Source organism: Cylindrospermum sp. FACHB-282, assembly GCF_014697195.1.
Lineage (GTDB): Bacteria > Cyanobacteriota > Cyanobacteriia > Cyanobacteriales > Nostocaceae > Cylindrospermum.
Map to the genome: position 1 here is coordinate 1 of NZ_JACJRJ010000025.1, position 57,671 is coordinate 57,671.

The 57,671-nt window shown below is 42.6% G+C and carries 44 protein-coding genes (1 of these 44 running past the window's edge); 22 read left to right on the top strand and 22 right to left on the bottom strand.

Annotated elements, in window-relative coordinates:
- The coding region (locus H6G32_RS14220) for a zinc ribbon domain-containing protein (RefSeq protein WP_190453510.1) at positions 1-475 on the top strand (475 nt) is incomplete at its 5' end.
- An 82-nt stretch (positions 476-557) separates the two neighbouring features.
- Here H6G32_RS14220 and lepB read toward each other — a convergent pair.
- Positions 558-1,208, bottom strand: a complete 651-nt coding sequence (lepB, locus tag H6G32_RS14225) for a signal peptidase I (protein ID WP_190459308.1) — start codon at positions 1,206-1,208, stop codon at positions 558-560.
- 245 nt (positions 1,209-1,453) lie between these two features.
- Between lepB and H6G32_RS14230 the strand changes: the two genes are divergently transcribed.
- Together H6G32_RS14230 and H6G32_RS14235 are read left to right on the top strand one after the other, a co-directional pair.
- Positions 1,454-2,773 (top strand): dihydroorotase, encoded by a 1,320-nt coding sequence (locus H6G32_RS14230; RefSeq protein ID WP_190459310.1) that lies wholly within the window; start codon positions 1,454-1,456, stop codon positions 2,771-2,773.
- Positions 2,774-2,988: 215 nt separating this feature from the next.
- Entirely contained in the window at positions 2,989-4,164 is a 1,176-nt protein-coding gene (locus H6G32_RS14235; protein WP_190459312.1) for a patatin-like phospholipase family protein, read from the top strand.
- Here H6G32_RS14235 and tsaE read toward each other — a convergent pair.
- Together tsaE and H6G32_RS14245 are read right to left on the bottom strand one after the other, a co-directional pair.
- Positions 4,151-4,621, bottom strand: a complete 471-nt coding sequence (gene tsaE, locus H6G32_RS14240) for a tRNA (adenosine(37)-N6)-threonylcarbamoyltransferase complex ATPase subunit type 1 TsaE (protein WP_190459314.1) — start codon at positions 4,619-4,621, stop codon at positions 4,151-4,153. The two genes, H6G32_RS14235 and tsaE, sit on opposite strands and share 14 nt — an antisense overlap.
- 5 nt (positions 4,622-4,626) lie before the next feature.
- A complete protein-coding gene (locus tag H6G32_RS14245; RefSeq protein ID WP_190459316.1) occupies positions 4,627-6,000 on the bottom strand; it encodes a gluconeogenesis factor YvcK family protein in 1,374 nt (457 codons plus the stop codon).
- Positions 6,001-6,173: 173 nt separating this feature from the next.
- Between H6G32_RS14245 and ruvC the strand changes: the two genes are divergently transcribed.
- From ruvC to H6G32_RS14270, 5 genes are all read left to right on the top strand, one after another.
- Positions 6,174-6,665, top strand: a complete 492-nt coding sequence (gene ruvC / locus H6G32_RS14250; protein WP_190459319.1) for a crossover junction endodeoxyribonuclease RuvC — start codon at positions 6,174-6,176, stop codon at positions 6,663-6,665.
- A 522-nt stretch (positions 6,666-7,187) separates the two neighbouring features.
- Positions 7,188-7,787, top strand: coding sequence for a cytochrome b/b6 domain-containing protein (locus H6G32_RS14255; RefSeq protein WP_190459320.1), 600 nt, complete (start codon positions 7,188-7,190; stop codon positions 7,785-7,787).
- A gap of 5 nt (positions 7,788-7,792) precedes the next feature.
- Positions 7,793-8,533, top strand: a complete 741-nt coding sequence (locus H6G32_RS14260; protein WP_190459322.1) for a molybdopterin-dependent oxidoreductase — start codon at positions 7,793-7,795, stop codon at positions 8,531-8,533.
- Positions 8,534-8,607: 74 nt separating this feature from the next.
- Complete coding sequence (locus H6G32_RS14265; protein ID WP_190459325.1) at positions 8,608-10,053, top strand: bifunctional orotidine-5'-phosphate decarboxylase/orotate phosphoribosyltransferase; 1,446 nt, start codon at positions 8,608-8,610, stop codon at positions 10,051-10,053.
- Between the two features lie 236 nt (positions 10,054-10,289).
- Positions 10,290-11,384 (top strand): AI-2E family transporter, encoded by a 1,095-nt coding sequence (locus H6G32_RS14270; protein WP_190459326.1) that lies wholly within the window; start codon positions 10,290-10,292, stop codon positions 11,382-11,384.
- Between the two features lie 55 nt (positions 11,385-11,439).
- Here H6G32_RS14270 and H6G32_RS14275 read toward each other — a convergent pair whose 3' ends face one another.
- The 3 genes from H6G32_RS14275 to H6G32_RS14285 all read right to left on the bottom strand — a co-directional run bounded on the left by H6G32_RS14275 (position 11,440) and on the right by H6G32_RS14285 (position 18,030).
- On the bottom strand, positions 11,440-12,132 hold the full coding sequence (locus H6G32_RS14275; protein ID WP_190459328.1) for a hypothetical protein: 693 nt from the start codon (positions 12,130-12,132) through the stop codon (positions 11,440-11,442).
- Positions 12,125-15,310 (bottom strand): HsdM family class I SAM-dependent methyltransferase, encoded by a 3,186-nt coding sequence (locus H6G32_RS14280; protein ID WP_190459330.1) that lies wholly within the window; start codon positions 15,308-15,310, stop codon positions 12,125-12,127. Before H6G32_RS14280 ends, H6G32_RS14275 begins: the two co-directional genes overlap by 8 nt.
- A 266-nt stretch (positions 15,311-15,576) precedes the next feature.
- Complete coding sequence (locus H6G32_RS14285) at positions 15,577-18,030, bottom strand: ATP-dependent Clp protease ATP-binding subunit (protein ID WP_190459332.1); 2,454 nt, start codon at positions 18,028-18,030, stop codon at positions 15,577-15,579.
- Between the two features lie 232 nt (positions 18,031-18,262).
- On the opposite strand from H6G32_RS14285, the gene H6G32_RS14290 reads away from it, so the two are divergent.
- Positions 18,263-18,559: a DUF3288 family protein gene (locus H6G32_RS14290; RefSeq protein WP_190459334.1), complete on the top strand. Its 297-nt coding sequence runs from the start codon at positions 18,263-18,265 to the stop codon at positions 18,557-18,559.
- A gap of 519 nt (positions 18,560-19,078) precedes the next feature.
- Here the strand turns inward: H6G32_RS14290 and H6G32_RS14295 are convergent.
- The 8 genes from H6G32_RS14295 to H6G32_RS14330 form a co-directional block, all read right to left on the bottom strand.
- Entirely contained in the window at positions 19,079-20,344 is a 1,266-nt protein-coding gene (locus H6G32_RS14295) for a dihydroorotase (RefSeq protein WP_190459336.1), read from the bottom strand.
- A gap of 449 nt (positions 20,345-20,793) precedes the next feature.
- The gene (locus H6G32_RS14300; RefSeq protein WP_190459338.1) at positions 20,794-22,137 is read right to left on the bottom strand and encodes a histidine phosphatase family protein; all 1,344 of its coding nucleotides are present in this window, start codon (positions 22,135-22,137) and stop codon (positions 20,794-20,796) included.
- Positions 22,138-22,247: 110 nt separating this feature from the next.
- Positions 22,248-22,640, bottom strand: a complete 393-nt coding sequence (locus H6G32_RS14305) for a hypothetical protein (RefSeq protein WP_190459340.1) — start codon at positions 22,638-22,640, stop codon at positions 22,248-22,250.
- Between the two features lie 156 nt (positions 22,641-22,796).
- On the bottom strand, positions 22,797-23,129 hold the full coding sequence (locus tag H6G32_RS14310; RefSeq protein ID WP_190459342.1) for a hypothetical protein: 333 nt from the start codon (positions 23,127-23,129) through the stop codon (positions 22,797-22,799).
- Between the two features lie 587 nt (positions 23,130-23,716).
- Positions 23,717-24,949, bottom strand: coding sequence for a nucleotidyltransferase domain-containing protein (locus tag H6G32_RS14315; RefSeq protein ID WP_206757967.1), 1,233 nt, complete (start codon positions 24,947-24,949; stop codon positions 23,717-23,719).
- A gap of 445 nt (positions 24,950-25,394) precedes the next feature.
- Positions 25,395-26,060 carry a fasciclin domain-containing protein gene (locus H6G32_RS14320; RefSeq protein WP_242046600.1) on the bottom strand — a complete coding sequence of 222 codons (666 nt, stop codon included), beginning with the start codon at positions 26,058-26,060 and terminating at the stop codon, positions 25,395-25,397.
- 161 nt (positions 26,061-26,221) lie between these two features.
- Complete coding sequence (locus H6G32_RS14325) at positions 26,222-27,436, bottom strand: DUF790 family protein (protein ID WP_190459348.1); 1,215 nt, start codon at positions 27,434-27,436, stop codon at positions 26,222-26,224.
- A complete protein-coding gene (locus H6G32_RS14330; RefSeq protein ID WP_190459351.1) occupies positions 27,366-28,970 on the bottom strand; it encodes a DEAD/DEAH box helicase in 1,605 nt (534 codons plus the stop codon). Before H6G32_RS14330 ends, H6G32_RS14325 begins: the two co-directional genes overlap by 71 nt.
- Before the next feature lie 428 nt (positions 28,971-29,398).
- Here H6G32_RS14330 and H6G32_RS14335 point away from each other — a divergent pair, with 428 nt between their 5' ends.
- Positions 29,399-32,833 carry a hybrid sensor histidine kinase/response regulator gene (locus H6G32_RS14335; RefSeq protein WP_190459353.1) on the top strand — a complete coding sequence of 1,145 codons (3,435 nt, stop codon included), beginning with the start codon at positions 29,399-29,401 and terminating at the stop codon, positions 32,831-32,833.
- Positions 32,834-32,917: 84 nt separating this feature from the next.
- Positions 32,918-34,807: a tetratricopeptide repeat protein gene (locus tag H6G32_RS14340; protein ID WP_190459355.1), complete on the top strand. Its 1,890-nt coding sequence runs from the start codon at positions 32,918-32,920 to the stop codon at positions 34,805-34,807.
- A 10-nt stretch (positions 34,808-34,817) separates the two neighbouring features.
- Here H6G32_RS14340 and H6G32_RS14345 read toward each other — a convergent pair whose 3' ends face one another.
- The gene (locus H6G32_RS14345) at positions 34,818-35,930 is read right to left on the bottom strand and encodes a sensor histidine kinase (RefSeq protein ID WP_190459356.1); all 1,113 of its coding nucleotides are present in this window, start codon (positions 35,928-35,930) and stop codon (positions 34,818-34,820) included.
- 514 nt (positions 35,931-36,444) lie between these two features.
- Here H6G32_RS14345 and kdpA point away from each other — a divergent pair.
- The 4 genes from kdpA to kdpC all read left to right on the top strand — a co-directional run bounded on the left by kdpA (position 36,445) and on the right by kdpC (position 41,203).
- Complete coding sequence (gene kdpA / locus H6G32_RS14350; protein WP_190459358.1) at positions 36,445-38,130, top strand: potassium-transporting ATPase subunit KdpA; 1,686 nt, start codon at positions 36,445-36,447, stop codon at positions 38,128-38,130.
- Between the two features lie 160 nt (positions 38,131-38,290).
- Complete coding sequence (gene kdpB, locus H6G32_RS14355; RefSeq protein ID WP_190459360.1) at positions 38,291-40,360, top strand: potassium-transporting ATPase subunit KdpB; 2,070 nt, start codon at positions 38,291-38,293, stop codon at positions 40,358-40,360.
- Between the two features lie 15 nt (positions 40,361-40,375).
- Positions 40,376-40,618, top strand: coding sequence for a potassium-transporting ATPase subunit F (locus tag H6G32_RS14360; protein ID WP_190459362.1), 243 nt, complete (start codon positions 40,376-40,378; stop codon positions 40,616-40,618).
- On the top strand, positions 40,619-41,203 hold the full coding sequence (gene kdpC / locus H6G32_RS14365; protein ID WP_190459364.1) for a K(+)-transporting ATPase subunit C: 585 nt from the start codon (positions 40,619-40,621) through the stop codon (positions 41,201-41,203). It begins immediately after the preceding gene.
- Positions 41,204-41,550: 347 nt separating this feature from the next.
- Here the strand turns inward: kdpC and H6G32_RS14370 are convergent, their stop codons facing one another.
- A complete protein-coding gene (locus tag H6G32_RS14370) occupies positions 41,551-42,432 on the bottom strand; it encodes a succinate--CoA ligase subunit alpha (protein ID WP_190459367.1) in 882 nt (293 codons plus the stop codon).
- Positions 42,433-42,530: 98 nt separating this feature from the next.
- Complete coding sequence (locus tag H6G32_RS14375) at positions 42,531-43,757, bottom strand: succinate--CoA ligase subunit beta (RefSeq protein ID WP_190459369.1); 1,227 nt, start codon at positions 43,755-43,757, stop codon at positions 42,531-42,533.
- 773 nt (positions 43,758-44,530) lie between these two features.
- On the opposite strand from H6G32_RS14375, the gene H6G32_RS14380 reads away from it, so the two are divergent.
- Positions 44,531-46,345 (top strand): hypothetical protein, encoded by a 1,815-nt coding sequence (locus H6G32_RS14380; RefSeq protein ID WP_190459371.1) that lies wholly within the window; start codon positions 44,531-44,533, stop codon positions 46,343-46,345.
- A 163-nt stretch (positions 46,346-46,508) separates the two neighbouring features.
- The gene (locus H6G32_RS27420) at positions 46,509-46,607 is read left to right on the top strand and encodes a hypothetical protein (protein ID WP_375539800.1); all 99 of its coding nucleotides are present in this window, start codon (positions 46,509-46,511) and stop codon (positions 46,605-46,607) included.
- On the opposite strand, the gene H6G32_RS14385 is transcribed toward H6G32_RS27420, so the two are convergent.
- Complete coding sequence (locus H6G32_RS14385; protein ID WP_190459373.1) at positions 46,580-47,473, bottom strand: shikimate dehydrogenase; 894 nt, start codon at positions 47,471-47,473, stop codon at positions 46,580-46,582. The two genes, H6G32_RS27420 and H6G32_RS14385, sit on opposite strands and share 28 nt — an antisense overlap.
- A 215-nt stretch (positions 47,474-47,688) precedes the next feature.
- Here H6G32_RS14385 and H6G32_RS14390 point away from each other — a divergent pair, with 215 nt between their 5' ends.
- A complete protein-coding gene (locus H6G32_RS14390; protein WP_190459376.1) occupies positions 47,689-48,636 on the top strand; it encodes an alpha/beta fold hydrolase in 948 nt (315 codons plus the stop codon).
- A gap of 157 nt (positions 48,637-48,793) precedes the next feature.
- Here H6G32_RS14390 and H6G32_RS14395 read toward each other — a convergent pair whose 3' ends face one another.
- On the bottom strand, positions 48,794-50,317 hold the full coding sequence (locus tag H6G32_RS14395; protein ID WP_190459378.1) for a phytoene desaturase family protein: 1,524 nt from the start codon (positions 50,315-50,317) through the stop codon (positions 48,794-48,796).
- Between the two features lie 120 nt (positions 50,318-50,437).
- Between H6G32_RS14395 and H6G32_RS14400 the strand changes: the two genes are divergently transcribed.
- The gene (locus H6G32_RS14400; protein WP_190459380.1) at positions 50,438-51,220 is read left to right on the top strand and encodes an ABC transporter ATP-binding protein; all 783 of its coding nucleotides are present in this window, start codon (positions 50,438-50,440) and stop codon (positions 51,218-51,220) included.
- Positions 51,221-51,315: 95 nt separating this feature from the next.
- Complete coding sequence (locus tag H6G32_RS14405; RefSeq protein WP_190459382.1) at positions 51,316-52,848, top strand: MlaD family protein; 1,533 nt, start codon at positions 51,316-51,318, stop codon at positions 52,846-52,848.
- A gap of 29 nt (positions 52,849-52,877) precedes the next feature.
- Here the strand turns inward: H6G32_RS14405 and H6G32_RS14410 are convergent, their stop codons facing one another.
- Complete coding sequence (locus tag H6G32_RS14410) at positions 52,878-53,840, bottom strand: aldo/keto reductase (RefSeq protein ID WP_190459384.1); 963 nt, start codon at positions 53,838-53,840, stop codon at positions 52,878-52,880.
- Positions 53,841-54,315: 475 nt separating this feature from the next.
- Between H6G32_RS14410 and H6G32_RS14415 the strand changes: the two genes are divergently transcribed.
- Complete coding sequence (locus H6G32_RS14415; protein ID WP_190459386.1) at positions 54,316-54,774, top strand: hypothetical protein; 459 nt, start codon at positions 54,316-54,318, stop codon at positions 54,772-54,774.
- Positions 54,775-54,906: 132 nt separating this feature from the next.
- Here H6G32_RS14415 and H6G32_RS14420 read toward each other — a convergent pair whose 3' ends face one another.
- A complete protein-coding gene (locus tag H6G32_RS14420) occupies positions 54,907-55,461 on the bottom strand; it encodes a L,D-transpeptidase (RefSeq protein WP_190459388.1) in 555 nt (184 codons plus the stop codon).
- A 452-nt stretch (positions 55,462-55,913) separates the two neighbouring features.
- Positions 55,914-56,327 (bottom strand): hypothetical protein, encoded by a 414-nt coding sequence (locus H6G32_RS14425; protein ID WP_190459390.1) that lies wholly within the window; start codon positions 56,325-56,327, stop codon positions 55,914-55,916.
- 771 nt (positions 56,328-57,098) lie between these two features.
- On the opposite strand from H6G32_RS14425, the gene H6G32_RS14430 reads away from it, so the two are divergent.
- On the top strand, positions 57,099-57,671 hold the 5' portion of the coding sequence (locus H6G32_RS14430; RefSeq protein ID WP_190459392.1) for a DUF1802 family protein. Its footprint extends 18 nt past the window's final position; 573 of the gene's 591 nt are visible here — the first part of the coding sequence; its start codon is at positions 57,099-57,101; its stop codon lies beyond the right edge, outside the window.

Genomic DNA, 57,671 nt, shown 5'->3' on the forward strand with positions numbered 1-57,671 from the left:
ACATCAAATTGGTGTAGTGGTATTTGGGTGGAATCAGGGACAAAGACAAGAAGCGCAGTTAGGTAGAACAACGCAATCATTTGTGCAGATACCAACCGCCAAACTCAAAAAACGAGTTAAACAGTTATGCGAGTACCACGGCATCAAATTTGTAGAAACTGAAGAATCCTATACCAGTAAAACTAGTTTTTTAGATGGTGATTTTCTACCTACTTTCGGCGCAAAACCTGAAGGGTGGAAACCAAGTGGAAAACGAGTAAAACGCGGTATGTTCCGCACAGGAAAAGGACTATTTATTAACGCTGATTTAAATGGTGCAGCGAATATACTTCGCAAAGTAGAGACACAATTAGGACTCGTCCTAGTCAAGGTCTGTAGGCAAGTTTTGACCCTTGCTACCAGATTTCGTATCTGGGAAACCAAAACTAAAAAGCGAAGTGGTACGGCTTCAGCCTACCACGTAGTATCAGTTTAGAATCCCCGTGTCTTTAGACCGGGGAGAGGTCAACTGCCCTTTTTTATCGCCATAGCTTTTAGCTATGGCGTGATTCTGTTGATTAGTTGGCAGTAGGATATAAAGGTGATTCATCGATTCCGCCAACATGATCCAGGGGCCAAAAGCGAAGTACAGCACGACCGATAATATTTTGTCGGGGAACTAGACCCCAACAACGTCCATCATAACTGCTACCACGGTTGTCACCTAATACCAAATATGAGTTAGTGGGTATTGTTTGGGGTTTGGCTAAGAAAGGTGGCTGCTGCCCTGATGTGCAAACTTCAGTAACTGTACGCTGTGTGTTGGGTAGATACTTGTCTTCCTGGAGGGGTTTGCTGTTGATGTAAACCTTGCCATCTTTGAGTTCTATTTTGTCTCCAGGTAAGCCAATTACACGTTTAATGAAGGCATCGTGATATTGTTCTTTTTGTAGCTCTACCGTGGGTGAAAATACTACAATATCGCCCCGTTGGGGGGTAGAAAATTTATATTTCAGTTTATCGACAATAATCTTGTCTGCCTCCCATTGGTTTGGTGTACCATGCAGAGTCGGTTCCATTGAGCCAGAAGGAATCCAGCGGGCTTCGGCGACAAATGTCCGAATTCCCAAAGCTAGGACGATGCTCAAGATAATCGTTCTACCTAGCTCTGCGATCCAGGAATTATCATTTTGTTGGCTAGAGTTGTTATCAGGCACTTGATTTTGCATGAAATTACTTAATTAAAGGAAGGATGCAGGTAAATAACTTGCCTAGTGAGACCTTATTTGTTAATTTTAACGAAAAAACCTTGTTTTCCTGATCGGGTTGGCTGATTGACCAAGTGATTCATTGTGTTAAAAATAAACTTTTTTTTACAAACAGCTAAATTCGGGTTTGAAGAGGGCAACCAAGTTTACCCTAAAAGGATAGTTATCTTTCATCAATAGCTCTCTGTTTTAACGCTGTGAACTCCATGTCATCTACCAAAAGTTTATTGATTCGCCACGCCCGCATTATTCTACCCAATGGTAAATTGATGATTGGGGATGTATTGACGCGCGATCGCCAAATAGTTGAAGTTGCTCCAGAAATCTCCCCCACCACACCAACCAAGGAAATTGACGCACAAGGGTTAACTTTGTTGCCAGGAGTGATAGATCCCCAGGTGCATTTCCGGGAACCCGGACTAGAACATAAAGAAGATTTGTTTACTGCTAGTTGTGCTTGTGCCAAAGGGGGGGTGACAACATTTCTGGAAATGCCCAATACACGCCCCCTAACAACTACCCAATCCGCTTTAGATGACAAACTAAAACGTGCCTCCAACAAGTCCTTGGTTAATTATGGCTTTTTTATTGGGGCGACGGCTGACAATTTAGCAGATTTGCTGACGGCAAAGCCAACACCAGGAATTAAAATTTTTATGGGGTCGATGCATGGTCAGTTGCTGATTGACCAAGAAGCAGCCCTAGAGGCGATATTTGCCCAAGGAGACCGCTTGATTGCTGTTCATGCTGAAGATCAAGCTAGAATTCAGCAACGACGCCAAGAATTTGCCCATATCCACGATCCAGCAGTTCATTCCCAAATTCAAGACAATCAAGCGGCACTGTTGGCAACTCAACTGGCATTAAAGCTTTCGCAAAAATACCAACGGCGTTTGCATATTCTGCATCTGTCAACAGCGGAAGAAGCAGACTTGCTGCGTCAGCATAAACCTAGTTGGGTAACAGCAGAGGTGACACCACAGCATTTGCTGTTGAATACCAGTGCTTATGAGCAGATTGGGACTTTAGCCCAGATGAATCCACCTTTGCGATCGCCTCATGATAACGAAGTTCTTTGGCAAGCTTTACGGGATGGTGTGATTGATTTCATCGCTACAGACCATGCCCCCCACACCTTAGAAGAAAAAGCTCAACCATATCCCAATAGCCCCTCTGGAATGCCTGGAGTAGAAACATCTCTAGCTTTAATGTTAACAGCAGCGATGGAGGGGAAGTGTACTGTTGCTCAAGTTGCTCATTGGATGTCTAAGGCTGTGGCTGTAGCTTATGGTATTCCCAATAAAGGAGCGATCGCACCAGGTTACGATGCCGATTTAGTCTTGGTAGATTTAAACACTTATCGTCCAGTCTTGCGTGAAGAACTGTTAACCAAATGCCGTTGGAGTCCCTTTGAGGGTTGGAACCTCACCGGATGGGCTGTTACAACCATTGTCGGCGGCGAAATTGTTTATGACAAAGGGCAGCTAAATACATCAGTGCGAGGTCAAGCTTTAAATTTCGTGTAGCGAATATTTATTTAGTGCCTAAGTAGTATAGAACTAGAAAGCGTTATACAGCAAAGTCAGGCTGGGACTGGTAAGCTTTTGTTTTGCCAGAGCCTAGTCATGGTTTGAGTAACTTGCTGATTAATGTCTAAAATATTGCAACTAGAGGTCGTATTTTTAGCGTTGTCTCAGGTGCAAAACAGATTGGGTTATGTCCAAAAATCAGGAAAATTATTATGTCATTCAAAATTTTGAGTTTAGACGGTGGTGGTATTCGGGGAGTCATTACAGCACGCATACTTCAACAAGTTGAACAAGAAATTAGAAAACAAGGCAAAGGAAATTATTTACACGAATATTTTGATTTGATTGCCGGCACTTCTACAGGTTCAATTTTAACAGCAGGTATAGCTCTAGGAAAAGAAACTCAGGAATTGATTGACCTCTATAAATATAGAGGTAAAGATATATTTCCCCAAGAAAGAAAAGACCGATACAAAAACTTTCCATCTATAATCAAGACTATTCTTGGAGTAATTTCTCCACCTAGATATACTCATGAAGGACTAATTAATGTCCTGAAAGATTCCTTGAAATCTGCAAAAATTAAGGATATTGATCAACCAATTATATTAATTTTGGCTTACGATACACTCTATCGTAACACCACATTTTTTACTAATTGTCATCCTGATCTTGGCGACCGCTGGTATGATGACTGTTATTTGTGGGAGATATGCGCTGCTTCAGCCTCTGCGCCAACTTTCTTTCCACCGTATAACTTAGAGCCTGTCGATAAAAATAAATTTGGTGATTGGCAATTCCCACATATTGACGGGGGAGTTTCTGCTAACAATCCGGCTCTAGCAGCCTTGAGTTTAGCTATGAGAATAAATCAAAGTTCAGTCTCGCCAACAATTAAGCAAAAATACAAACTTCATAATCTTCAGTTTGCAGATTACTCCATTCTTTCCATTGGCACTGGCGAAACTGGTGAACCATATGAATTTGAGCAAATAAACCAATGGAAAGGTTTAGACTGGGCAGCACATCTTACTGATATTTTTATGGATCCTACATCTGAGATAGTGAGTACAATTTGCCGACAAATTATGGGGGGATACAATTCGCGCCGTTATTTACGTCTTCAATTTAATTTAAATGAGACAACTAAACCTAAGCCAAATGAGACTTATAAAGATCCTCGCCTCCTATTGCGGCACGAGGAGCGAAAAAATAAATTTACAGATCAAAATATCACTGAAGAAATAGATACCACTAGCCAGGAGACTATCCAGCAGTTAATAGATACAGCATCTGCATTCATTGATCAAGGTCGTAGCTACTATACCAGAGATGAAAATGGGCCTGGGGTGAAAAATGCGATCGCCTCTTTTATTAGAGATAACTAGTACATCTAGCGGCGAAATCTTGATTAAGAACACAATTAAATGGCGTAATTTCCGCTATACGAGTACAGTCATCCCCATAACCCAAACCCACACTCAGATAACTATCTGGCTTGTAAGGCATACGTTCTGCCCACTCAATTGCGACAATTCCTGGCATAACTTCAACACCTTCCCAATAGGTTTCTAAGTTCAAAGCAGCAACTTCATTTGGTTCTAAGCGATACAGATCCAAATGGTAAAGGGGAAGGCGTCCTTCTGTGTACTCGTTAATCAAGGTAAAAGTAGGACTGACAATGGATTCAGTGATACCCAGACCTTTACCAATACCTTGCACCAAGGTAGTTTTGCCAGCACCTAAATCAGCTTCTAACAAAATCACACTCCCCTTCGTCAGCAATTCACCAAGAATCATGCCCAAGCGTAGGGTAGCTTCTGCATCTGCCAGGAAAATTTTCATATTAGTCATTTCCCATGATGAGCGCCACTGTACCAACGTAACAAGACTCGCGCGAGTTTTGGGGGATCGTGACGTACGCAACCTGTTTCATCTTCATACAAAATATTCGCTGGGACAATTCGCCGTCCTAGCTGGGTGACAGCTTCTCGGTCTAGGAAAACAGGAATAGACTTTTGTTGAGCATAACGGATGAGTGATTGGGCTGAGGGGGATTTTTTGTGGACTAGTACAGCATCAAATAGCCGTCTTTGGCCACAAGCATCATCAATAGCGCGGATGTGATCAGCAACAGTGTAATCTTGAGTTTCTCCTGGTTGAGTCATGATATTGCAGACATAGATGCGGGGAACATTTGTGGCGGCGATCGCATCAGCAATTTCTGGAACCAACAAATTAGGAATCAAGCTAGTATAAAGGCTACCCGGCCCAATGATAATGTAATCAGCTTCTTTAATAGCCTTAATCGCTGCTGGCAAAGCTGGAGCATTAGCAGGAATACAGCCAATTTTGACAATTTTACCCCCAGCTTTGGGAATGCTAGACTCTCCCTCAATGCGGCGACCATCAGCTAATTCTGCCCAGAGACGAACATCACTCAAAGTTGCAGGTAGCACTTGCCCCCGAACTGCTAACACTTTAGAACTAGCAGCCACAGCCTGTTCTAAGTCCCCAGTAATTTCCGTCATCGCCGTTAAAAACAAATTACCAAAACTGTGACCCATCAAGCCATCCCCAGCCCGAAAACGGTATTGAAACAATTCTGTTAATAACTTTTCTTCATCTGCCAATGCCGCCAAACAATTGCGAATATCCCCCGGTGGTAAAACGCCAAAAACCTCACGCAACCGCCCAGAAGATCCACCATCATCAGCTACAGTGACAATAGCAGTAATATTCGCGCTGTAGGTTTTTAGTCCGCGTAGCAAAGTAGAAAGTCCAGTCCCACCACCAACCACCACTATTTTTGGGCCTCGGTACAATCGGTGATGTGCCAGTAGAACATCTATCAGTTCTTCTTCTTCCCCTTCTGGTCTTAGCACCCTAGTAATTGAGCCTACAGTGCGGGATTGCCCCCAAAGCACCAACAGCACGCCGCAGAGGATGACCAAAGGCCCGCTGACATAGTTGGGTAAGATGTTGGTGATCACTCCCAGAAAATTCCTTACCAACTCCAGACCCCAAAAGATGGGAGTTAGCTTAATCCAAATAGCCAACCCCAAACCTGCCAGCACCACACCGCCAACACTAATTAGCAACCAACGTTTTACTGATATTCCAGGAGATAACCACTTGAACCACTGGTTCACCCGATGAGAAGTGCGACTGCGCGATTGTTTTTGCAGGGCGTTGAGGGCTTGTCTGAGAAAACCGATTGACATACCTGATTTGGAGCAGTGCTACAAACAATGTTTAACAGAAAATGTACACTACTTGGTCTAAACGCCAAGTGTGAAATAATTATAGTTATTAACTCTCTGAGACTTCGAGTAAGTTTCTCAAAGTTGCCAGCATTGCCAGTCAAATAACACCTAGATTAGTTACAACGAATTTAATGGAAAAGCGAATTTTAGGAATAGATCCGGGACTGGCAATTGTCGGATTTGGGTTAATTACCTGCATACAAAACGAAGCTAAGGCACAAGATACATCAGTAAAGATGCTGGATTTTGGCGTAATCCGGACGTCCGCAGATGCAGAAATGGGACAACGACTGTGTACCTTGTTCGACGATTTGCACACCCTGATGGAGGAGTTCAAACCAGATTTGGTGGCGATTGAAAAATTATTCTTCTATCGTATGTCAAATACTATCCTAGTTGCACAGGCACGGGGTGTACTAATTTTAGTTTTGGGCCAGCTTCGTCTCCCATATCTAGAGTTCACCCCAGCCCAAATAAAGCAAGCTCTAACGGGGTACGGTAATGCAGATAAAGCCGAAGTGCAAGATGCCGTAGCCCAGGCGTTGGATTTAGATGATATCCCTAAGCCTGATGATGCTTCGGATGCTTTGGCTGTAGCTTTAACTGCTTGGTATCAGTTGTAGCTATACTAACTAGCAAAAATAGTTTCTCCACGTAGTGTGCGTTCCCTAACGCACTTTTCTAGCACTTTTAATTACACAAACAATACCTCATTTTTGCTATTTTCTATTAGTTAACTCCTAATTTTTTGTATTAACCAGGGTACCAAATTATTCATTGATATCCATGTTAAAGAATTAAAAATTGAAGCCTGTTACATAAGGGGATTTAAACCCCGACTAAAATACAAGCTACCTCAGGGCTATTTCATTTTCAACAACCGCCATGACTTACCTCACGCTGCGCTATTACAATGAATTCTGAGTCTAATAGCACTCATTCGTCTAAAGACGGCGAAAATAAATTTCTAGTCCGTTAAAACAGAATGCGAGTTATTAGCTCTGAACTTAAGTTCAGGGCGGGTTATGTCTAGAATGAAATAGCCCTGCAAGCTACCTGTAGACCTATGCCATTGGCGTTCCCCTAGAGTAGGGTTATTAGACCCTAACATCCTGGTAAAATGGCCAATTATCCAGGCAAAATCTATGAGTTCTACCGTTTCCCCAAAACATCGAATGTTACCAACCCAAGCTATAGGGGCCAAGATATTCCATTCCTGCAATATTATTAGCCTGTTCCTCATGCTTACCAGTGGGCTACAAATTTACAACGCTAACCCCGTTTTTGGTGGACGTGCAGGTTTACATATTCCTCCCATATTTACCTTAGGTGCTTGGCTAGCGGGGGGTAGACACTGGCATTTTGCAGCTATGTGGCTATTTTCGCTCAATCTTTTATGGTATGGAATTTATGTTTTAATTACCCGACGTTGGCGACATCGATTTGTGGGAGTTAATGACCTTAAAGCATTGCAAAAAAGTCAAAATTCCCAGCGATTAATTTACGCTTGGCATCGCATCGCCTATACAGCAATTATTCCTATATTGCTGTTAGCATTACTGACAGGAATAGGAATGTACAAACCTGCTCAATTTCCTTGGATTTTGGATATGTTTGGTAGTTGGCAAGCGCTGCGAGTTGTTCATTTTGCCTCGGTGCCAATGGTTATCCTATTTACTGTAATTCATTCCCTATTAGGTCGGCAAGCTGGGGGTGATAAACTCACAGAATCAATGTTTTGGTAAAACCAATGGCCAATGAACCAAATATAAACTTAATTCGTGTAAACCGTCCTCAATTAACTCGCCGGAAATTTTTACAACTTTCGGGAATTTCTAGCATGGGTTTATTTCTCGGTGGTTGTGGTACACCCGCACTTGAGGATTTGGTAGGTAAACTTTCTGAACCACTGAATCAGAAGGTTGAAGGCTTAATATTTAAACCACAAAAGCTTGTACCGGAATTCTCTACTAGGGAAATTCAACCAGAGGCATTAATAATTAATACTTTCCGGGATACTCCTATCATTGACCCAGTTAAGTACCGTTTAATTGTTGACGGTGAAGTAAATCACCCCCTCAGCCTCAGCCTAGCAGACATTCAGGCTTTGCCTATGACTTCCATGATTATTCGTCATATTTGTGTGGAAGGTTGGGCCGCGATCGTACAATGGGGTGGCATAGGTATGGGAGAAATTGTTGCTCTTGCCCAACCTAAAGCAAATGTCCAGTATGCTTACTTTAAATCGGCTGATGGCTACTACGAAAGTTGGGATATAGCTTCAGCACTACATCCCCAAACTCTGTTAGCGTATCAGAAAAATAGTAAACCTTTGCCAGTAGAAAATGGTGCGCCCTTGCGTTTAGCTTCGCCAATTAAACTTGGTTATAAGCAGAGTAAGTGGGTAACTCAAATTACCCTAACTAGTTATTTGTCACCTTTTAAGGGTTACTGGGAAGATCAGGGTTACGAATGGTTTGCTGGACTGTAAATATCCTGTAATCAGGAATAGTAATTGATATTGCCTATTCCTGATGGCTTAAATCTTAATTTTTTGTCTTCAAAATGAACTTCTTTGATAAATTAAATAGTAAAATTTCGCAAAATCAAAGCTTACTATTTGTAGGACTTGATCCAAATCCAGAAATGATGCCTACCCGTTATGCATCTGAAAATATTATCACTGGGTTAGAAAATTGGTTGCAATTCATTATTGCAGAAACTGCTGATTTTGTATGTGCTTATAAGCCAACACTCGGCTTTTACGAAGCTTTAGGTGTTCCGGGGATAGAACTACTGCTGAAAACTTTAGCAGCTATCCCGGCAGATATGCCGATTATTTTAGATGCCAAACATAGTGATTTAAATACTAGTACCATCTTTGCCCATACTGTATTTACAGAATGGCAGGTAGATGCCATCACCCTGAGTCCCTATACTGGACAAGATCACGTAGCACCATTTTTGGTTTATCCTGATAAAGCTGTGTTTATTTTGTGTTGTACTTCTAACCCAGGAGCAGCAACTTTACAGCAATATCCTACCAAGGAATCACCCCTTTATTTACAGGTAGTCAAGGAATCAAAAAATTGGGGAACTCCAGAACAATTGGGTTTAGAAGTAGGAACCACAAATGCTGGTGTTTTGGCGCTAATTCGGGCAATTGCTCCCGAACGCATCATCATGGCGCGTAGCATTTGGGCTGAGGGTAGTAATCTTAAAGAAATTTTAGCCGCAGGCTTGAATGCTAACGGTGACGGTTTGCTAATTCCTGTACCTCAAGATATGTTAGGAAAACCAGAATTATCTAAAGAAATTCAGTCTTTACATTCAGAAATTAATCAAACCAAAACTGAAATTATCTGGGATGGTTCCACCTGTGCTGTATGGTTTCCTGATATTTGTTTTTTAGATCAGCACCCTCACCAGGATTTGATTTTGCAACTTTATGATATTGGTTGCATTATGTTTGGTGATTTTGTCCAAGCATCAGGAGCTACTTTCCCTTATTATATCGACTTGCGGAAAATTATTTCCAATCCCCAAGTTTTTAATCAAGTGATCATTGCCTATGAAAATATTTTAAAAAATCTGACTTTTGATAGATTAGCAGGTATTCCCTATGGTTCTTTACCTACTGCTACTGGTTTATCTTTGCGCCTTGACTGTCCGATGATTTTTCCCCGAAAAGAGGTGAAAGCACATGGAACTCGGAAGTTAATTGAGGGTGACTTTTATCCTGGTGAAACTGTTGTGGTAGTTGATGATATTCTCATTAGCGGCAAAAGTGTCATGGAAGGGGCAGAAAAGTTAAAATCAGCGGGATTAAATGTTAAGGATATTGTGGTATTTATCGACCATGAACAAGGGGTAAAAGACCGATTACAACAGAATGGTTATCTGGGTTACTCGGTTTTAACTATTTCAGAAATTATCTCTACTCTGTATCAAGCAGGACGGATAAATGATGAGCAATTTTTAGCTTTTACACAAAGATATGAGGGTATATAAAGCCAATAAATTGCCTGCAATATCTCTACAGTAGTTTGCAGTAGCTGCAACTTCTATAGCAATCCTAAATGAGTTGTGAACATAAACGAACCGCCAAGACGCCCGCGCGCAGCGATGCCCGTTGGCGTAAGCCTGCCGTTAGGCATAGGGCTGTAGAGCGCCAAGAAAAGAAAAAGAAGTTTTCACATATAATTTAGGACTGCTATAGTTTTTAGGTAATTTTTAAATTGGTGATTATGAATTTTTCTCTCAATCAACTAATTAAATGGTTAATTTTAACGCTGCTATTTCCGCTAATCTTTCTCAATGGTTGGCTAGTATTGAGATTTTTTCAGTATTTTCAGCCGTTGGTGACTATTCTTGTGTTAGCGTCTTTGCTGGCTTTCATTTTAAACTATCCAACTTCCCTTCTCCAGGGACGAGGAGTTAAACGCAACTATGCAGTAGGGTTAGTTTTTATATTAGCATTGCTGATTTTAGTTGCTTTGGGTATCACATTAGTACCCGTTGCGTTAGAGCAATTTAATGATATGGCTAAACTATTTCCCCAATGGCTTGATTCTAGTGAAAAAAAGCTCAAAGGTTTGAATGATTGGGTTTTTAGCCAGAATTCAAGAGTTAATTTATGCCAAATATTAAATGATATTATTAACCGATTACCTAATGAATTGGAGCATTTTTTCAATGAAATATTCAGCATTATTGTAGATACTATTGATAGTATTTCTGAGGCGTTAATTACAGTAGTGCTGACTTTTTATCTATTATTGGATGGTGAGAGGCTGTCGGAGTCAATAATTAAAAAGTTACCTTTAAAGTTTGGTCAATGTTTGAGAAATTCTCTTCAGCAAAATTTCCAAAATTATTTGATTGGTCAGGTAAGTTTGGCTTTGTTGATGGGACTTTCAGAAACATTAATGTTTTTAGTTTTTCGAGTCCAGTTTGGTTTACTTTTTGGTTTAGGAGTTGGGCTTTTGAGCTTAATTCCTTTTGGTGATGTTGTTAGTTTGATTATCATAACTTTAATTATAGCTTCACATGATTTTTGGTTAGCAGTGAAGATTTTTGTGGTAGCTTTTGTTATTGACCAGGTAATTGATCAGGCGATCGCACCCCGCATTTTAGGTGAATTTACGGGACTTAGACCAATATGGGTAATCATTTCTTTACTTGTGGGAACCTATATCGGCGGGGTGTTGGGTTTGCTAATAGCTGTACCAGTGGCGGGTTTAATCAAAGATGCAATTGAGGCTTTATCTGGTGATATTGATAACCCTGCTGAGGGTGAAGGTGTAGCAGAAATGTTAACTGAGAAGTCAGCAACGCAGTGAGTTAGTGAGTTTGTTAAAAAACTAGACTTATAGCTTGCACCATAATGATAAGGATTTAAACGTCAGAATTAGTAACTGAACTGATTATTTTTAGTAGCATATGGTGACAGCGAAATTCAGCAGGATATGACTTCCCTGATGGAACTACCCGCTGGTGATCTGAGGTTTTATGGTCACGCTGGGAAAAATCTGGATGATTATTTAATGTACATGGTACTTTGGCTGCAATATTGGTAAAAGCTTTGTTAGGATCACCAGAAAACAGATAACCAAGCATTCCTCCTTCACTAGAAAATGGTGCATATCTACAAGTTATAAAGTTGTCATTTATCTCTTCTACATATTTACCTACCGCGCCATCTGATTTTAAAACTTTAGCTTCTAAAGGCCAGATAATCCTCTCATTAGAGATTAGATAAAATGCAATATCATAGTGCGGTGGTTGTGCTTGTGCTGATTGACGACTTTCCCATTCATAGACTTCATGTTGAACATCAAATGGCTCATCTCCTGTCATCTTTCTACGAATTTTTCGCTCAAGAGATTGAGTAATAGTCGTTTCTAGCTGCTCCTCTGCTTCATCACAATTAATTTGTAATAAAATCTCAGAAACCAGCAAATCATATCCTTCCCAGACAAGTTTTACAAGAATTGTTATTGCATCATTATTCCAACCTTTTGCTACTTCAACAAAATCTGGTGTATCTTTCCATCGCAATTCTGGGATTGTTTTACCTCTTCTAAGCACTGTATGACTCCTCTATAACCTGCGATTCTTTATCAAAAGCTGTCCCCCACATCATAATATCTGCGGCTACTTCATCAGCATCTCTTAAAGCCATAGAACGAGTCCAATAACGAATTTTGTCAGGTTTTATCAAATAAATAGTAGGAATGTTCAACCCATTCAATTGAACGGAATCATAAACCCTCGCAACACGCTGATAAAATATTCCACCATCTTCTGTACTTCCTCTATCCAAACACAACTGATTTAATCTCTCCAATTGTTCTAGTAAATCAGGGGAGTCGATAGGCTCTATATGTACTCCTTCACAGTCAGGTCTATTAAGATAGATTGCAACTAAGCGTATAGGAAGTTTAGTATTAGTTTGCTCCTGAAATATAGTGGCACAAACTTGTTTATCTTGTCCAAATCCTGCTTTGAGAACTCGCAAGAAATACTCACAATATGCTGTAAGTTCAGGTTCAGTATTATTTTTAGATTGGCCATTATCTCTACGGTGAGTTCTTTTTCGTCCAGGGGAAGCACTATCTCCTTTAAAATCTGGCAGAGTGTAATTAAAGAGATCATTAATTAGTACCCATTCACTATCCTTAAATTCAAAAGCCTGACGTATGCGCTCATCTACATCATCAATTGTTTTTATATTCTGTAATAAGCCGGCAATTTCTTCAGGTATTGGTAAACGCAATAAATCGCTTGGTTTTACTTCAGGAATATATGACGCAAAACGCCCACTTGAAAGAAGGAGATAATACACAGCTAACTTACTTTTATAGCTGAGACAAGCTGCTTCTAAAGTTAAACTGTATTTCTTAGGAATATGTACACTAACGTAACTACCAGAGCATATAATACCTTGATTATTCTGCTCATCTGATTCAGTGATAGCAACATGAAAACGCCTTGATTTTTTCGACCAACTTAGTTTAATTATTAGTTGCGGTAAATCAAATGCAGCCAAATCAGTTAACCGATGTGTATATGGATCATCATTAAGGGGTAGTTGCTTTGCTACAAAGTGAGTAGCGGTTCCATCAGGAAATAGTTTAGTAAATTGTTTATCTTCTAAAATCCGTCTCCTTAAAATTGCTGTATGACGCTTTTGACGACTACCTCTAATAATTCCTTGAGATGATAAAACAATATTTAGACTTTCAAGTTTTGCCAGACTCTGGTAGTTACTCAATCTACGAATTAGAGTAAGATCACGTCTTCCACCCCACATTAATGATGTCCAGACTAAAGGATCTGACACCGCCTCACGTTGATAGATAATATTGATATCATTTGGTTCTATAATTATGTGATAGTAGTCCTCATTACTAGAAACTGGTTTTGGACAAATGTATGTCAAAGGCTCCCCGTCAGGAGGACTAGCGCACATTATAATAATACAAGCGGGAGAAATAGCATCTTTGAAAAGTCCAAAGCGTAATGCAGATAAATTAACTATCTCCTCAACTTTAAATTCTGAAAAGAGTTTAGATCGAAATTCTTGGGCTGTGCCAACCTGATTAAAAATTAAGGCAAGAGCCGGTTGCATCATCGCAATTTTACCACCTTGTTTAGTTAAGACAGCAGTTTTTGGTAAAAATAAGGGGCCAATATTTTTATAAGAACTTTTCCAGTTACTGTTTTTAGCCCATAACTTTGCTAATGGGGTCATACTTTTTTCACCCCACGGTGCATTACCAACAACTAAATCATATTTAGCGGCATCTTGAACAGAACGAAAACCTTCTTTATTTTCTTGAAAAAAGTCAGCATTTATTAATTGGCGTTCACGCAATCTTGGAAAGCGAAACTCATTTTCCCAATAATCTTGAGGTTCAACTTTATCAAGCATGGTTAAATAGAGGCTGAAAGAAGCTACTCTTACTGCTTGAGTATCTACATCAACACCAAATAAATTATTTTCTAATAAAGATTTTAAATCGCTGGACTGGATTGTTCTATTAAGATGAGCTTGTTCCCATCTATAAATTAAACGCTGAAATGCTTTAACCAGAAAAATTCCTGAACCACAAGCAGGGTCAAGAATCTTGATATCCCATTCTTGACTATCCCAAGGTAAAACACCATCTAGTATAAAATCTACTATATGTTCTGGTGTGTAATGAACTCCTGTACCGGATTTTTTACTAACAAATTCTTCATATATACTGCTAATAAACTCTAAAGGTATAACGTCAAAGTGGTAGTATGACCAAAGACTTAGTTGTCCACTTTCCATGTCTACATGACCACTGACAAAATCAGCAAGTATATTTAGGTGAATCTCTTTAACTTTTCTTTCTTCTGTTTGCCATTCGGCTTCACTTTCTTCTACTGTAGAACCTTTACCTGGGAATAAATCACCATTGAACTTACCGTTGAGCCAACGAAAAAATTTATAAGTATCTCTATGATTTCTTAAAATCCCAGGTAAATTAGAGTATCTAGCTGATAATTCTCCAATTCTATATAAATGATCAAGTAAGTTTGTATTTAGATCAGGGGTTCCTTCAGACTCTTGGCGATCAAAAAGAAATTGAATAAAAATAATTCTTGCTAATAAATCATGAATAGTGTCATCATCAAGTTTATTTTGTTGAAGTTTTTGTCGAACACTTTTCAGGTTTCTCAATAGCATCTGGTCAGCAGCCTGGCTACGTTGAAATCGCTGGCTATTTTCTTGGAAAAATTGACCTGATACTAAATCAGCCCAGTGTAGACGAAAAGTTTCAGAGGCTTGTTCTGAAAGAGAAGGCTGATTAAATAATTCAAGTTCCTGTCTAGAAACTTCAATTACTGGGTTGATATTCTCTTCTGCTGCTGGCGGTTTTTCGTAGCACGTCCAAATTCTTAACCGGTTAGGTTCTGTTGTAATTAATGATGGTGTACGAGAAAAACTCCAAGCAAGTCTATAAGTTTTTCTCAACGTGTCTTCTGATACTTCCCTTTGGAAATCGCACACCAGAGCAATGGGTGCTTCTGTTGAGTCACCTTCAGGATTTGCAGCCAGCACTCCTATTTGCACACCTTCACCATCTGGAAGTTTGCTGATAGCCGTTCCTAATTTTGCTTGAGCTATCCGTGCATAAATACTAGGCCCAGCACCAGATGGCCTCCAGATTTTTTCTGGAGTCGGCCAGTGAAGCTTCTCGTGTGCTAGTTCAAGTAGTCCAGACTGTGACATTCCTTTCTTTAAGCTGTATTAGAGTATGATTTCACGTTTCAACCATCACACTGTTATGAGTTGATTGATCTTCTTCAACAGTACAGAAGTATTGGTGACTGCGGCAATAATACTTAAGCGTAGTTTACAAAGTCTTGATAATGTATCCTGTCATCAAGTTCTTTGATGCTGCATTGCAATGATAGCAGGAGAAACTGACAAAAAAATCCCTGGCATTTCTACCAGGGGGAAATATTTACTTTAATAACAGTGATGAGGTCTAAATATTAGCCAACACTTGCTAATAAGAATTCGCGTGTTTCTGGCTTGGTTACTCTCACCTGACCGTCATCGTCAATATCGACAATGGCGGTGTCTCCATCAGTGATTTGACCAGAGAGTAGTGCTTCGGCTAGAGAATCTTCTAACAGGCGCATAATTGCCCGACGTAAGGGTCTAGCGCCGTAGCTGGGGTTGTAGCCTTCTTGTACTACGCGCTCTTTGAAGCGATCGCTCACTTCTAGCTTAATTCCCCTTTCAATCAAACGGCCAGCCACATCAAGGAGCATGATCTCAGCAATTTGCTTGACTTCATCTTTAGCCAACTGAGTGAAGACGATAATCTCATCTAGACGATTCAGGAACTCAGGACGGAAGTAAGCTTTCAATTCCTCATTTACTAGGGTGCGAATGCGGTTGTAACTAGCTTCTGATTGATTGTCAGCGAACTCAAAACCTAAACCACTACCACCTTTTTCTATCACCTTAGAACCGATGTTAGAGGTTAAAATGATCAGCGTGTTCTTGAAGTCCACTTTCCGACCTTTGGCGTCGGTGAGTTGACCATCATCCAAGATTTGCAGCAGCATATTAAATACATCGGGGTGTGCTTTTTCGATTTCGTCGAATAGCAACACTGAGTATGGTTTGCGCCGCACAGCTTCTGTTAGTTGCCCGCCATCGTCGTAGCCAACGTAACCAGGTGGTGAACCAATCAGCTTGGAGACGGTGTGGCTTTCCATGAATTCCGACATATCTAGGCGAATCATCGCTTCTTCGGAACCGAAGAAATATGCAGCTAATGCCTTCGCCAATTCTGTTTTACCAACTCCAGTAGGGCCAGAGAAGATAAAGCTAGCAATGGGGCGATTGGGGTTCTTTAAGCCAACACGGGCCCGACGGATGGCGCGAGAAACAGATGTAACTGCCTGTTCTTGACCGATGAGCCGTTGGTGAAGGGTGTCTTCTAGGTGTAATAGCAACTCTGACTCAGATTCGGTCAGTTTGTTGACTGGTACTCCTGTCCAGGAAGCGACGATTTGGGCGATGTCTTCTTCGCTAACGATGGGGATAGTAGCAGTTTTGCCGGTTTCTGATTCGGCGTGCAGTTGTGTTTGCAGTTCCAATTCCTGGCCGCGTAACTTGACAGCTTTGCCAAAGTCTTGGACTCTAATGGCGTCCTCTTTGGATTTGGTAACAGTTATCAGTTCGCGCTTGAGTTCTTTATTGGTAGAAGAGTGAGAGTTTCGCAGATGCACACGAGAGCCAGCTTCATCAATTAAGTCAATGGCTTTATCTGGCAAAAAGCGATCGCTAATATAGCGCTCTGACAACTCTGCTGCTGCCAAAATTGCTGCATCAGAAATATGTACTTTGTGGTGCTGTTCATAAGCACTGCGTAAGCCATAGAGAATTTGGACAGTTTCCTCGATAGAGGGTTCCCCTACCAAAATCGGTTGGAAACGTCGCTCTAAAGCGGCATCGCGCTCAATGTGCTGACGGTATTCCTTGAGGGTGGTAGCACCAATGCACTGGAGTTCGCCCCGTGCTAAAGCTGGCTTGAGGATGTTAGCGGCATCCAAACCACCTTCTGTACCACCAGCACCAACTAAGGTGTGTACTTCGTCTATTACCAGGATGATATTGCCGAGGGAGCGAATTTCATCCATGATTTTCTTCAGGCGTTCTTCAAAGTCGCCGCGAAACCGAGTCCCAGATACCAGAGATCCCATATCCAGACTAATAACTTGCTTGTTGAGCAAAATCTCTGGGGCATCTTGGTTGACAATGCGTTGAGCTATACCTTCAGCGATCGCTGTTTTACCAACTCCCGGTTCCCCAATCAACACTGGGTTATTCTTTGTCCGGCGACCAAGAATTTGAATAGTACGCTCAATTTCCTTTCCACGACCAACTACAGGGTCAAGCTTGCCGGATTGCGCTAGTTTGGTGAGATTTCTGCCAAACTCCTCTATAGTTAGCTTTTGGTTACGCTTTTGACTATTACCACCAACAAATACAGAGGTATCATCACCTAAACGACGCATTACCGCAGTGCGGATAGCTTTCAGGTCAACTCCCAGATTTTGCAGTACTTTAGCGGCGACTCCTTCACCCGCTTCAGTTAACCCCAACAATAAGTGTTCCGTGTTTATGTAGTTGTGCCCAAGACCATGAGATTCTCTAAACGATTGCTCGAAAAGGCTCTTCACCTTGGGGGTAAAGGGAATTTCTGGGGGGACAAAACCAGATCCCCGACCAATAATTTTTTCTACTTCGCGGCGTGCATCTTTGAGGGTAACGCCCAATTCGGTCAGCACCTTAGCAGCAACCCCTGTTCCTTCTCCCATCAACCCTAGGAGAATTTGTTCCGTTCCTACAAAATTGTGTCCCAGTCGGCGTGCTTCCTCCTGGGCTAGCATAATTACTCTAATGGCTTCGGAAGTGAAGTGTTCAAACATAGCGGGTTATTGCTCCCTTGCTGCTTGGACTTTGGGTGAGATAAAGTTCACCCTCATCTAAAGTTTCTTGTATTTTCTTAAAGATAATGTATCTTTATTTAAAGTTGAATGGCAGTGGTGAGAGCCGTATGAGCTCAGGTGTGGTTGCCGTCATCAGCCAAAAATGGCGAAATTCTAGGAATCATCACCATTAACTCCTGATCAATCTAAAATCCCGTAGGCTGTAACAATTATGACAGAATACTCCGGAAGTAAAGATCAACAGCACCCCCTTTACAACCGCGATCGCCCCTCTATTGATATTCTACTCACTCAAGAGGCAACAGATTACAATTTGGCAGAATTAGCTAGGCTGAGAATTCGTTATCAAGGGTTCCCTGGTGCCAGAGACATTCAACAAGACCTAGATAAAGCCTTGCAGCGCTGGGGTTTGACCGAATCTGAACTTTTTGAAAAAACTCAAGCACTTCACAAGATTGGGGGAATTTATCAAAGTCGCGGCAAAAAAGAAGAACAAGACTGGAATTAGCTAGTTGTCAACCACGCCTCAGAAAGTTCCTTTGTGGACTTTTAATCAATCCCCGCGTCTTTAGACTGAGGAAGGTTAATTGTCTCCCCTTTAATTTTTAATTGTTTTGACGCTGATTATGTTATAATGCATTGCTGTACGGCAGGGAGTGCCGGAATTAACGCTTGAGGAGCTAGTTGAAAGACTAGGTTAACACTAACAAAAAAAACAGTTAGTGTGCCCAAGAAACCTGAGCCTTTTTGGTTAAGGTACTTCACTTTTTTTCGATATAAATAAACCTGCTTCGGCAGGTTTATTTTTGACCAATTTCGATTTAATCTAACTTTGGCTACTTGCCAGCAGCGATTAAAATAAGTAAGCCACATATCCTGCTGGGAGACTTTGATGAAAAGCTACAATTTTTGGCAAAAAATTACTACAGCGATTTTATCTAGCCTTTCTTGAGGGCTGTGGTGCAACTGCGTTCAAGATCAACAGATCAGGCAGATGTATTTTTGGTGTATTAACTAAGAGACAGAATTAACACCAAGTCTGCACAACGCGACCTGTTAATTGTTGCCCAAACCAAGATGTATTAATAGAAAGTGTATAAAGATTTTGCCTGTTGACTTGCCAAGTGTTCTGGGGGTCAAATAGTGTTAATTCTGCCTTTTGACCAGGTGCGATCGCATTTACTTTTTGCTCCAAACACTCCGCTGGTCTGGTACTCAACCCCTGCCATAATTCTACAGCTGTAAATTCCCCAGTTTCTACAAGATGCTGCCACAGTAGGGGTAATGCTAACTCAAAACCAATGGCCCCCGCTGGTGATTCGGCAAATGCCTGCACTTTTTCTTCGTAGGTGTAGCCCCTGTGGTCAATAGCGATCGCATCAATCACTCCCCCACGTACCCCCCCACGCAACGCAGCGACATCACTGGGATTGCCTAAAGGCGGGTCTAAATGCAACGAAGTGTGATAACTTTTAACCGCTTTGGTATCCAATAACAGATGCAGCCAAGTAGTGCTGGCGGTAATCGGTAAACCTTGAGCTTTTGCGGCTGCTATCAGTTCCACACTGCGAGCTGTGGAGACGCGCATAATATGTACTGGTGTGCCTATAGCGGCGACTAATTCCAATAAAGCGGCAATAGCAGTGGTTTCAGCACTGGCGGGTATAGGGGGTAAACCCAAACGCAACGATTCTGCACCTTCCCGCATCACCCCATTTGCCATTAATTGGCGATCGCACGGCCAAAATGCTACAGGTTTATTAAAAGGTTGGAGATATTCCAACACCCGCCGCACTAATCCCAAATTTTCCCAAGGTTGACCATCAGTAAAACCAACAACTCCCCCTGCTGCTAAATCAGCTAATTCCGTCAATTGCTTACCAGCAACATCCAGAGTCAGCCCACCCCACAACTGAAGATGGGGGAGAGTTTTCTCCTTCTCTCCCCCTCTCATATAAAGCAACTGTGCCACCAGACTAGGATTATCGATGGGTGGAGATGTATCAGGTAAAATGCTCACTCTCGTAAAACCACCAGCAGCAGCAGCTTGCAAGAAAGACAACAAAGTTTCTCGTTCTTCAAACCCCGGTTCGCCGGAGTGGCTATACAAATCTACCAACCCAGGACCAAGAACCAATCCCCGACAATCGCGGACTTGAGTATCAGGACTGATATCAGCAATATCTAAGGCTATCCTTTGGATATAATTATCAGCAATCAACACATCCCCTAATTGATCAGTTCCCGACACCGGATCTATCACCCGTACTTGTTGCAGCAATTCAGTAGTCATGTGAGCTATCAGCTATTATTTATCAGCGCTTAAGCTGTTTATCTATTGTTAAGTAGATCAACTTAATTAAACGTAAGACCTCTCCTCAAACCTCTCACCCTTCCCTACTAGGCAAGGGAGTTGGGGGGTTAGGTCTATTTGATGTTTTTTAAGGTTGACTTACTTGTTTAATTTAGGACTTACTTTCCTTTACAAATTTACCGTCTTTTCCGGTTTTTTTGATGCGCCTCTTTACGCATCCTACCTGTAGGGTGGTTTCCCTAACGCACGAATCATGATTTTTAACGACACAAACCATACCCCATATTTGCTATTTTTTGTCCGTTAAGTCCTATAATTTTTAACCGTGTCTATTTTAAATTGTTTGGTTCCATTACCTAGTTAAAACTAGGGAATGAAACCTATATGGATAAAGTTCCCAATTCAAAATCTAAGATTGAGATGATCCTCTACAATGCACCAGCAGCAGTTTTATCCAAAACACCGCCACTCAAATGAGTGGTGATATTCATCGCTTGCAGTACAGGTAAACCATTTAATCCCAAGGGGTAGTCGATAACGCTAACTGCACCATTCCCCTGGCGGAAATTCCAGAAATTGTCTGGTGATAAACCCAGAAGATAACAAAGCAAAGTTTTATTAGTGGCGTCGTGTGCTACTACTAATCCGGTTTGGGGTTGATTGGCTAACGCTGCTTGTACCATTGACTGCCAAGCCGTGACGCTGCGTTCCCATACCTGTTGCAAATTTTCCCCTTCAGGCATTTGAACTCCTGCGGGTTCTGTCCGCCAGCGTTCCAACTCTCCCGGAAATTCTTGCTCTATTTCAGATTCAAATTTTCCTTCCCAAAGTCCGTGGCTAATTTCCCTTAAACCATCTTGTAATTCCAACTTTACACCAGGATGTTGCTTTAAGATAATCTCTGCCGTTTCTTTAGGACGCGCCATTGTACTACTAACGGCAAAATCAATTGCTACATCTTGGAGAAATTCCCCGGCTTTAGCTGCCTGTTGTCTCCCATTGTCATTCAGGGGAACGTCTATTTGCCCTTGGAACTTACCTTGGCGATTCCATTCCGTTTCTCCGTGACGTACCAACAATAATCTAATGCCCTGATGACCTGGCCGCAATGTCGGTAGAGTTTCTCCCATGTGTTGCGTCTGATTCATCGATTCTAGTTGGACTGGTTCCCCCAATCCTCCAGCAAAATTCAAAACGGTGACACCACAATTAGATTGCTGTATGGAATGATAGCGACTTGGGGAAATACCCAAAGCGGTGCTAATAAGGGCGCGATTAATGCCGTTATGCCCGACGATGAGAATGGTTTCCTTTGGATGGCGGGGCAAAGTTTCTTGCCAAAACTGCCGCGCTTGGGCGTATAAAGCCACAACAGGAAAATGTTCTCTTGTTCCCGAACTGTCGTTAATCAGCATCCGCAGTTCGTCGGGGTGTTCTTGCCAGATGCGGTAGTCGGCAGCAAACTTCTGCTTGACATCAGCAGAGAGCATTTCTGCCCACAAAGGCAGATCAATTTCCAGCAGTTTTTCAGAAATCTGGGGAACGGCAGGCTGTTCAGTTAATTCACTATGAATAATCTCTGCTGTCTTTTTTGCTCGCTGTAGTGGGCTACTGTAAACGGCGTTAAATAAAATATTACTAATAGCTCTGCCTACTTTTCTGGCGTCGTTACAGCCTTTTTCGGTTAAACTTGACACATCGGTGCGCCCTTGGATGCGCTTCTCGGTGTTATAAGTGCTTTGACCGTGACGCACAATGATGACTCGTGTCATCTGTCTAGCCCTCCTCTATCTAAAGGACTAATCTTACAATAATCTAAGAGATAGATTGGACATTTGTCTTGCTGAATTCAATCATGACTGCGGTGCAAAGCGCCCACCTCTCAGAATTGGTTCTCAGAATTACCAGCAGCACTAGGGGATGTTCTCGCTTTCAGACCTCGGTAAGATATCCGAATGAAGGCTACAGAATCAATCAACCCGCAAATATCACAGGCAACAGCCAATGCATTCAGCGCCATTAGCGTAGTAACACCCTCTGCTGCTAAGGCTGCAATAAACTCTGTAACACCCTCAGCACTGGCATCTATGGGCATTTGCCCAATCAGGCAACGAAGACAACCAACTGATGAATTAATACCTGGTGAATCATGAGTGTCTATTGCTAACCGAATTATGCCCACCATTAGTTGATCAGGCGTGATGCCCTCTGTTAGCAAAAAGGTAAATAGTGTTGCCAAACTCTGGGGGGTGTTTTGGTCAAGTTTGATAGTCATCACGCCTATTCCTTCAGTAAATGCTTTATTCTTCTGCAAATACTTACCAAGCTTTTTAAGTAAGTACCCGGAAAAATTGGGAAATAGGGTGGTAAGCAAGGGGTGATACAAGTGCCAAGGGCGGATATTTCAAGCCTACACAGCCTTGATGGCTATTTACTCGCTGCCCAAATCCAACTGCAATTGCAACCCGTCATTACCGTTACTGGATTGAGCCGGTTGCAAGAAAATAGGAGGGAATGGCTGTGATATTGATTCGTTGACGGGTAATTTGTCTGAAGTTGTGTTATCGCTTCTAGGATTTTGTTGCTCAAAAAATTTCCCGAAGTCACGCTGGGCGCTTCTGTCATCAATTCCCACTAGAGAATCACCACTTAAGGTGAAATTTTCTAGATTTGGTTTTGGCTCTGGTGACTGTGCGAAAACTGAGCTTTCTAAGGCTCCTAAGACTGCCATAATTGCTAAAGCAGCAGTAATTTTATTGTTCATTTAATCCAATTTTTTTTAAGATTGCTTGTTTTTATTTCTCTAATACCAATTATTTGCCAATTTGCGATTAATAATTGGTCAAGATATTAGCGAGGCAACAAAGATATGTTTGCGTCTCTTTGCTAAAGCTATTATAGTTTATTTTTTAAAATTTATCCTAATTTGATATCCTTAAGTTGTCAACACTTTTGGTTATCAGTTAAGCAAAACAACTATAGCAGTCCTAAATCATTTGTGAACACAAAGATACCCGACTTCTCTAAGAAGTCGGGTATCTGACTCACTTTATGTTCACAAATCAAATAGGATTGCTATAGATAAAATAATCGCTTTGGCGATGTAGCAAATTATGAAAAAAATAGATACCCCTCTTCTGTCACTCTCCGAAAACATTTGCCATTTCTGAATTCGATACACTTATGCGGAAATAGGAATGATTAATGTTAATCGTTCTATTTCCCAACACTACCGTGTCAGCCACTTTCGATAGCCTGAGCTAACGGAGCCTCAGTACAGATTCACTTTCGTTATTCTTGTCGGTCTTACCCTAGCCTCCCTTTGCTAGTAATCAATTACGTCTATGGCTTTCATCTGTATTTACTATTAGTTATGTATCTGCTTACCAAGCGTATTGGTCGGATTAAGTAGTATAGGAAAGAAAGACCAGATGGCAATGGGAAAAATTCCCGGTCTGCTTGGGTAGTATCAGTGATTACAAGCCTGGTTGTAAAACTCAAAAATTGCCACACCAGATAAACACGATCTGGCATGCTGCTGAGTGGACCATTTATCATTAGGTGCTGAAAAAAAAGTTTAATTATCAGTGGACTTTTAATTTCCGTGAAAAGCTGTTTCCGCATCCGTACAGCATAAATTAAAATTGTTGGATCGACTTGGATCTGTTCTTGAATAGCCTGCTTTACTTGCGCTGGCAAAGGGGCATTCAGGAGACTGTTAACTATAAGTAGACTAATAAAGAATGGTCTTTTAAGTTCCAGACTGCTTACTTGCTGCAATAAGTGTTCCCAATTCAATGTCTGTTGAATGCGGAATAATTCAGCTAAATCGCAAATCTGAGCTAAAGACTCTCTACCTTCATTAACTCCTCTGGCAACTTGTACAGCGAGGATGATCAACAAATCATCAGAAGAGAAGTCGATGATAGATTCACCTTTGAGAGTTAAAAACTTGCTTCGTTGCCACAATGTTTCAAAATCAGGAAGTTTAAAAGGGAAGTAATCTAAGGGAGTCAGTTCCCAGTGAAGATCCACCACTACTTCTGGTTTCTGACTATGGACAAAAGTTTGTTGCCAACTACCGTCAGTCTCTAGTTGATATTTCTGAGTAATCAATAATTCTTGAACTTTGACTATATCCTGTTGTTTCACCAGAATATCCAAGTCGCTAAACTGCCTCATGGCTAAGTTGTCATAAATAGAAATAGCTAAAACAAGTCCTTTAAAAGGAATTGCTGGAATTTTGTGAGATTGAAAGAGCTTAAGAAGGTTAAGCAGTTCGTGACTCAAAAATAAGTTGCGGCTAGCATTAGTGTGATAATGATTCTGAAGCTGAGTTAATACTGTTTTGGGAATAGCTTCTCTCCACATCGTCTTGAAGGTCTGGTACAGGAGTGGTATCGTCCCATGACGATCTGCTATTTGCATGAGATATGCCCAGTCTATGTCTTGCTGGAGCAGGGTTTGAATTCGCTCTGCTGTTTCGGGGTCTATGCGAGTTCGGGTACAACAGAGAAGTAGCTCGATTTCTTGACGGCTAACCTTTGTTGGAAATTGATTAATAGACTGGTTTAATGTAATCATACTAATAATAAATACAACACCCATTTTTTTATAATAGGATAGGTTGCATTGATTGGTTGATAAGGCTTTCAGAAATTGCCCTCCCGGAAAGTGACAAAAGAGGGGTATTATATTTCTCCGTAAAATCTTAAAAAAATATTAATTAAAATTGTGGAAATGCCGATTTAGCGATTTCCCTAGGTTGGGCATATCGCAATACACTTCAGTTAAGCATTTCTTCCTTCTCTTCCTTTGCGAACTTTTGCGTTCTACAGCCCTATGCCTAACGGCAGGCTTACGCCAACGGGCATCGCTGCGCGCGTGCGGTTTGTTAAAAAATTCACTTTGATAAAGAGTTAAGCCTTAACACCAAGCGTATTGGGGCATATCGAAGACAGCTAACGCGTAGCGTAACGGACACATAAGCTATGCGTTAGCGTAGCATGCTGGAGGCGATCGCACTATTTTACCGCGAAGGTGGAGTTGGAGTTGGAGTTGGAGTTGGCTCTTGTGTACCTAACCTAGAATTGAGAGCATCGCGCAGCTTTTGGTTAAGTAATACACGATTGATAGAGTGAATCACTCCGTTGCTAGCTGGAATATCTGATTGGATAATACTGGCATCATTCACAATGATCCTATTTGGACTCACGCGCACTGCAACACCACCGTTGAGGGTGTCTAATGTACCAGTTTTTAATTCATTGGCTGTTACCTTACCAGATATCAAATGATAGCTGAGAATTTGGCGTAACAGATCCCTATTTCCTGCTTGGAGGAGAAAATTTAATGCACCTGGTGGTAAGGATTCATTGAAAGCTTGATCTGTAGGTGCAAAAATGGTGTAGTTGCCTGTAGTAAGGGTTTCAGTTAATCCAGCAGCTTGTACGGCTCGTACTAAAGTGCTAAAAGCAGGAATGGCATTTGCTACCTCGATCAGGTTTCCAGTAGCAGTAGTGGCGGGTGTAGCTGGGGTTGTACCGGGTGTAGCTGGGGTTGTACCGGGTGTCGCTGGGGTTGTACCGGGTTGACTTTGAGCTATGAGAGGAAAGCTAAGAAAAGCAGTAGCGGCAATGATTCCAGTGATCACAGCCACTTTTTTGGGTAGTTGAGTCAGATAATTAGTATTCATGATTGCTCTTATGTTGGAAGGCAAAAAGCTAATTACCCCTCCACCCTATTGAAGATTTGTTTATGGCTCCTCTGACGTTAGAGGTATATCTGAGGACATAATAATTAAGACAAATATCATGGCAAGGAGCAAAGGTGCAAAAACAAGCAATGTCAGATTTATCATTCCATCGCAGCTAAGACAGCTTTCGGCAATAACTTATCTTTAAACCAAACAATTCTTGCAGGAACATCATTTAATTTTACTCCGGCTTTTTCCAAATTGAGCCGCTCAGAAATTGCTAAAATTAAATTATCACTACCTGCACGCCGCACCTGAGAGAACTTCTTTTGTAAATATTCAGGACGCCAATAACCGACAATTTCTAATAAAAAGCTGCGGCCATCAGGATGCACCAAGCGAAAATCGGGAATCATCACACTACCGGGAATTGGAATTAAATCAACTTCTCGCTCTAACACCCAGCCACTTTTGAGAGAATCCCACTTATCAGCAAAGGATGATTCCAGCATACTATCGTAAGGTTTACCAGGTGGGTAGTGGGACACCAAACCACATTCTGAATTGAGGGTAAAACGTCCTATTTTCCAAGCATTTGTATAGGCGTCGCGGGTTTGTAGAGTTGCCGCTAGACTCCATTTTGTCACGTGTAATAAAGCAGGAATCAGTTTAGCGATCGCCAAACCATAGCGCGTACTCGGATTAAACAAACTTGTTGGCCCATCAATAGTAATTGTAAAGCCGTGGTCAGCATCACCTTCAATATAAGCCATCAATTGAAACAATTTGAGATAGCGAAACAACAGCTTATATTCTCCCGGAACATTGCGGTGAGCATTTAACACCAATTGACTAGCCTTATAAAAAACACCTTGCACCTGAGACAAATTATATCTATTTAACAAATGTGGCGTAGTTGGTGCATCAAAAGCCGTCAAAATCTTATTTTCTGCCAAATCAGCATAAAGTCCATCTCGCACCTGTGCCGGCAAAACTTCCCGTTCAAGTTCTTGACTTAACTCATCAGCAATTTGATTCAATGTAACTTGAGTTGATTCTCGACTAGCAACAGATTTTGCCCCCAGAGCAAACACCCGTTCTCTTAACATTGGTGGTTCCAAAGGACTAACTATTTCAAAATTGCAAAAACTGCTTTTAAGAATATAAGCCAAACCCCGCTTCATTCTATAATCAGTCGTATCACCTTCAAAATCTGACAATTGACGCTCAAGCACCCCTTGAGACTTGCCCACAGCCTCCTGAAAAAAACTAATTAACTCAGTCGCCAAACCTAAATGTTTCTCATCAAGTTTCAGTCTCTTCGGGATGATCTCCTCCCCGTTGAGACGGTGCATCAATAAATCTGTCGGTAACATCTGAATTTTGGATTTTAGATTTTGGATTTTGAATAGAATAATTAATTTCCAACTGTTCAGCCGCCTTCAAATCAGCTTCCTTCCCACTCCCATAAACCACTTGCAAATGCCCCTTCTTTTTCACCTTATTCTCTTGGCGTTCTTGGCGTCTTGGCGGTTCGTGACTCTTCTGGCCTCGCCTTCTAGCCGAAGTTCCCTCCTCACTAGTATCCTCAGCCACCACCTCATATAAAATCGCTCGCTTATTTTCTGTATTCCCCTTACGTAAAACCCTCCCCAACCGCTGAACATATTCCCGTGCCGAACCTGTCCCCGATAAAATAATAGCAATACTTGCCGCCGGCACATCAACCCCTTCATTCAACACATGAGAAGCAATCAAAGTATTAAATTCACCCTCACGAAACTTAGTTAATATCTCATGCCTTTCTTTCACAGGAGTTTGATGAGTAATTGCCGGAATAAGTAACTCCTGGGAAATGCGATAAACCGTAGCATTATCAGCAGTAAAAATCAAAATTCGTGCTGGGTAATGTTCTGCTAATAAATCAATCAAAATTCGCAATTTACCATCAGTACCCAAAGCGATTTCCTTAGCTTCCCGGTGTGATAACATGGCTCTGCGTCCATTTTGCGATCGCGCACTCATTTGCACGAACATCTGCCAACCTTGGAGACTCCCCAGAGAAATTTGTGATTGACGCAAAAAGTCATTGCGGGTTTGAATTAACTGCTGATATCTTTCCCGCTCAACTTGTGATAACTTCACCTTAATTTGCACAATTTCATGTTCTGCTAAAGCCTTCCCCGCCAAATCTTCAGCGCGTTGGCGATAAACTTCTCTACCAATGAGAATATTTAAATCAGCGTGTTTACCATCACTGCGTTCTGGTGTAGCAGAAAGTCCCAAACGATAGGGTGCGATCGCATATTCAGCAATTACGCGACTAAAATCTGTTGGTAAATGATGACATTCATCAAAAATCAGCAAAGCATACTGATTTCCCAAAGTTTCCGCATGAATAGCTGCACTGTCATAAGTAGCCACCAAAATCGGTGTTTTATCCCGCGAACCACCCCCCAGCAACCCCACTTCTGCATCAGGAAACGCCGCTTCTAGATGTGCATACCATTGATGCATCAAATCCAAAGTTGGTACAACAATCAGCGTTGTGCGCGGTGTCGCTTGCATCGCCATTTGCGCCAAATAAGTCTTTCCCGCCGCCGTGGGCAGCACCACTACCCCCTGCCTTCCTGCCAGTTTCCAAGCTGCTAACGCCTCACTCTGGTGGGGATAGGGAGTCATTTCTAAACCAGCAACCAACTCTAGAGGATAAAATTCCTTCGCTTCGTCGATAAAGTTGGTTTCTTCTGCTTGTAGCGCTTCCACTAAAGAGCGGTATTGAATCGCCCGAACGCGGAATTTTTCGATTCTATCATCCCATGTTGCATAGTCCATCCAAGCTTTGCCCCGTGGCGGTGGATGTAAAATTAATGTGCCACGATCAAAAGTTAATCTGGGAGTGCGAGCCATCTAGGAATTTCTCTTTCAACTCTTTTTTAATACTCATAACGCAAAAAGTGTCTGATTCCTCAGAGGATATTTGTTAAATCATAAAGTTTACCTAGGAAAACCTGGCTGGATTTATGCCTATTTTTAAGTTTTGAATTTCCCGGCAAGGAGTTGATTGATCACGCTTCTTGTAGAAGTCCTAAAAAATTAAAAATTAATAAGCTTTTTGATTAGAGAAATCACTAATAATAATATAATCTAAGTGGGACGGTGCAAACTGATAGATAGAACATTCTCTAACACTGGCTTTTACTACTTTCGATAGATTCTCAGTAAGCAAATGTTAGCTGTGTACTTCCTCCATGCATGATAGGTATTGAGCTATCGTTTTGTCTAGCTAAGTTATGGGCACAGTCCATTCAGCTAGCTGCACCAAAGGAGAAGCCACGTTGAAAGGAATACCCCCCCGCCTCAAGCTCTATGCTGTGGCAGTGTTAGCCGTTTGTAGCGCATTGCTACTAACATTATTGCTTGAGCCACTGCTCAATCCCACAATTTTCATCCTGTTTTTTGCTGCTGTAGCCGTTAGTGCTTGGTATGGCGGCATGGAAGCAGGTATGTTGGCTACAGCCTTATCTACTTTAGTTGTTAACTACTTTTTCATAGAGCCAAAATTATCGTTCTCATTTTATGATCCAGATAGCATTGTGCGATCAGGCTTGTTCATCTTGGTGACAATACTAATTAGCTCCCTGAACTCCCAGTTACGCACAGCTAAACAGCGTCTAGAGTTGAGTATGCAGCGGCTAGAGGCGAGCGAAGCACGGTTTAGGCGCTTGGCAGAGTCCAACATTATTGGGGTGATTACAGCTGATGTTAATGGGGGGATTGTTGAGGCTAACGATGCTTTTTTAACGATGGTAGGTTATACGCGGGAAGAACTGCTGGCCGGGCGGGTGCGCTGGTGCGACATGACACCACCAGAATATTTAGAGGTGCGCGAGAATCGCTCTATTACCGAACTCAACAGCAAAGGGGTATGTCAGCCTTTTGAAAAAGAATATATCCGCAAAGATGGCAGCCGCATCCCCCTTTTGGCAGGTTCTGCCTTATTAGAAAATAATCCAGACCAATTAATTGGTTTTGTTCTGGACTTAAGCAACCGTAAGCAGGCAGAAAATGCCTTATATGAAAGCCAAAGCAGATTTAGAGCCTTAGCTGATGCCACTATTGAAGGCGTAATCATTCACGAAAAAGGAAAAGTTCTAGATGCCAATCCAGCTTTTGCCAAAATGTTTGGCTACGAAATTGACGAAGTGATTGGAATGTCAACGGTAGACTTTTTAACACCAGAAGCGCAAAAAACTTTCCAGAAAAATATCTGCAATCATGGTGATGAAAAGCCTTATGAGATGACTGGCGTCAAAAAAGATGGCACAACTTTTTTCTTAGAAATAGTCGGTAAAAGCTGCATTTACCAAGGGCGCAGTGTCAGGGTTGCCGCAGCCCGGAATATTACAGAACGCAAAAAAGCAGAAACAGCATTTCAAGATAGCGAAAAGCGGTTCCGTAGACTGGTGGAATCAAATATTTTTGGTGCGGCTGTTAGCGACTTCTACGGCGGTATCGACTACGCCAACGACTATTTTTTGAATATGGTGGGCTATACCCGTGAAGAAATGCTGGCAGGTGAAGTGCGCTGGGATGTAATGACACCACCAGAATATATAGATTTGGATCAAAAAGCGATAGAAGAACTCTTAAAGCATGGAGTCGCTACCCCCTTTGAGAAAGAATATATCCGCAAAGATGGTAGTCGTGTCCCGATCTTAATTGGTATTGTTTTGTTGCAAGAACCTTACAATTGCCAACAAGAGCAGATGGCATTTGTTCTGGATTTAAGCGAACGTAAACGGGCAGAAAAGACTCTACACCAACGGGAAGAAGAACTACGCCTAATTACAAATGCTGTACCCGTACTGATTTCCTATATTGATGCCCAGCATTGTTATCGCTTTAATAACAAAGGATATGAAGAATTGTTTGGGCTTACCGCCTCAGAAACTTATGGCAAGCACATTAGAGAAGTTCTGGGTGAATCGGTTTATCAGTTTATTCAACCGTATATAGAAGCAGTAATGTCAGGAGAGCGAGTAACCTTTGAAAACAATATATTCGATAAAAATGGTACCTCTCATGATGTGAGTACCACGTACATTCCCCAGTTTAGCCAGCATGGGCAAGTTGAAGGATTTGTTGCCCTAGTTAGGGATATTACAGAACAAAAGCAAGCAGAAGCGGCACTCAAACAGAGCGAGGAAAGATTGCGAAAACTCACAGAAAAAGTACGGGTGATTCCTTGGGAGGCAAACCCCAATAGCGGGAATTTTACCTATGTCGGGCCGCAAACTGTAGAAATTCTTGGCTATCCCTCGACAGACTGGTACACCGATAATTTTTGGGCAGCACATATCCACCCAGAAGATCGGGAGTGGGCAGTTAAGTATTGTGTAGATTGTTCCCAGTCAGTGAATAATTACGAGTTTGAATACAGAATGTTGGCCGCTGATGGCAGAGTCGTCTGGTTGTATGACATTGTCAATGTGGTGCAGGGTGAACATGGGCCACAACTGCTGCATGGATTTATGATTGACATTAGCGATCGCAAACAAGCAGAGCAAGAACGGGAACAACTGCTAGAGCGCGAACAAATAGCACGGGCTGAGGCAGAAACTTTAAACTGCATCAAGGATGAATTTTTAGGCACACTCTCCCACGAACTCCGCACCCCCCTTAATGCCATGCTGGGCTGGACACAGCTACTCAAGAGCCGCAAATTTGATGAAACTACCACTGCTAAAGCATTGGAGACCATTGATCGCAATAGCCGAGCCTTGTCCCAACTAATTGATGATGTTCTAGATGTCTCCGGGATTATTCGGGGCGAACTTGGTCTAAATCTGCATCAAGTAGAACTAATACCAGTTGTGGAAGCAGCCATTGACACCATACGCCCAGCAGCAGACGCTAAAGAAATTTGTCTTGAGTGCAGATTTGACTCAGCGGTAGGGGTAGTAATGGGGGACGCCAAGCGTTTACAACAGGTGGTGTGGAATTTGCTCGCTAACGCTGTGAAGTTCACACCCAAGGGGGGTAAAGTCGTTGTGCAACTCGAGCGGATTGATTCGGGTGTGCAAATTCGCGTGAGTGATAATGGTGGGGGAATCTCTGCGGAATTCTTACCCCATGTATTTGAGCGTTTCCGCCAAGCCGATAGCTCAACTACGCGATCGCATGGTGGATTAGGATTAGGATTAGCAATCGTCCGTCACTTGGTAGAATTGCACGGTGGCACAGTCTCTGTTGAAAGTCCAGGGATTGGACAGGGGGCGACATTCATTGTCAACCTGCCGATGAAAGCTGTAGCTGTAGAAGAGTCCAGTACAGCAAAGCAAATTGCCCCTACAGCAAGTGGTGAAGTGACTAAAAACCGCCTGTCGATATTGGAAGGTGTGCGGGTGCTTGTTGTTGATGATGAAGTAGACACCCGAAATTTGCTGAAGACAATTCTGGGACAATATGGCGCTCAAGTGATGACAGCTGCATCTACTAGGGAGGGACTGATAGCCCTGGAACAATTCCACCCCCAGATTCTCGTGAGCGATATTGGAATGCCAGAAGAAGATGGCTATGCACTCATTCGTCAACTCAGGGCCCTTGGAGAAGAGCAAGGCGGACGGATTCCCGCAGTTGCACTCACAGCTTACGCGAGGGCAGAAGACCGCACCCAAGCCCTTTTGGCAGGCTTTCAGCTACATATTCCCAAGCCAGTTAATCCTACGGAGTTAGCCGCCGTGGTGGCAAATTTGGCTGGGCGAACTTGAGGTAGAAAAATCCAGTTCTGACAGAATGAAACCCAACTACTACAACTAGAATTAGAATTAACGTGACGTTTTCTAGTAGCTAAAGTGTCTGATTCTCCACCGCTAGGCGATAGCACTGACTTATCAGCTCGCTACCTGGCCTTAATCGATGAAATTGTCGCCACTACCCTCAAGGGTAAGATCAGCTCTGTAGAACAAGTATATCAACTGCTGCTCAATGGGATCACGAATGGTACAGGAGAAGTGTTTGAGCTAGCTTTAAGCGATCGCCTGAATGCTATCCAAGAGCAAGTAGATAGCGAAAAAGATGAACTCAAAATAGCCAAAGCAACTCGCAGTTTGCGAGCTATTAAAACTATCCACAGCCAATGGCAACGGTGGCAAGAGCAAAACAAAGCCACAGAAGCGATCGCTATGGCTTTGCGGGAAATTACCCTAGATGCAGCAGGCGATCGTCTGGCTGCATTCATCCGCGTCACCGACCCCAATCTCAAGCATCCGTTAAATTTGTCACAGCTACAGCAATTAGCCAAATCATTACAGCAATTTGCCCAAGCAAATTCTGATTTACACCAGATATCAACAGGCATTACCCGTGGTTTATCTGCTTGGCAACGACTGCAAGAAAACCTCCTGAGTTGGATGTATGAGCAAAATCGCGGTTCTCTAGGATTTGGCGGCGTACCAGGAGAAAGTGGCCCTTGGGCAAGTTGGGCCAAACTAGTTAATAGTGAATTACCCCAAGCCTTTTTTCGCACCCTGGCAATGGAGCAATCGGTAATTGAGTTTGCCCAACAACGGAGTAGTATCACTCTCAGTGACTGGGTGGAACTAGCAGTAATTTTACAGTATTTGCAACGGGGGTTAGTTCACTGGTTTGACCAACAAGCTTACAATGTCCAAGCCGGGCCAAAGTTGTCTATTTCCACTTTTCTCACCTTTGCAGTAATTTGGAGTCAGTTGGCGAGTGGTTTTCGGAATGCTGGCGTAATTTACAGCAATGGAGCTTCACAAATTATGCTCCAGATTCTCCGAACCTTTGCCCAGCGTCCGTATTTTCCCCTGTATGGCGGGATTTTTGCTTCTTTTTCTGGTAGTTCTCTACGTAATGCCTTAGATTATTTGGATGAACCCTTGGCATCTGTGGAAGGAACCCAAGAGAAAGCACGGATATTGACGCTTCTAGGCTATTCTCAGCGTGCTTTAGGGCAATATCACCGCTCTGTTAAATTTCATCAGCAAGCTTTAGCGATCGCTAGAAATGCAGGCGATCGCCCCTGTGAAATCGCCAACCTCAACCACCTCAGCCGTACCTACGTCCAACAACAAAACTACACTGAGGCGATTAACCACAGTCAACGGGCATTAATGCTCAGTCGTCAACCAGGCGTTAGTGGCGCATCTGTAGAGCAAGCTCGCACCGGAGAAGCCAATGCACTGGTAAATTTAGGCTACAGCGAAGTCATGCAAGCCCAAAAGCTAGAAGAAAGAGCACCAGAAACCTACGAAACAGCTATTAATTATCTAGAACAAGGTCTAAAGCTATCAGAAAAATTAGGCGATATTCAAAGTAAAGCCTTATGTTTCAGCAGCCTAGGTATTGCCTATTTAGTAATTGGACAACCCCAAACTGCTATTAAATACCTCGAAGACGGCTTTAAAACAGCACAAGTTTCTGGTGATTTATATCTCCAAGGGCGCAATTTAGCTTATTTATCTGAAGCTTATTATCATCTCCAAAATACTGAAAAATCAGTTTACACTGGCTGTTTAGGAATGTATCTCTTAGAGCAAATCTCTTCTCTTGAGTGGCGACAGATAGCAGGATTTTTGACAATTTTACAGGGACAAATAGGAGCAGAGACTTTCCAAATTTTATTACAGCAACATCGCTCAAAAATTCTGGCCGTTATCGGTGTAGATGGATATGATCATATTCCCCATTTGTTAGCAGAATACAAGGGAAATATGTAGGTATTTTTTGTTAATTTTGAAATGGATAAATGGGGAGTTTGAAAGCAAAAATAGCACCTGTGGGTACTCTGTTCTCCGCCCAAATTATACCGTTATGAGCGGTGATAATTTGGCGAGATAGGTAAAGCCCTAATCCAAAACCTTTAGCTTGGCGTTGCCAAAGTCCGCCGTAGGCATCGCTATCACCGTGGTAAAATCGCTCAAATAAATGGGGGAACTGTTCAGGCTGGATACCTGCACCTGTATCCAAAAATTTGACAACTTGATAGGCAGCTTGCGGCTCTAAAACAACTTCAACACGACCACCCCGCCGAGAATGGTTGATAGCATTCACCAGGAGATTAGTAAAAACTCGTTGGAGTTGCAGAGCATCACCCCTAACCCATAGCGATCGCCTCCAATCAGAGTCACCATAGTTAACTGAGAGATAAACACGACGATTTGCCGCTAACTCAGTCAGAGTTCCAGCTGCTTCCTCAGCCAAAATAACTAAATCCACAGGTTCTAAGTCAAGCTTTAAGCCTTCAGTATCATTGCGATAGACATCCAATAAGGTTTCTAAAAGTTGCAGAGAACCATTATGACTGCGTGCCATCGTGGCTAAAACTTTCTGCTGTGCTGGCAAGACGGTACCAAATTTTTCTTGCTGAAAGGCAATGATTGCTTCAATTGCCCCCAGCAGTGGCGTTTTTAAATCGTGGGTGAGTGTAGAAGCAAAATCTTCTCGCAATCTGACCAATTCCTCTTGTGCTGCTAGCTTTGCCTTAGTCAGGGCGATCGCTTTTTCAGAACGCCGAATTCGGTCACTTAAAACACCTGTCACAATCAAAGCCATTCCGGCGATCGCTCTACTGGCAATTGTAGAAGCTCTCATCACTTCACCCGCTGGCACTACAAGATTCAGCATGGTTAAGCACACAGAAACGAAGGTAACTTGAAAGGTGGCAAGCCGCCCCAGCCAGGAGTTTGCTAATAAAATTGGTGCTGTATAGAGATACCCAAACACGTATTCATTGGGTGTAGAAAACTCCAGAACTAGAACAACTATAAACAGACTTGCAATCAGCAAAGATTTGCCTAAAGGCGATTCTTTATCAGGTAATCCAGCTTTTGAAAATAACATTTTGGCAGGTTTTTTCTACGTAGTATTTCAACTGAAAAACTCTATTTTAATCTGTGTATTTATTTTATTGCGTATACCATATTATTAACCTAAAACAAAACCGTTTAGGCAAAAATATATCTAGCGTTTAGAAGCCAGATAAACCCATTAAACGCTCATATTATATTTAACTAAACCGCAGATATAAAAAATAAACTTGGTTTTATATCTTCCTATTAATTGTTTTCCTGAGCAAGTTAGTTAATGCTATTAATATAGCAATCCTAAATAAGTTCAAAAACATCCCCGACTTCTTCAAGAAGTCGGGGATCTGAGCCTCTAGAGAATTAAATCATTTTAGTAAGTGAAAAAACTACTATTTTTTGGACTGAAGATTATGTATGGGATGTAACCTTAAATTCAGCCTCATTCCTGGATTTAAAAGTCCATCAAAAAAATGCATCCAGCTTGCTAATCAACCAAAAAGTGTTTAATCAAAAATTAGATAATCAGGTATCAGGAGCTTTTAAAATTCATGTTACAAGGATGGATTCAAATTGTTCTGACATTACTTATCGTCATAGCAACTACTCCCTTATTCGGGAAATATATGGCTGACGTTTTTATGGGAGAAAAAACACTGCTTGACCCAGTGATAACTTCCATAGAACGAGCCATTTATGCTTTGGGTGCCGTGAATCCACAAAATGAGATGACTGGCTGGCAATATGCCAAAGCCGTGCTGTATAGCAATCTCGTTATGGGGATTTTAGTTTACCTCATCCTCACAACTCAAGGATGGTTACCACTCAATCCTACAAGACTAGGTGCGCCAAGTTGGGATTTAGCATTGCACACCACTATTTCCTTTCTCACCAATACAGATCAGCAGCACTACTCTGGTGAGACAACCTTGAGTTATGCCAGTCAAACCTTCGCCTTGGGTTTTCTCATGTTCACCTCCGCGGCGACGGGTTTATCTGTGGGAGTGGCCTTCATTCGCGGTTTAACCGGCAGACCTTTGGGCAACTTTTACAATGACCTTACAAGGTCAATCACAAGAATATTACTGCCCATGTCCATCATTGGCGGATTGTTGTTAATTTTGGCAGGTGTACCAGAAACCTTGGCTGGCCCAGCAACAGCAACTACCCTAGAGGGCGCGACTCAGGTAATTGCCCGTGGGCCAGTTGCCCACTTCGAGATTATTAAACAAATTGGCGAGAACGGAGGCGGTTTCTTTGGTATCAACTCCGCCCATCCCTTTGAAAATCCCAATGGTTTCTCTAATTTGCTAGAGACTTGGGCAATGATTTCCATCCCCTCGGCGCTGATTTATACCTATGGAGTGTTTGCTAACAACAGAAAGCAAGCATGGCTAGTATTTTGGATGGTCTTTATAATCTTTGTCTTCTTAGTAGGCATTGCCGCAATTGGCGAGTTTCAAGGAAATCCCCTGATTAATCCCCTTTTAGGAGGACAGCAACCCAACTTAGAAGGCAAAGAAGTGCGATTTGGTTGGGCGCAAACAGCACTATGGGCGGTAATGACTACAGCAACCATGTGTGGTGCTGTGAACGGAATGCATGATTCTTTAATGCCCTCAGGTGGATTTGTCACTCTATCTAATATGTTCTTGCAAATCATCTGGGGAGGTCAGGGAACTGGCACGGCGTACTTATTTATCTACTTGATTTTAGCAGTGTTCCTCACTGGTTTAATGGTGGGACGAACTCCAGAATTTTTAGGACGCAAAATCGAGAAAAAAGAAATTGTCCTTGCCAGTGTCGTCTTGTTAGTTCACCCATTTGCTATTCTCGTCCCTTGGGCGATAGTTTTTGGCTTGGACGGTACCCTCTCAGGCATAAGTAACCCAGGTTTTCATGGCGTTTCTCAGGTGGTCTATGAATATGCTTCAGCAGCAGCAAACAACGGTTCTGGCTTTGAAGGATTAGGAGATGGCACCCTCTGGTGGAACCTCAGCACCAGTGTCAGCATTTTGGCAGGACGTTATATCCCCATCATCGCCCTGCTGCTGCTAGCAGATAGTATGTCCCGCAAGCAAGCTGTTCCCATGACCGCAGGTACCCTGAGAACCGATACCAGACTTTTTACCAGTATTACAGCGGGCGTGATTTTGATTCTTGGTGCTCTCACCTTCTTCCCCGTACTAGTTTTAGGACCTCTGGCGGAAGCATTTCAAATTGCTAGAGGCGGTTAAACAAATAAAGATAGGACTAAAGCTGCGTATCACAATAAACATCTATTGTAGGGTGCGTCAGACTCGATATATCTAGCAAATAAACAAATTTTTGACATCTGACGCACCCTACTAATGTGTCAGTTGCGTAAGTCCTGAAAGAATTGAAAATTGAATGAAAATGGAATCATCAACTAAACCTCGACAAGAACGCAGACATACCCCCAAAGCTCAAAATACTGGACTTTACACTAGGGCGTTTCGCCAAGCATTCCTAAAGCTGCACCCACGGAATATGCTCAAGAATCCAGTCATGTTCTTGGTATGGGTAGGGACAATTATCACCGCCCTGGTAACGATCGCACCTAACTTATTTGGCGTCACTCCCGGAAACAACCCACGACTATTTAATGGTTTAATTACCCTGATATTATTCTTCACAGTTGTATTTGCTAACTTTGCCGAAGCGATCGCCGAAGGACGAGGTAAAGCCCAAGCAGATGCTTTAAGAGCGACTAAATCCGATGTTACAGCCCGTAAACTCCTCCCCGATGGCTCCATCCAAGAGATTAGTTCCACAGCCTTACGTCGCGGCGACCATATTAAGGTGATTGCTGGCGATATCATTCCCGTCGATGGGGAAGTGATTAAAGGTGTGGCCGCCGTTGATGAATCTGCCATCACTGGGGAGTCTGCACCAGTATTGAAAGAACCAGGGACAGACATTGCCAGTTCTGTGACTGGGGGAACGCACATCACCTCTGATGAACTAATAATTCGGGTAATGAATGACCCAGGCCAAGGCTTTATTGACCGAATGATTTCCCTAGTAGAAGGAGCTTCCCGCAGTAAAACCCCTAATGAAATCGCCCTGACAGTTTTGCTAGCAGTCCTGACTCAAGTGTTTTTAGTAGTAATTGCCACTATACCCACAGTAGCAGTCTATGTAAAATCGCCAGTCAGTATTGCCATGTTAATTGCCTTGTTGGTAGCGCTGATTCCCACCACTATCGGGGGATTATTGAGTGCTATTGGGATTGCTGGCATGGATAGAGTCGCTCAGTTTAACGTGATTGCTACCTCTGGACGGGCGGTAGAAGTCTGCGGAGATATTAATACCCTGGTATTAGATAAAACAGGCACGATTACCTTAGGCAACCGCTTGGCAGAAGAATTTATTCCCGTTAACGGTCATTCCCTCGAAGATGTCGCAAAAGTTGCCCTAGCATCCAGTATTTTTGATCAAACACCAGAAGGAAAATCTATCGTCAAACTGGCAGAAAAATTAGGGGCAAAATTAGATTTTGACCCAAAACATGGAGAAGGTATTGAATTTTCTGCCAAAACTCGGATGAGTGGCACTGATCTACCGAATACTATCCAAATTCGCAAAGGAGCCGTGGATGCAATTAAAGGATTTGTCCGCTCCCGCAATGGAAAATTAACCCCGGAACTTGATACAGCTTTTGAACGAATTTCCAAATTAGGTGGAACGCCGTTAGCTATTTGTCAAAATGACGATGTCTACGGAGTAATTTATCTCAAAGACATTATTAAACCAGGCATTCGAGAACGTTTTGATCAAATGCGGCGCATGGGGATTAGAACCATTATGTTAACGGGAGATAACCGCATCACTGCATCTGTGATTGCCCAAGAAGCAGGAGTTGATGACTTCATCGCCGAAGCTACCCCTGAAGATAAAATTGAAGTGATTCGTTCTGAACAAGCACAAGGCAAGTTGGTGGCCATGACTGGAGATGGTACCAATGATGCTCCGGCCTTAGCTCAAGCAAATGTCGGAGTGGCGATGAATTCAGGTACCCAAGCGGCGAAAGAAGCTGCCAATATGGTAGACCTAGATTCTGACCCGACAAAATTGATTGATATTGTCACCATTGGCAAACAACTACTGATTACCCGTGGCGCACTCACTACATTTTCAATTGCTAACGATGTCGCTAAATATTTTGCGATCATTCCCGCTATCTTTGCCGGAATTGGTGTTGGTAGTCTCAATATTATGGGTTTGGCCAGCCCCCAATCTGCGATCTTGTCAGCGCTGATTTACAATGCCTTGATTATTCCGGCGCTGATCCCATTAGCCCTAACTGGTATCAAGTTTCGACCGCTAACGGCAGATCAACTTTTGCAGCGAAATATTTTCATCTATGGACTCGGCGGCGTGATTGCTCCTTTTATTGCCGTCAAAGTGATTGATGTGCTGATTACTGCGGTTGGTTTAGCTTAACTACGATTTTGGATTATGGAATACTTACCACAAGATTTTGCTCAAGTGTTTGCCTTCGTCACCTGCAAACGAAATCACATTCCTGTAAGTCTATTTTTACTGCTGTGTTTTAATGTGCTGTTAGCACCAGCAGTACAAGCTGCGACCCCACTCCAATTATCACGTTCTGCATCTTACGCCATTGCTCTGCTTTTGCTTGTCACTATGAGTCTGTGCGTTTATTTATTTGTTGTAATTTTTCAACCGGAGAAGTTTTAAATGGGTCAGCTACGCCAAATTAATCAAGCTATTCGTTCTACCATTGCTCTCTGGTTACTAACAGCATTCCTATATCCTCTGTTGATGCTGCTGTCAGGACAGATAGGGTTTTCTTTCCAGGCTAACGGTAGCTTACTCACCAATTCTCAAGGGACAGTTGTTGGTTCGGCCTTGATTGGTCAACCATTTACGAGCGATCGCTACTTTTGGAGTCGTCCCAGCAGTATTGACTACAGTACTACCCCCAACGTTGCCACCACAGGAACTTCAGGAGCCAGCAACCTCGCCCCCAGCAACCCCGACTTACTCAAACGCATTCAAGGGGAAGTGGCAAGGCTGAATCAAGCTAATATTCAACCTACTGCTGATTTAGTTTATACCTCCGCCTCTGGTCTAGATCCACATATCACTCTAGCAGCCGCTCAAGCACAGGCACAGCGCATCTCCAACGCCAGACATCTCGACCCAAACCAAATTACGACCCTAATTAGCAAACACACTGATGGCAGATTCCTGGGCATTTTTGGTGAACCTGGAGTCAACCTCTTGAGGTTGAACATGGCATTAGACAACCTTGCAACTTAACGTTTAACCTCTCTCCAGGTAAATATTCACTTTCCTCCTAGAAAAAGGCATTAAGAAGAAAGAGGAATAGGAGGATATTTTATACCTCCTGCTTTTTAAATTTTCGGCTATGTCTAATGTTCAGGCGGGATAGAATTCATACCTTAATAGTCATTGTCAGCCACACAAATACCTTTACATTTAATACCGTTCGTAGCAGTGCGCTGACAATGAGAACATAAAACTTTTTCGTTTTCTGTTTCTTTATTTGTCTTTATACTAGTGGTTGCCTCTAGCTGATCTTTTTCGGTCTGGAGTTTTACATTCATAAGAATGAAGGAATTTTTTGCTGTTTAAATTTTACTTAATCACTTAATTACATTTTTCATCAACTCTGGAATTTGAGAAGGGCGTTCAGCTACGGGAACTTGTGCTTCTTGGAAAGCTGCTAATTTATTTTTGGCTGTACCAAAACTAGGATCACGTCCCACAAATGTTGCTAAAGTTCCTGTCTGACGCCAATGTTTTGCCAGTGGTGCTTGGGTACCTGCGATGTAGGCAATCACTGGTTTATCAATTGCCTCGGTAATGTACCGCGCTGCTGCTTCTTCACTACCACCACCTGGTTGACCAACTAAGACGATCGCCTGTGTAGCTTCATCCTCATCGAGAATTTGCAGCCATTGGAGAAACGATGAACCAACGATCGCATCGCTGCCAATGCTGGCACTAATTGACTGCCCTAGACCCGCTTTTGTCAATTCCCAGGCGATTTCATAGGTCAGGGTGCTGCTGCGACTGACGATACCCACCGCACCAGGGGTATACAATTCACTAGGGTGAGTGCCTAAGAGAATTTTCCCCGGTACAATAATTCCTGGACTGTTGGGGCCTACCACAATGGTTTCACAGGACTCGGCTTTGCGGAGTAATTGCACCATATCCAAAGGCGGCACCCCACCAGAGATAATGATGATTTGACGAATATCAGAGGCGATCGCTTCTAATGCTGCATCTAGCACTTGGTAAGGATGGACACAAATAATCGTTGTGTCAATTGCCCCAAATTTGGCAATCACCTCCTCCACCAAGTCAAATATTGGTAGATCGTACAATTGCTGTCCACCAGATCCGGGATTGACACCAGCTACCAAGTTTGTACCATAAGCTTTCATTTGCGCAACATGAGTTTCTGATATGTATTCACTGAAGCCTTGGATTAATACTTTGCTATTTGGTGTTAGGTTCATAAAAAAGTACGGTTAAGTTCTAGCAATCCAGTGCCTCAAGACACCGAGAATAACAACACAAGCGCAGTGCATAGTATTGATTTAAGGGAAAAATGGTACTATTTTTTGTAGGCGCTTAACTTAGAAAGACGGATTGCTTCCGCCACTGCTGTATCTAAATTTTCTACCACTATCAGCACATTGGTTTGGGTTTTGAGTGCGGCTAGATATTTTCTAGCGGCATTGAACTCAGAACCTGCAAGACGGATGACCACGCGCGGCAGAGATTCCTCGCGATGGCTTCTGCTGCTACTGGAGCCTAACATAGAGGATTGAATTTTGCTTCTGTCTTGTTGCAAAAATTTGGCAATGACTTCCGGCATTTCTGCCAATTGAGGAATAGTACCTAGGAAGTTAATGAGTATTACTTGAATGGTTTTGTCAGCAGCTAAGATTTTTAGACCAGTCTCTAGGCGATCGCGGAAAGTAGTCGGTGCGGTATCAGTGAGAAAAGCATGTCGCAGATTTAGACAAACACCAGGTTTACCACCAGCATTGGCAACTAAATCCAAAGTAGTCAACACCGAACCAGTGCCATTACCTAAAATACCTATTTTCCCGTTCATTTCTAAGGCATCCCAGTCACCTAAAATGCTGTTGATCTGACTACTCGTATGACGGCTGACAATTCTTGCCGCCATTTTTGCCATTTCTGGATGACGGTTGATGGCTCGTTCATTGACTATAACTTTGCCATTCAGGGCCATAACTTGGCCAGAGGTACTAACCGCTAGAGGATTAATCTCTACTAGGTCTAGGTCTTTTTGTATAAATAACTGGTACATCTTCTCCAGCACGCTGGTGACTGATAGCATCAGCATACCCTGCAAACCCATTTTCAACGCCAGTCTTCGGGCATAAAACGGCGAAAATTCCTGATTCACTACCACATATTGCATTTTTTCTCCCGCCGATTCCCAATCAATATCTGCTTCTTTGCAACCTAGGAGTACTGGTCGGCAAACAGCGGTATCTAAAACTACTGCCAGATAAAATTCTTGATCGGCGTCATACTTCGATTCTGCCAGCAATACTTCCGGCAACTCTCCCCAAATAGATAAATTGAAGATACTTTGGGCGGCGGCGATCGCATCGATTGTGGTTTCTGCAATCCTGACTCCACCAGCTTTTTGCCTTTCAGCAGCATGTACCTGTGATTTCAGGACTATCGGATAGCGGATTTTTAAACGTTTCAAATCTGTGGGATGGTCAATTCGTTGGGAGGGTAATACGGGAATTCCCGTCTCGCTAAACAATTCTTTAACTTGATACTCTAATAGATCCATTGAAATACACCTTCTCTTGTCACTTCCAAAGCATGTACCGGGTGCTGTCTCATCGCTTCTACAGCACCTTGATTGCAAAATCTAGCTTTGGTTGGCTATAAAAATTTATTTTTCTCGTATCAATTTTATCGAATTCGACAGATCGGGTAAATTAATTTCTAGAGCCAACCCTTGGGTACCAGGCTGATCAGACCTAAATCATCTTTTCCGTACACTTTCTAGCGTCTAAAAGCACTAAGCTAGAATTGTTTCTCTTTGGTTTGGATCGTTTTATAGGACTCATATTTGATTTTTGAAATACACGTAGGTTGTGTTATGCCATAGGCTAACGCACCAAAACCGTCGGATGGTGCGTTAGGTCAGCCGTAACACACCCTAAATATACTTAGATTTTTGAAAAAATCAAATCGGATTGCTATATAACTACTGTAAGACATCTAGAAAGTTTACCTGCGGTAGCTACTGAGGTTTTAATGGCCCCAATCAAGGCACTAAAGATGCCCTAAATACTGATTATTTCCATTTTTTCTAATTTCTGCTGGCCCTGGGACTGTCTGGAGCATTGAGGAAAATGAAAAAGTAAAAATTTGAACAATTACTACTTAGGTTATTTTTGCCCACCCAAAGGTCGGGATTTGTGTTAAAAAGTTGATTTATTGGATGTAACCACTGGGGCCGGTTAATATGCATCTACACTCAGCAAAGATAAGTTTTTATATTTTCTACTGTCAAAGATAATAAAAACACTAAATAAAGACTAGCGGTCATGCTCTATGAAAATAGCATTCCCTCAGGAAGATATACAGCTTTTAGCCACGATTCTACAGGAACAATTACTTGCAGAAGTCCAATCTGGTGAAGTTTTCCAGGTTAAATGTGCTGTCAAAAATAACGAGCTAATGGTTTTAACTCAACACCCACCAGGTGTAACAGTTGACAGGGAAACAATTTTTACCATACTGGAAGAAGCTATCCTTGGGCAACCGGACTACCAGTCCCAAGAGACGCAGTTGTTCCTCAGGGTTTCTGGAGAAAAACTCCCTTACGCTAAACATTGCCTGAGTCGGAAGGTTCAGGATAAAGTGCAAGATGGGGAACTCAGTACCCCCCCAAAATGGGATTTAGGGGTGATGGGGAACTCAGCGCCCCCAAGCACAGAGCCGAGAGCAAGCGATCGCCTAGTTTTTCCCCCTACCGACCTTCCCATAGATGAACCCCCATCAATCGATTTCCCCAACTCAGACCATCTATCTATGGATGAGACTGAGTTAGAGGAAGCCTTTGACCCCTTGGCAGGTTCACCAAATTTGATGGCTTCTAAGCGATCGCTATCTCTACAACCAATCATTCTTGGTGTAGCCTTGGTGGGTGGTTTCGCCTTTGGTGGCAGTGCTTTCTTGTTCAGTCGTCCTTGTGCGGTGTCCGAATGTCAAGAAATACAAACCGCTGAACTATTAAAAGTAGAATCTCGGCGACTAACACGCAGCGCCAAGTCAGAAAAAGATTTGATTGCAGTACAACAGCGACTCTTAGCAGCCAGCAATAACCTGACTCAAATTCCTGACTGGGCATCCCGAAAACAGCAAGCAGAGGAACTGTCTGCAAGTTTGTCTGGACAGGCAAGAAAAATTAGTCTGGTAATCAATGCTTTGCAAGCTGCATCCTTAGTAGAGGAAAAAATGCCAACTGCCGCCAATAACCTGGCAGAATTACAAGCTAGACAACGTTTATGGCGACAAGCGATCGCACCACTAGAGGCAATCAGCCCCAATAGCGAACTTTATGGGCTGGTACAAACAAAATTACCGCTTTATCGTATCGGTTTACAAACAGTAAATCAGCAGTTACTCAAAGAGGAACTATCGCTGAAAAAACTGACTTCAGCCAAAGCTGTAGCTAATACAGCCGTTGCTAATGCAGCCAATGCCAAATCTGGGAATGACTGGCAAAAGGTGGAGTCTACTTGGCTTTTAGCAGTCAATGCCTTAAAGAGCATCCCCCAGACTAGCCCAGCATACCAAGAAGCACAAAACCTGTTGGCAGAATATCAACCGAAACTAATCATGGCACGCGATCGCGCCACTAAAGAAAAATTAGCCGCCAAAACCTACCAACAAGCTATCAACACAGCCAATCAAGCTCAAGTCTATACGCAAAAACAACAATGGAAGGCAGCAGTAACATACTGGACTCAGGCTTTACAGGTTGCTCAACAGATTTCTAGTGAAAGCTCGTACTACACTCAAGCCCAGTCTCTAGTCCAACCCTACTCAGAGTCCCTCCGACAAGCACAAGAAAAATTCCAAATCTATGGCGATTTAGAACAAACTCGCGCTGACTTAAATAAAACTTGTACTAATGGAATTAAGCTTTGCACGTTTACTATAGATAGCCAAGGCATTATGGTTCGCTTAACGCCTGAATATGACCAAGCAATACAAAATAGCTTGACTAATCCTGATTCTAACCCCCTGACAAACCACTTCCAAAGCTTAAAGGAAGCACTCGTAGTGATTAGCGAAAATGCCAAACAGCCGCTGTTAGTCTATGATTCTCAAGGTCAAGAAATGTATCTGCGGATGCCCTGAATGTGGTAATGGGTAATGGCTAATGGCTAATGGCTAATGGCTAATGGCTAATGGCTAATGGCTAATGGCTAATGGGTAATGGCTAATGGGTAATGGCTAATGGGTGATGGGTGATGGGTGATGGGTAATGGGTAATAGAAGTTAATTATCTTTTCCCTGACCAATTACCAATTACCAATTACCAATTACCAATTACCAATTACCAATTACCAATTACCAATTACCAATTACCAATTACCAATTACCAATTACCATCAGGTGATTTTCTAATGCTTGGCGCATTGTGTCTACAGGCACGATTTCTTGGTGTAACCAGATTTTTAAGGCTGCTGCGCCTTGCTGGACTAGCATTTCTAACCCATCAATGGCGATCGCCCCTTGTTTTTCTGCTTGTTGGAGAAATAGCGTTGGTTTAGGGATATAGATCAAATCATAGGCGATCGCACCTGGTGGCAGATCAGTCATTTCCCCAACACTCAACGGCGACACCTCCAGATGAGGATACATCCCCATCGGGGTTGTATTTACCAGCAAGTTAGCTTGGGGGATTAGCTTTGGTAGTTCCTCCCATTGATGCACCTGAAATTGCGCCGCTTGGGATGAATTGCCCCAACTATGGCGGAATTCTTCTAACTTCTGCACATTGCGCCCCACAACATGAATAGACGCACAACCAAGCTGGATACAACCTGCCACAACTGCCCTGGCTGCGCCACCATTACCTAAAATTACTGCTACCTTTTGACTCCAATCTTGGTGATAAGTTGTTTGCAAAGGGGCAATAAACCCTTCTACATCGGTATTTGTCCCCACCCATTTACCATCTTGGCGAGTTACAGTATTCACTGCCCCTATGGCTTGGGCTATGGGGGTAACCTCTGATAACAAAGACAATATCGCCTGCTTGTGGGGAATTGTCACACTAAAGCCGACGACGCCAACAGCAGCAAAACCTGCGATCGCCACTTCTAAATTTTGTGGTTCGATAGGAAAGGGAAGATAAACATAATCTAATCCCAACTCAGCAAGGGCAACATTGTGCATCACCGGCGATAGAGAATGTTCCACCGGATGCCCAATCACACCTAAAAGTTTAGTTGTGCCTGTAATCAATCTTTCTTTTATCATTAGTCATTAGTCATTAGATGCGTCTACTATATAAATCCTAGACAAGTCTAGACATTTACTTCTTACTTCAATGGGAGCATGGGAGCGGTTATCCCTCAGTCTCTTTACGCATCCTACCTGTAGGGTGCGTTCCCTAACGCACGAATCATGATTTTTATCGTTTGACTACTAGCCTACAATTATTAAAAGTTACTTTATATTTTTTTATTTAAATCATGCAGGCAACTACAGCCCCCTCTACACCCCCAATTCCTGGCAAATATTGGCAGTGGCGAGGGCACAACGTTTACTATGTACAAGCGGGAGAAAAACAACCGCAACGTCCGCCCTTGCTGTTAGTCCATGGCTTTGGTGCTTCCACAGACCACTGGCGCAAGAATATCACAGGACTGTATCCAGATTTTGAAGTATATGCCATCGACCTTTTGGGATTTGGACGTTCAGCTAAACCAAAATTGCAGTATGGCGGCGACTTGTGGCGCGACCAACTTAATGATTTTATCAGTCAAGTGATTGGTCAAAAAGCCGTATTAGCAGGTAACTCTCTTGGTGGCTACGCTTGCTTGTGTGTTGCAGCCCAATTTCCCGACAGCGTAGCCGGTTTAGCATTACTCAATAGTGCAGGCCCCTTTAGTCAAAATCAGCCAACATCTGAACCAGAAGCATTACAAGCCCAAATTCAGCCGCCTCAAAAACCTTTGCAACAACTCTTGGGTGATGCTGTAAAGTGGATTTTTCAGCAACCTTTAGCCCAATTTATATTATTTCAATACGTCCGCCAGCGGTGGGTAATTCGTCAAACTTTAGAAAAAGTTTATCTAGATAAAAGCGCAATTACAGACCAATTGATCGAAGAAATTTCTCGTCCTGCTTTTGATGCTGGCGCACTAGATGTATTTGTCTCCGTCTTTAGCAGCCCCCAAGGAGAAAAAGTTGATGTACTGCTAAAGCAATTAACTTGTTCTCTATTACTATTGTGGGGAGAAGCAGACCCTTGGATAAATGCCAGAGAACGTTCCCAAAAGTTTCGCCAATATTATCCCCAATTAACAGAATATTTTCTCACAGCGGGTCATTGTCCTCATGACGAAGCACCCGATAAAGTAAACCCACTTTTACGCGATTGGGTCTTGTCTATTACTCAGTCAAATTATAGCGGTTAATCCCAACAAACCTTTCCCTAACCCTCTCCTAAAAAGAGAGGGGAAGGTGCAGTATTGCTTAAGAGACATGGTTAGGACTTACTTTCCTTGACAAATTTACCTTTTTTGAATTCAAAATGCAAAATTCAATCTGCGGTCAAGCAACAACTCTAGACATCTATAACAACTCCAGCATCTGCGATACACTCACCAAGGTATTAGCGCACAAAATACCAGATGCAGCTGCTGCTGGGACACCAATTCCCGGCATTGTGCTATCACCCACGCGATACAAACCTTTTATTGGCGTCTGTGAACCGGGAAACATTCCTTTACCCGCTGCGATCGCCGGGCCATAGGTTCCCTGATAACGTCTTAGATAATGGGCATGGGTTAGGGGTGTACCAATAAGTTCCAACTCTACACGCTGGCGAATATCAGGGATAATTTGCTCTAGGGCGCGATATAAAGATTGTGCTTTTTCCCTTTTCTTCTGTTCATATTGATCATTCCGTTCCCAACCGGTGAAGGGTTCGAGGGTGTAAGCATGAACAACATGATATCCCTCTGGGGCTAAAGTGGCATCCCACACACTGGGAATAGAAATCATGCAAGTATTACCAGCTGTGGTAATGTCCTGACTAGAATCGTGAACTACTACATGATGTCCGGTTAAATTTTTCAACCCCTCGGCGCGGATGCCTAAGTGCAAATGCATAAAGCTCTCAACCGCTGGCGTATCTAAAGCCGCTTGACGGTAAGCCGTGGGTAAATCTTCAGGAAGTAGCAGGTGTTTGTAGGTATCCCAAATTGTGGCATTGGAAATTATCACGGGTGCTTTTAAAATTTCACTGGTTCGCAATTTGACGCCAACAGCTTTCCCAGAAGCCACTAAAATTTGCTCAACGTGGCATCCCAAACGCAACTCACCGCCCCAGCGTTGTAAACCCCGCACCAAAGCATTGACAATTGCCTTACTGCCCCCCAGAGGATACTCTACCCCAACGCGCGATGGGCTACGCCCCGCTGTTCGCGAACGCTCCCCCAACATAAAAGCTACCTCTGGGGCAATTGTCCCCTCTGCCTTTAAACCAGATAGCAGAAAGCATTCTAGGTCAATTAGTCGCCGCACCCAAGGATCTTGCACCGTGGCATCCATTACACTACCTACAGATGCTTGGATAATTGGCAAGTTGAAGAGCATTTTTCCCAAAGATGGCAGGTAACGACCCAGTAACACCAGCAGCAACTGCCAATCAGCCCTTAATGCTAGTGTGGGAACACCTTTCATTGCCTCATACAAACCTAACAAGCGTTCTTGAAACCGCTGGACTTCTTTAGCACCTTGGGGGGTAATTTTATGCACCTCATGACGGTACTCTTCAGCATCGCTATAAACTGGAAAACTGCCTTCAGGAAAGTGGTAGTGTCCTAAGGGATTATAGGATATAACTTGGAGGGATTCACCGAGAACATCTAGAACTTGTTTTACAGGATTCAAACTCTGGGCATCGGTCAAACCACAATAAAAAGAAGGGCCAGAATCAAATTCAAAGCCCCGCCGTTTAAAGCTATGGGCAGCACCGCCAGCAATTGTGTGACTTTCACAGACAATCACCCGCTTACCATAACGAGCAAGTAACCCAGCAGCACACAACCCGCCGATACCACTACCAATAACGATGACATCACTATCTTGCATTTCGCTCCTATGTTCTTTGACCAATGACTAATGAATGATTGAACCAATGACCAATGACCAATGACTAATGACCAATGACCAATGACCAATGACCAATGACCAATGACTAATGACTAATGAATGATTGAACCATTGATTGAACTCAAAAACATCTCTAAATCCTTTGGTGACAATAAGGTTTTAGATAATGTGGATTTGACAATTTATCAGGGAGAAGCACTAGGCATTATTGGCCCTTCAGGGACTGGTAAATCGACGGTTTTAAGAATAATAGCCGGGTTATTGCAACCGGATGAAGGAGAAATTTATGTGCAGGGGGTACGACGAGAAGGATTGATTGAGGATGGCACTGATCCGATTGGGATTGGCATGGTGTTTCAACAGGCGGCGTTATTTGATTCGTTGACGGTAGAGGAAAATGTGGGGTTTTTGCTGTATCAAAATTCTAAATTAAAGCGATCGCGCATTCGAGAACTGGTAAATGAAAAATTAGACATGGTAGGCTTACCGGGAATCGGCAACCTTTACCCCGCTGAACTCTCTGGGGGGATGCGAAAAAGGGTAAGTTTTGCCCGTGCGATTATGTCTAACCCTGATAAACCCGCTGATAGCCCATCAGTATTACTATACGATGAACCAACAGCCGGGCTTGATCCCATTGCCTCAACGGTGATAGAAGATTTAATCCGTCATTTGCAACTTACACAGGGTGTCTGTAGTACTTATGTAATTATTACTCACCAAGACAGCACCATTCGGCGGACAGCCGACAGACTAATTTTTCTGTATCAAGGTAAAGTGCAATGGCAAGGTACAGTTAATCAAATAGATAGCACAGACCACCCTTTGATCAGACAATTTATAAGTGGGAGTGTGCATGGGCCGATTCAGGTTGTCGGTTAAGTCAGTGCTGAGTTTTAAATCCTGAGTAGATTTTTCCCACTCAGCACGGATGCGCTAAGAGCACTCAGGAATAATAGTCGGGTAGAGGAAAAAAAATGCGAGGTTTAATGTCAAGCCGCTTCGCGTCTGCGCGAACATTGAGAGAAGGTTCTGTAGGTCTATTGATTCTGTTGGGACTAGGAGTATTTGGAATAATTATTCTGTGGTTGAATAGATTTACCGGGGGTAGCAGTTCCTATAAAGCTATTGTAGAGTTTGCCAACGCTGGCGGGATGCAAAAGGGCGCACCAGTTCGCTTTCGTGGCGTCAAAGTAGGCAGTATTCTCAAAGTTCAACCAAAACCAAATGCCATTGAAGTGGAAATTCAAATTGCTCCGGCTGACTTGATTATTCCTACTGATTCGGTAATTGAAGCTAATCAAACCGGATTAATTAGCGAAAGCATTATTGATATCATCCCCAAGGTGTCTCTACCTACTGGGGCTGCTGTTGCTAAACCCCTAGACAAAAATTGTAATGCCAGCCTGATCATTTGCAATGGCTCACGCTTAAAAGGACAAATTGGTATCAGTACCGATGATTTAATTCGCCAATCAACTAGTTTCGCCGCTGTATACTCTAACGAAAAATTCGCTCAAAACGTCAATAGACTGATAGAAACCTCTGCTGATGCAGCGTCTAGTGTCGCTGGACTCAGTCGGGATCTCCAGAGTTTGAGCAAAAGCTTTAGAGGGCAATTAGGCATATTTTCGGGCACTGCTGTGACATTACAACGGGCAACAAATCAACTCACAACAACCACGACGAGAACAGCAAATGTATTCGGCACCACGGCAAATGATTTCAGTACGACTGCAAAACAATTGAGTTTAACCGCAAGTCAAGCGAGTCGGTTACTGAACAATTTGGATAACTTGGTGACAACAAATCGTTCTTCGTTAGTTGGTGCGTTGAACAATATCACCCAAACTAGCAACCAACTACGTCAGACAGTTACTAGCCTTTCACCTGCGGTTAATCGCTTAACCCAAGGCGAATTACTAAAAAACTTAGAAACTCTCTCGGCTAATGCGGCTCAAGCCTCAGCTAATTTACGGGATGCTAGTAAAGCCTTAAACGATCCAAAAAATACTGTGCTATTGCAACAAACCCTAGATTCAGCAAGAGTAACTTTTGAAAACACCCAAAAAATCACTTCTGATTTGGATGAATTGACAGGTGATCCAGCTTTCCGCAAAAATCTTCTGCAATTGGTGAATGGTCTAAGCAAATTGGTGTCTTCCACACAACAGATGCAGCAGGAAGCACAGGTGGCTATTACCTTAGACTCACTCAAAGCTTCTGTGAACCAGCCAGATTTGGTGATTCCTCCTTCTAACCCGAAAGTATCTGTGAAACAGCCAGATTTGGTGATTCCTTCTCCTAACTCCAAAGTATCTGTGAACCAGCCAGATTTGGTGATTCCTCCTCCTAACCCCATTCAGCAGGGGCTGATTATTAAGCCCGCACCGCCATCGATTGAGAGGGTAGATCATCAATCTCAAACAACTGCTACTCCGGTTACTCCCAATTCAACTCAAGAACAGCTAGTGCAGCAACTACGAGATTATGGGAAGCAAGGGAAGTGAAAGCTGGATACTGCCAAATTTATACAGGTTTACGCCCAACCCCACATCAGCGGGTTATCGTCGAGATGGTCTGTAACAATGCGTCCAATAGCATCAATTTGGGCAACTTCGGCGGCTGATAGTTTAACTTCAGCACTTTGAGCGTTGGCTGTTGCTTGTTCGGGATAACGTGCCCCAGCGATGGCATTTGTTAGAGGTTGGGCAATTAACCAGGCGATCGCCAACTGAGCCAGGGTACAATTATGGCGATCGGCTATGGGGCGCAGTTTTTCTAAAGCTTGTTGGGCACGTTCAAAGTTTTCACCTTGAAATAGCTTATTTTTAGCCCGGTTATCTTCGGGGTCAAATTTATGTCCAGGAGCAAATTTCCCGGTTAACAATCCCTGGGCTAAAGGCGAATAAGCGAGGATAGAAATATTGTTTTCGATACAATAAGGCATTGCATCCTTTTCTACCTTTCGCCAAAATAAAGAATAAGGTGGCTGTAAACTATCAATTCGCCCATACCTTGCGGCTTCTGCCAGTTGGACGCCAGAAAAGTTAGAAACACCAATCGCCCGAATTTTTCCTTGCTCTTTGAGGTGATTTAGAGCGCTCATACTTTCCTCAATTGGTACTATTTCACTATGGAAATTACCAGAGGGCCAATGAATTTGGTAAAGGTCGATGTAATCGGTTTTGAGGTTTTTTAAGGAACGCTCACAAGCCTCAATTACCTGATCATACTTGAGATGGTTGGCAAAAACCTTCGTGGCATACTCCACGCGATCGCGCACATCAGCTAAGGCTTCAGCTACAATCTGCTCAGAGTGCCCCTCACCATAAACTTCAGCCGTATCAATTGTAGTGATTCCCGCCTCATAAGCCGCGCGGATGGTTTTAATCGAGTCAGCATCCTCAATTCCCACCCACATCCTTTTCCCCGCTTGCCAAGTCCCCATCAGAATGGGTGTAATTTGCACAGTCGATGTACCTAGTGTTCGCTTAAACATAGCTACTCCCTGATTGATTTCTCTGGATAGTTTCTCAGTTTAACCGTCCTAGCCTGAAATTAAATCAGAGTAAGAGCAGATACTGATGGTGAGTAAGAAGGGTAGTCTTCCACTAGACAAAGTATCGTACTGCGATCGCCACATAAACGAGGATTATACTGCCAGTCCTCATTTTTCTCTGAGTGTCCAGGATCAAGTTGCTAATTGGGCACGTCAAATTTCCACTACTGTTTTTCTCCACCGGAACATAATGGATTTTTCCAAGTTCCCCATGTGCAGATTTTGCGTAAGCATTCAGGAATATAGTTATTTCGAGGACGCAGAATAAAACTTGACATGGTATAGTTACGCTTGTAAGCGCGATAAAACTTCGCTGCAACAGATAGCCAAAAGCAGCGATAGAAGAGTTAACCAAGTAGGGTTATGGCAGCTTTCCTGTTTCCGTTAGTTTTAGTTGTGATGTGAGGTGTAGCCGATGAATCTGGATCTTCAACTCGGACAAGATGAGACTGTTAACAGCGAATATGAATTTAGTTACTCGCTGATACTCTTCTTCCTAAAGTCGCATTTTTGGGTAACAAACAAGAGACTAATAGTCAATTCACCAAATGTTTTATTTGTCATACCTACAGGGAGTGACACGGTTACCTATCCTCTGAGGTCAATAGGGGGCGTCAAAACCAAAACTGAGTTTAAGTTTTTGTCACTCTTGGGGGGTGTGGTGCTTCTCCTAATTGGTATTTCTAGCTTAAGGTCTGGTATTGGATTGTTGCTTCTTCCACTTGGAGTTGCCACCATAGTCGGTGCTTTTCGCACAGTTATTGCCATTGTGTCTGCCGGCACTGGAGCAGTGACTTACTCTCATCTACCGTGGGAAGCTGAGGACGCAAAGAAAATGATCAATCAGCTAAACCAGGAAATTGCAAATATTTAGTTCCGACCATAGGTTAACAAGCCCGTTGCCGCTGCTAAATTCCTCTGTTGTGAATGCAAAATTTACTTGCATTCGCAAAGACCTTGATATGGGAATGTTCAATAACTAAATTACTTAGACTCGTGCCCGCAGCTATCGCACTACAGTAACTGGTGTTCCGGGACTCACTTGATGAAATAATTCCTTAATGTCTTTGTTGTACATCCGAATACAACCATGTGAAACTGCTTTTCCTACTGACTCAGGATTAGGAGTACCATGAAAACCAACCCAATTGTGACCATTTGTCCAAAATCCAATCCAGTAGTTACCAAGAGGATTTTGCGGTTTTCCTCCTAGGATAGCTTTCCCAGTAATAGGATGTATCCAAGTAGGATTTTTCAACATTTCAATTACTTGAAAATTACCAGTTGGAGTTTCCCAGCCTCGGCGACCTACTGCAATTGGATAACTTTTAATTCGGGTTTTGCCTCGATAGAGATTTAAGCGGCGGCGTCTCAGACTGATTTTAATTTCAGTAGGTTGAGTAATTAAATCCTCGGTATAATTAGTCGGTTTAATTCCTGAATTGTTAGATAAAGTATCCTCAACACCTCTAAAATTATCAGCTAATGATATTTCCCCATTAAAAAAATATAGCCAAAAGACACCCATGAAAATGAATAATTGAAGTGGACGCTTGAACATATTAATAAAATTGAAATTATTCGTAATCATTTTGTTGATATAGCAATCCTATTCGAGTTATAAGCGGTAGCCTAAGGCAAGCCCTTCGGTCTAGGTTTATTTTCACAATTCAGATAGAATTGCTATATCTTTAGTTTATTATTTGCATAAATCACCCCTGATAACTAAGCTCGACTTTATCCAATCAAACCTGTCAACCTGCATTATTTCTCAAAGCTTTTAATCCGGACTTGGTTTGGGTGATATTGAAAAAATCCAAGGCATTGAGACATAAAGGTTTCAGCCTATACGATGCCTAGGTTGGACGTAGCTACCGCCTGACAGGTAAACAGATGAAGTCGAGCTTACTACCGCTCTTATTCGTAGCAGCCAACATTTAAAATTAACAAACTAGAGGTACCAAGCTTGTTAACCTTGCTTGTCTGTGTAAAGCTAGGAAATTAGCTGGAAATTTACCACAACCCTCTGATACCTTGACCATTATTTTGTCTTCTTCTTCTGTTTTCAACAGATGGAGTTTGCTGGGTTCCCGGAGCGGTAGTATCTGGTGGGAATTGCTGGGTTCCCGGAGCGGTAGTATCTGGTGGGAATTGCTGTGTTCCCGGAGTGGTAGTATCTGGTGGGAATTGCTGGGTTCTAATAGTGCGGTCGTTTGGTAATGGCTGTGTTCCCGGAGTAGTAGCATTTATGGGTTGTCTTGTTTGAGAGTGTAACGTTCTACTTGCAGGAATTTGACTAGTTTTAATAGTACTAGAACTGGAATTTGGCAGAGCTAATACTGGAAGAGTTAGTAAAGCGCTAGTACTAGCAACTCCCACGAGACTAGCAAGCATTTTGAACAAATTTTGACTGTGGTTTCCGCTCATTAGTACCTCCTGATTTTTCAGCTAAAAGATTCTTAATCTGTAAAGTATCTTGTATCTTGCCAAACCTGGAAAAAAGTTTAGCTCCGCTTCTGAACTGCAATTTAAAATGTCAATCAAACACCTTGAAATTGATGTTGGCATTTCATTTTTAAAACTTAGAACGATTTATCTCTTAAAGCCTCTGTCTAAAGCATAGTCTGATGTAAAAAATAATGTAATGATGAATACTCCTTTTGGAGAAGCAATGATTATTTTTTATGTCTTGGACATACACCATATTGGATTAATGAAACAAAGTACATAAAGTAAATTAATATTTTTCTATCATTGGGTAGAGATAGAATAGAAATGATTAAAACTCTGCTATAGCGTTTCCTAGTCTGCTGAGGTACAAATCTCTGCGTACCTCTGCGCTTTACTTTGCGTCCCTTTGCGTTTCAAAATATTATCTGTACCTCACGTAACTCTTAATCGCTATAAGTAAGTAGGCGAAAAGAAATCAAACTATGTTAGAGGATGTTTGCAAAGTCTACTTTATTACTCACTGGGCGACTAGAAGTCGCGACTACACAGACAAAACCCACCTCCGTGGGTTGAATTTTCATGAGTCCGCGCAGGCGGACTTTGCTTGTGTAGTAGCGAATTATATTCGCCCAATACTTTTCAAACAACCTCTTAAGCAAAGTAAAAACTATTGAAATTTGCTCGTTTTGAGGGCTTCAGCCCTCACTACCAACCTTGAATTATTTACGTCAACCTACTTAAGTAGCTATGGAAGCAACCACTATCCACGCCCTTAAAGAATGGGCAGTTGCGGTAAATGCCTTGGAATCTGCCCAAACGATTATGCTGCTGCGTAAAGGCGGTATTCATGAACGTAATGGACGTTTCCAAGTTGCCCATAATCAGATTTTGCTTTATCCCACTTATGAACATCAACAAGCTTTGATGCTCAAAGCTGATTATGCTAATCTTGTCTATCCTGTAACTTCAGGCTGGCATCCAGAAACGGTTCGCATCGGCAGTTGGGCAGAAATTACTGATATTTTGCCAGTGGCTGATGAGTCTATTGTCAGTGATTTACTTCCCTTCCATATTTGGAATGAGCATTTTATTAGCGATCGCCTAAAATGGAAACCACGCCAGCCCCTGTATATCCTCTTGCTGCGAACGAACGTGCTACCCCAACCGCTAGAAATTCCCTATCTCCCTAAATACGGTGGTTGTAAGTCATGGATTGATTTAGAACAGCAGATTCCCTTAAAAGCAGCAGCACCGGTTTTATCTGACTCTGCTTACACCCAGCAAGTAGAAACCATTCGCGGGATTATTGGCGATAAATTG

Bases quoted from the DNA above. Each gene is read 5' to 3' on its own strand.
- lepB (WP_190459308.1), bottom strand. From the start codon at position 1,208: ATGCAAAATCAAGTGCCTGATAACAACTCTAGCCAACAAAATGATAAT.
- H6G32_RS14230 (WP_190459310.1), top strand. From the start codon at position 1,454: ATGTCATCTACCAAAAGTTTATTGATTCGCCACGCCCGCATTATTCTA.
- H6G32_RS14235 (WP_190459312.1), top strand. From the start codon at position 2,989: ATGTCATTCAAAATTTTGAGTTTAGACGGTGGTGGTATTCGGGGAGTC.
- tsaE (WP_190459314.1), bottom strand. From the start codon at position 4,621: ATGAAAATTTTCCTGGCAGATGCAGAAGCTACCCTACGCTTGGGCATG.
- H6G32_RS14245 (WP_190459316.1), bottom strand. From the start codon at position 6,000: ATGTCAATCGGTTTTCTCAGACAAGCCCTCAACGCCCTGCAAAAACAA.
- ruvC (WP_190459319.1), top strand. From the start codon at position 6,174: ATGGAAAAGCGAATTTTAGGAATAGATCCGGGACTGGCAATTGTCGGA.
- H6G32_RS14255 (WP_190459320.1), top strand. From the start codon at position 7,188: ATGAGTTCTACCGTTTCCCCAAAACATCGAATGTTACCAACCCAAGCT.
- H6G32_RS14260 (WP_190459322.1), top strand. From the start codon at position 7,793: ATGGCCAATGAACCAAATATAAACTTAATTCGTGTAAACCGTCCTCAA.
- H6G32_RS14265 (WP_190459325.1), top strand. From the start codon at position 8,608: ATGAACTTCTTTGATAAATTAAATAGTAAAATTTCGCAAAATCAAAGC.
- H6G32_RS14270 (WP_190459326.1), top strand. From the start codon at position 10,290: ATGAATTTTTCTCTCAATCAACTAATTAAATGGTTAATTTTAACGCTG.
- H6G32_RS14280 (WP_190459330.1), bottom strand. From the start codon at position 15,310: ATGTCACAGTCTGGACTACTTGAACTAGCACACGAGAAGCTTCACTGG.
- H6G32_RS14285 (WP_190459332.1), bottom strand. From the start codon at position 18,030: ATGTTTGAACACTTCACTTCCGAAGCCATTAGAGTAATTATGCTAGCC.
- H6G32_RS14290 (WP_190459334.1), top strand. From the start codon at position 18,263: ATGACAGAATACTCCGGAAGTAAAGATCAACAGCACCCCCTTTACAAC.
- H6G32_RS14295 (WP_190459336.1), bottom strand. From the start codon at position 20,344: ATGACTACTGAATTGCTGCAACAAGTACGGGTGATAGATCCGGTGTCG.
- H6G32_RS14300 (WP_190459338.1), bottom strand. From the start codon at position 22,137: ATGACACGAGTCATCATTGTGCGTCACGGTCAAAGCACTTATAACACC.
- H6G32_RS14305 (WP_190459340.1), bottom strand. From the start codon at position 22,640: ATGACTATCAAACTTGACCAAAACACCCCCCAGAGTTTGGCAACACTA.
- H6G32_RS14310 (WP_190459342.1), bottom strand. From the start codon at position 23,129: ATGAACAATAAAATTACTGCTGCTTTAGCAATTATGGCAGTCTTAGGA.
- H6G32_RS14315 (WP_206757967.1), bottom strand. From the start codon at position 24,949: ATGATTACATTAAACCAGTCTATTAATCAATTTCCAACAAAGGTTAGC.
- H6G32_RS14320 (WP_242046600.1), bottom strand. From the start codon at position 26,060: ATGAATACTAATTATCTGACTCAACTACCCAAAAAAGTGGCTGTGATC.
- H6G32_RS14325 (WP_190459348.1), bottom strand. From the start codon at position 27,436: ATGTTACCGACAGATTTATTGATGCACCGTCTCAACGGGGAGGAGATC.
- H6G32_RS14330 (WP_190459351.1), bottom strand. From the start codon at position 28,970: ATGGCTCGCACTCCCAGATTAACTTTTGATCGTGGCACATTAATTTTA.
- H6G32_RS14345 (WP_190459356.1), bottom strand. From the start codon at position 35,930: ATGTTATTTTCAAAAGCTGGATTACCTGATAAAGAATCGCCTTTAGGC.
- kdpA (WP_190459358.1), top strand. From the start codon at position 36,445: ATGTTACAAGGATGGATTCAAATTGTTCTGACATTACTTATCGTCATA.
- kdpB (WP_190459360.1), top strand. From the start codon at position 38,291: ATGGAATCATCAACTAAACCTCGACAAGAACGCAGACATACCCCCAAA.
- H6G32_RS14360 (WP_190459362.1), top strand. From the start codon at position 40,376: ATGGAATACTTACCACAAGATTTTGCTCAAGTGTTTGCCTTCGTCACC.
- kdpC (WP_190459364.1), top strand. From the start codon at position 40,619: ATGGGTCAGCTACGCCAAATTAATCAAGCTATTCGTTCTACCATTGCT.
- H6G32_RS14370 (WP_190459367.1), bottom strand. From the start codon at position 42,432: ATGAACCTAACACCAAATAGCAAAGTATTAATCCAAGGCTTCAGTGAA.
- H6G32_RS14375 (WP_190459369.1), bottom strand. From the start codon at position 43,757: ATGGATCTATTAGAGTATCAAGTTAAAGAATTGTTTAGCGAGACGGGA.
- H6G32_RS14380 (WP_190459371.1), top strand. From the start codon at position 44,531: ATGAAAATAGCATTCCCTCAGGAAGATATACAGCTTTTAGCCACGATT.
- H6G32_RS14385 (WP_190459373.1), bottom strand. From the start codon at position 47,473: ATGATAAAAGAAAGATTGATTACAGGCACAACTAAACTTTTAGGTGTG.
- H6G32_RS14390 (WP_190459376.1), top strand. From the start codon at position 47,689: ATGCAGGCAACTACAGCCCCCTCTACACCCCCAATTCCTGGCAAATAT.
- H6G32_RS14395 (WP_190459378.1), bottom strand. From the start codon at position 50,317: ATGCAAGATAGTGATGTCATCGTTATTGGTAGTGGTATCGGCGGGTTG.
- H6G32_RS14400 (WP_190459380.1), top strand. From the start codon at position 50,438: ATGATTGAACCATTGATTGAACTCAAAAACATCTCTAAATCCTTTGGT.
- H6G32_RS14405 (WP_190459382.1), top strand. From the start codon at position 51,316: ATGCGAGGTTTAATGTCAAGCCGCTTCGCGTCTGCGCGAACATTGAGA.
- H6G32_RS14410 (WP_190459384.1), bottom strand. From the start codon at position 53,840: ATGTTTAAGCGAACACTAGGTACATCGACTGTGCAAATTACACCCATT.
- H6G32_RS14415 (WP_190459386.1), top strand. From the start codon at position 54,316: ATGAATCTGGATCTTCAACTCGGACAAGATGAGACTGTTAACAGCGAA.
- H6G32_RS14420 (WP_190459388.1), bottom strand. From the start codon at position 55,461: ATGTTCAAGCGTCCACTTCAATTATTCATTTTCATGGGTGTCTTTTGG.
- H6G32_RS14425 (WP_190459390.1), bottom strand. From the start codon at position 56,327: ATGAGCGGAAACCACAGTCAAAATTTGTTCAAAATGCTTGCTAGTCTC.